This window comes from Alteromonas sp. CH_MED4-4 (assembly GCF_037029575.1).
Classification (GTDB): Bacteria; Pseudomonadota; Gammaproteobacteria; order Enterobacterales; family Alteromonadaceae; genus Alteromonas; species Alteromonas macleodii.
In genome coordinates this window covers 1-57671 of record NZ_JAYMEU010000007.1, presented here as the reverse complement: position 1 = coordinate 57671, position 57671 = coordinate 1, and the positions used below count along the sequence as shown (strand labels likewise).

The 57671-nt window shown below is 45.8% G+C and carries 42 protein-coding genes (1 of these 42 running past the window's edge); 26 read left to right on the top strand and 16 right to left on the bottom strand.

Annotated features, from left to right (window positions below):
• Both WA381_RS06785 and WA381_RS06780 read left to right on the top strand, forming a co-directional pair.
• Positions 1–327 carry the 3' portion of an ATP-binding cassette domain-containing protein gene (locus tag WA381_RS06785; protein ID WP_156087137.1) on the top strand. 1563 nt of this gene lie to the left of the window's left edge, so only the last 327 of its 1890 coding nucleotides appear in the window; its start codon lies off the left edge, out of view; its stop codon occupies positions 325–327.
• Positions 317–1906, top strand: a complete 1590-nt coding sequence (locus WA381_RS06780; protein ID WP_156087135.1) for an ATP-binding cassette domain-containing protein — start codon at positions 317–319, stop codon at positions 1904–1906. The genes WA381_RS06785 and WA381_RS06780 overlap by 11 nt, the downstream gene beginning before the upstream one ends.
• 19 nt (positions 1907–1925) lie before the next feature.
• Here the strand turns inward: WA381_RS06780 and WA381_RS06775 are convergent, their stop codons facing one another.
• Genes WA381_RS06775 through WA381_RS06765 form a run of 3 tightly spaced genes read right to left on the bottom strand, consistent with a single transcriptional unit; the run spans position 1926 to position 5874 of the window.
• Positions 1926–3494: a sugar porter family MFS transporter gene (locus WA381_RS06775; protein WP_156087133.1), complete on the bottom strand. Its 1569-nt coding sequence runs from the start codon at positions 3492–3494 to the stop codon at positions 1926–1928.
• 1 nt (position 3495) lies between these two features.
• The gene (locus WA381_RS06770; RefSeq protein ID WP_156087131.1) at positions 3496–4497 is read right to left on the bottom strand and encodes a LacI family DNA-binding transcriptional regulator; all 1002 of its coding nucleotides are present in this window, start codon (positions 4495–4497) and stop codon (positions 3496–3498) included.
• A gap of 18 nt (positions 4498–4515) precedes the next feature.
• Positions 4516–5874, bottom strand: a complete 1359-nt coding sequence (locus WA381_RS06765; protein ID WP_156087129.1) for a GH1 family beta-glucosidase — start codon at positions 5872–5874, stop codon at positions 4516–4518.
• Positions 5875–6079: 205 nt separating this feature from the next.
• Between WA381_RS06765 and WA381_RS06760 the strand changes: the two genes are divergently transcribed.
• The 3 genes from WA381_RS06760 (at position 6080) to nhaC (ending at position 11627) form a co-directional block, all read left to right on the top strand.
• Entirely contained in the window at positions 6080–7342 is a 1263-nt protein-coding gene (locus WA381_RS06760; protein ID WP_156087127.1) for a sugar MFS transporter, read from the top strand.
• A gap of 12 nt (positions 7343–7354) precedes the next feature.
• A complete protein-coding gene (locus WA381_RS06755; RefSeq protein WP_156087125.1) occupies positions 7355–9907 on the top strand; it encodes a glycoside hydrolase family 3 protein in 2553 nt (850 codons plus the stop codon).
• 232 nt (positions 9908–10139) lie between these two features.
• Positions 10140–11627: a Na+/H+ antiporter NhaC gene (gene nhaC, locus WA381_RS06750; RefSeq protein ID WP_156087123.1), complete on the top strand. Its 1488-nt coding sequence runs from the start codon at positions 10140–10142 to the stop codon at positions 11625–11627.
• A 133-nt stretch (positions 11628–11760) separates the two neighbouring features.
• Here the strand turns inward: nhaC and WA381_RS06745 are convergent, their stop codons facing one another.
• The 3 genes from WA381_RS06745 to WA381_RS06735 all read right to left on the bottom strand — a co-directional run bounded on the left by WA381_RS06745 (position 11761) and on the right by WA381_RS06735 (position 19474).
• Entirely contained in the window at positions 11761–13644 is a 1884-nt protein-coding gene (locus WA381_RS06745; protein ID WP_156087121.1) for a GGDEF domain-containing protein, read from the bottom strand.
• A gap of 136 nt (positions 13645–13780) precedes the next feature.
• On the bottom strand, positions 13781–16726 hold the full coding sequence (locus tag WA381_RS06740; protein ID WP_014951139.1) for a TonB-dependent receptor: 2946 nt from the start codon (positions 16724–16726) through the stop codon (positions 13781–13783).
• Positions 16727–16792: 66 nt separating this feature from the next.
• Positions 16793–19474 carry a glycoside hydrolase family 16 protein gene (locus tag WA381_RS06735; protein WP_156087119.1) on the bottom strand — a complete coding sequence of 894 codons (2682 nt, stop codon included), beginning with the start codon at positions 19472–19474 and terminating at the stop codon, positions 16793–16795.
• 394 nt (positions 19475–19868) lie between these two features.
• Between WA381_RS06735 and WA381_RS06730 the strand changes: the two genes are divergently transcribed.
• Complete coding sequence (locus tag WA381_RS06730) at positions 19869–20864, top strand: cation diffusion facilitator family transporter (protein WP_156087117.1); 996 nt, start codon at positions 19869–19871, stop codon at positions 20862–20864.
• 122 nt (positions 20865–20986) lie between these two features.
• On the opposite strand, the gene WA381_RS06725 is transcribed toward WA381_RS06730, so the two are convergent.
• The 4 genes from WA381_RS06725 to WA381_RS06710 all read right to left on the bottom strand — a co-directional run bounded on the left by WA381_RS06725 (position 20987) and on the right by WA381_RS06710 (position 28383).
• The gene (locus tag WA381_RS06725) at positions 20987–23395 is read right to left on the bottom strand and encodes a TonB-dependent receptor (RefSeq protein WP_156087115.1); all 2409 of its coding nucleotides are present in this window, start codon (positions 23393–23395) and stop codon (positions 20987–20989) included.
• 308 nt (positions 23396–23703) lie between these two features.
• The gene (locus tag WA381_RS06720; RefSeq protein WP_156087114.1) at positions 23704–25431 is read right to left on the bottom strand and encodes a solute:sodium symporter family transporter; all 1728 of its coding nucleotides are present in this window, start codon (positions 25429–25431) and stop codon (positions 23704–23706) included.
• 16 nt (positions 25432–25447) lie between these two features.
• Positions 25448–27514 (bottom strand): glycoside hydrolase family 31 protein, encoded by a 2067-nt coding sequence (locus tag WA381_RS06715; protein WP_156087112.1) that lies wholly within the window; start codon positions 27512–27514, stop codon positions 25448–25450.
• A 116-nt stretch (positions 27515–27630) separates the two neighbouring features.
• Complete coding sequence (locus WA381_RS06710; RefSeq protein WP_156087379.1) at positions 27631–28383, bottom strand: TSUP family transporter; 753 nt, start codon at positions 28381–28383, stop codon at positions 27631–27633.
• A 99-nt stretch (positions 28384–28482) separates the two neighbouring features.
• Between WA381_RS06710 and WA381_RS06705 the strand changes: the two genes are divergently transcribed.
• From WA381_RS06705 to WA381_RS06665, 9 genes are all read left to right on the top strand, one after another.
• Complete coding sequence (locus WA381_RS06705; RefSeq protein WP_014951132.1) at positions 28483–29232, top strand: GntR family transcriptional regulator; 750 nt, start codon at positions 28483–28485, stop codon at positions 29230–29232.
• A gap of 354 nt (positions 29233–29586) precedes the next feature.
• Positions 29587–30540 (top strand): aldo/keto reductase, encoded by a 954-nt coding sequence (locus tag WA381_RS06700; protein ID WP_404978303.1) that lies wholly within the window; start codon positions 29587–29589, stop codon positions 30538–30540.
• Positions 30541–30549: 9 nt separating this feature from the next.
• Positions 30550–31557 (top strand): TauD/TfdA family dioxygenase, encoded by a 1008-nt coding sequence (locus WA381_RS06695; protein ID WP_197044429.1) that lies wholly within the window; start codon positions 30550–30552, stop codon positions 31555–31557.
• A gap of 6 nt (positions 31558–31563) precedes the next feature.
• Positions 31564–32568: a YeiH family protein gene (locus tag WA381_RS06690; RefSeq protein WP_014951129.1), complete on the top strand. Its 1005-nt coding sequence runs from the start codon at positions 31564–31566 to the stop codon at positions 32566–32568.
• Positions 32568–33947 carry a sulfite oxidase gene (locus WA381_RS06685; RefSeq protein ID WP_069945129.1) on the top strand — a complete coding sequence of 460 codons (1380 nt, stop codon included), beginning with the start codon at positions 32568–32570 and terminating at the stop codon, positions 33945–33947. Before WA381_RS06690 ends, WA381_RS06685 begins: the two co-directional genes overlap by 1 nt.
• A 44-nt stretch (positions 33948–33991) precedes the next feature.
• Positions 33992–34393, top strand: a complete 402-nt coding sequence (locus WA381_RS06680; protein ID WP_069945128.1) for a hypothetical protein — start codon at positions 33992–33994, stop codon at positions 34391–34393.
• Positions 34394–34545: 152 nt separating this feature from the next.
• Positions 34546–35628: a methyl-accepting chemotaxis protein gene (locus tag WA381_RS06675; protein ID WP_156087108.1), complete on the top strand. Its 1083-nt coding sequence runs from the start codon at positions 34546–34548 to the stop codon at positions 35626–35628.
• Positions 35629–35715: 87 nt separating this feature from the next.
• A complete protein-coding gene (locus WA381_RS06670) occupies positions 35716–37221 on the top strand; it encodes a sensor histidine kinase (protein ID WP_061486743.1) in 1506 nt (501 codons plus the stop codon).
• A 156-nt stretch (positions 37222–37377) separates the two neighbouring features.
• Positions 37378–38961: a methyl-accepting chemotaxis protein gene (locus tag WA381_RS06665; protein ID WP_156087107.1), complete on the top strand. Its 1584-nt coding sequence runs from the start codon at positions 37378–37380 to the stop codon at positions 38959–38961.
• Positions 38962–39078: 117 nt separating this feature from the next.
• Here the strand turns inward: WA381_RS06665 and WA381_RS06660 are convergent, their stop codons facing one another.
• From WA381_RS06660 to WA381_RS06650, 3 genes are all read right to left on the bottom strand, one after another.
• Positions 39079–40392, bottom strand: coding sequence for an ABC transporter permease (locus WA381_RS06660; protein ID WP_156087105.1), 1314 nt, complete (start codon positions 40390–40392; stop codon positions 39079–39081).
• A complete protein-coding gene (locus WA381_RS06655; protein ID WP_156087103.1) occupies positions 40392–41195 on the bottom strand; it encodes an ABC transporter ATP-binding protein in 804 nt (267 codons plus the stop codon). Before WA381_RS06655 ends, WA381_RS06660 begins: the two co-directional genes overlap by 1 nt.
• Before the next feature lie 222 nt (positions 41196–41417).
• A complete protein-coding gene (locus WA381_RS06650) occupies positions 41418–41705 on the bottom strand; it encodes a YebG family protein (protein ID WP_014951121.1) in 288 nt (95 codons plus the stop codon).
• Between the two features lie 246 nt (positions 41706–41951).
• On the opposite strand from WA381_RS06650, the gene rpsF reads away from it, so the two are divergent.
• The 7 genes from rpsF (at position 41952) to WA381_RS06615 (ending at position 51104) form a co-directional block, all read left to right on the top strand.
• Entirely contained in the window at positions 41952–42353 is a 402-nt protein-coding gene (gene rpsF, locus WA381_RS06645) for a 30S ribosomal protein S6 (RefSeq protein WP_014951120.1), read from the top strand.
• 11 nt (positions 42354–42364) lie between these two features.
• Positions 42365–42592 (top strand): 30S ribosomal protein S18, encoded by a 228-nt coding sequence (rpsR, locus tag WA381_RS06640; protein WP_012519954.1) that lies wholly within the window; start codon positions 42365–42367, stop codon positions 42590–42592.
• Between the two features lie 26 nt (positions 42593–42618).
• Complete coding sequence (gene rplI, locus WA381_RS06635) at positions 42619–43071, top strand: 50S ribosomal protein L9 (protein WP_012519953.1); 453 nt, start codon at positions 42619–42621, stop codon at positions 43069–43071.
• 459 nt (positions 43072–43530) lie between these two features.
• Positions 43531–46716 (top strand): efflux RND transporter permease subunit, encoded by a 3186-nt coding sequence (locus WA381_RS06630; protein ID WP_156087101.1) that lies wholly within the window; start codon positions 43531–43533, stop codon positions 46714–46716.
• Positions 46717–46729: 13 nt separating this feature from the next.
• On the top strand, positions 46730–47818 hold the full coding sequence (locus tag WA381_RS06625; protein WP_156087100.1) for an efflux RND transporter periplasmic adaptor subunit: 1089 nt from the start codon (positions 46730–46732) through the stop codon (positions 47816–47818).
• Positions 47819–47914: 96 nt separating this feature from the next.
• Positions 47915–49960, top strand: coding sequence for a TonB-dependent receptor (locus WA381_RS06620; RefSeq protein ID WP_156087097.1), 2046 nt, complete (start codon positions 47915–47917; stop codon positions 49958–49960).
• 13 nt (positions 49961–49973) lie between these two features.
• A complete protein-coding gene (locus WA381_RS06615; RefSeq protein WP_156087095.1) occupies positions 49974–51104 on the top strand; it encodes a PepSY-associated TM helix domain-containing protein in 1131 nt (376 codons plus the stop codon).
• On the opposite strand, the gene WA381_RS06610 is transcribed toward WA381_RS06615, so the two are convergent.
• Positions 51082–52512: a sensor histidine kinase gene (locus WA381_RS06610; protein ID WP_156087093.1), complete on the bottom strand. Its 1431-nt coding sequence runs from the start codon at positions 52510–52512 to the stop codon at positions 51082–51084. The genes WA381_RS06615 and WA381_RS06610 overlap by 23 nt on opposite strands.
• Positions 52509–53198 (bottom strand): response regulator transcription factor, encoded by a 690-nt coding sequence (locus tag WA381_RS06605; protein ID WP_014977663.1) that lies wholly within the window; start codon positions 53196–53198, stop codon positions 52509–52511. Before WA381_RS06605 ends, WA381_RS06610 begins: the two co-directional genes overlap by 4 nt.
• Positions 53199–53487: 289 nt before the next feature.
• Here WA381_RS06605 and WA381_RS06600 point away from each other — a divergent pair, with 289 nt between their 5' ends.
• Positions 53488–54600, top strand: a complete 1113-nt coding sequence (locus WA381_RS06600; protein ID WP_156087091.1) for an MBL fold metallo-hydrolase — start codon at positions 53488–53490, stop codon at positions 54598–54600.
• 21 nt (positions 54601–54621) lie between these two features.
• On the opposite strand, the gene WA381_RS06595 is transcribed toward WA381_RS06600, so the two are convergent.
• Positions 54622–55272, bottom strand: a complete 651-nt coding sequence (locus WA381_RS06595) for an MOSC domain-containing protein (protein ID WP_156087089.1) — start codon at positions 55270–55272, stop codon at positions 54622–54624.
• 111 nt (positions 55273–55383) lie between these two features.
• Between WA381_RS06595 and WA381_RS06590 the strand changes: the two genes are divergently transcribed.
• From WA381_RS06590 to WA381_RS06580, 3 genes are read left to right on the top strand one after another with little or no spacing between them, the layout of a single operon-like run.
• Complete coding sequence (locus WA381_RS06590; protein ID WP_039233618.1) at positions 55384–55959, top strand: RNA polymerase sigma factor; 576 nt, start codon at positions 55384–55386, stop codon at positions 55957–55959.
• Positions 55952–56464, top strand: coding sequence for a hypothetical protein (locus WA381_RS06585; protein ID WP_069945119.1), 513 nt, complete (start codon positions 55952–55954; stop codon positions 56462–56464). Before WA381_RS06590 ends, WA381_RS06585 begins: the two co-directional genes overlap by 8 nt.
• Before the next feature lie 13 nt (positions 56465–56477).
• Complete coding sequence (locus WA381_RS06580) at positions 56478–57479, top strand: DUF4097 family beta strand repeat-containing protein (protein WP_069945118.1); 1002 nt, start codon at positions 56478–56480, stop codon at positions 57477–57479.
• Positions 57480–57671 lie beyond the last annotated feature (192 nt).

Genomic DNA, 57671 nt, shown 5'->3' with positions numbered 1-57671 from the left:
GAGCCTACAGCCCATTTGCCAGATTCCCAGCATGCAAGATTGGCACAGCTAATTGAACGTTTGGGTAGAGACAAAACACTGATTTGGGCTTCTCACAAAGCACTCCCTGCAAACTGGTTTAACCGCTTTTGGACGGTATCGCGAAGCACGCCCGAACAAGACGCCATTTCCAACTCAAACTTCAACTCAATGTCAAAATCAGAGGCAGGGCTTAAAAGCAAAATAGGCGCAGTACAAGACGGGCACCTACAAGGCTGTAGCAGCGTGACGGAAACGAGCTTTAAGATGAATGCCAATCAAAAGGAACGTAGCCTTGATGAAAAGTAAACCGGCTTATCTCACGCTGCTGCTTGCTCTTTTACATGGTATGGCAGGAATAACTATTCTTGTTATTTCTTCGTGGTTTATTGCTATCAGCGCTATTGCACCAATAGGTTTTAATTACGTTATTCCCGCGGTGGTTATTCGGGCGCTAGCACTACTTCGCATTGCTTCGGGATATGCCAGTATGTGGGTGGTTCATAACGATTTGCTTACCCGTATCGCAGAGGGGCGCTTGCTTGTATTCAGTCAACTTGAAAACAGTGAAATTACCGACAAAGCATTCACAACAGAGGCATTAGCCCAGCATACCGAAACGCTTGCCAGTCGGTGGATTGCTTGGATAGCTCCGCTTTCTAACATCACATTTATATTCACTAACCTTTGCGTTGCTGCGGTATGGTTTGACCTTCCCGGCACCTCGTTTTTACTTACACTTTTTGTTATTTGGCTCTTCATCGTTGTGCTGCAAGGCTTTATTGGTTTAAACGTTGCGGAAAAAGCGACAAAGGAAAATAAAGTGTTTCGCCAAGAGTCAGCCGACTTCCTTAACTGCAGCGCTTTATGGCACTTAAATAAAACAATGACAGATAAGCCGCAGGAAGAGGGTGGACATGTGATCAATAGTGTGCCGAGTGCTGACAGGGTGTGGCGACAACAAACTACGCAGAAAGACAAAGCGCAACGCGCGAGCTGGTGGTTTCAAGGCGCGGCATTTTTCGCGGTAGTGTTAGTTATGTCGGGCGCAGTAAGTCCAATATCTGACTTTTCGTATATGCCTATTGCTATTGTTGTGCCCATGATATTGATGGCTGCGCCTGATTGGGCTGGTGCAGCTTTTCACAGCATTACCAAGTTTGCACAGCACAAACAAAGCGCGAAAGCCCTTAAGAAGCTCAAAACCTCACCCATTAAAGTACTTGAACGCACCGAACTGCACCATTCACTTACGTTATCTGATTATACTGCCAAAAATAGACGCTTACCTTTGGTTAGCGCTACATTTCCAGCCTCTGGCATCGTATGTATATCCGGGCCGTCAGGCTGTGGTAAGTCATCTTTGCTTCAGTCAATTGCGGGGGTTGTGCCTTCTACTGGACTTAAAGAAGTGGATGGCATGCGTATACCCGATGGCTTAATTACAAACTGGCGCTATGTGGAACAAGAGCCAATAGTACTTTCTGGCAGTGTCTCTTCAAATTTAGACCCTGCCGGAATGGGTATTCCCCTTGATGACATGACTAACCTGTTGGCTCAATTAGGGCTAGAGGCACTGTTGCCGTTGTCTATGTGGGTTGGCAAGGCGGGTAGGACGCTCTCTGGGGGAGAGTGTAAGCGACTAACCTTAGCCCGTGCTATTTTATCTCACGCAAAAGTGTTGCTTGTTGATGAACCCTTCGAGGGATTGGATGTAACTACTCAACATAAAGTGTGTGAGGTATTAAATCGCTACGCCGCCAACCATCTTATCCTTGTTGCTTCTCACGTTACGCCAAGCGCGTTGAATGTATCATCAACACTACTATTAGAAGAGGCGAGAATGGATAACCTTTGTGCAGGTCAGCACGCTATCAGGTTGCCTTAATATACAGGATTGACCTCAACTAAGCACATCGCTCAAATTCTTCTGTGATTTCCTCCAAGGTTCTCCCTTTTGTTTCTGGGAAGAGCTTGGCAACTAAGATCAGACTGATTAAGGCGAACCCGCCGTAAATTGCAAACGTGGCCGCAGCTCCCAAGTTGGCCAACTCCCAAGGGAAAACAACTTGAACAAGAAAGCTGGTGAGTGAATTCACCATGCCCACTAGTGAAATAGCCAAAGCGCGGGTTTGATTCGGAAAAATTTCAGCAAGCATTGCCCACATCACTGGGCCAAGAGACATCGCGAACGAAGCTACAAACGCAATGATGCCAAACAACACTAAAGGTGCATTCATATTAATACTGCTAGTTAGCAATGGTTGCTGATACGCATCATATTCGTCGCTGGTAAGTGTGGTCTTTAGCGCGCGCTTAAACTCGACGTCTGAATAGTAAATATCGTTGGTTAGTGGAGTTAGCTTTATTGCCACACTCGGCGCGTCTTGCTGTATTTCGCCTATGGCCGTTTGCTGTACTTGATATGTCGCCTGCTTAAAGCCATAGGTACAAATAGACATGCTGATCACTACGCCAGTTAAGCCAATTAGCAGCAGCGGTTTTCTTCCCCATTTATCAATAGTTAGCATAGCGACTACGGTAAATGCTACGTTAACCAGGCCAATCCATACAGCCTGCATAAATGCCGCATTGGTACCTACACCGCTTTGTTCAAAAATCGTGGGCGCGTAAAAAAAGATAACGTTAATGCCGGTAATTTGCTGAGCAATGGCAATAATAATGCCGACCATTAACGGAAATCGCATGGCCTTTGCCTTTAGAAAGGCCAGGCGTTCACGAAAAGGCCACGACTTCTCTTTCAGCGAAGAAGCAATATCTTCAACAAGAGCGCTGGCTTGGGCTTTGTCGAATAAGCGGTTTATAACCTGTTCGGCTTCCTCGTGTTGGCCTTTGAGTACCAGCCACCTGGGGCTACGCGGAATAGTAAACAGTAAACCAAACCATAGTGCTGCGGGGATAACCTCCAAGCCTAGCATGTAGCGCCACAAATGCGTATCTATACCCCATTCAGCAACCCAACCTGCACCGCTGTAACTCAGCTGCAGCAGGTAATAGTTGGTGAAATAGGATAGGGCGAAGCCCAATACAATGTTTAGCTGGTTCACCGACACCATTTTTCCTCGGTTTTCAGGGGCGCTTATTTCCGAGATATACAGCGGGGCGATGATCAGCGAACAAAAGGCAATGCCGCCAATAAAGCGAGAGAGCACTAATAGTTCGAAATTAGGGGCTAAGGCTGAGCCGACAGAAGAAAGCAGGTAAAGGAAAGCGACAAGGATGAGTGCTTTGCGCCTGCCAATAGCGTCGCTAACGCCGCCGGCAAATAGCATGGCTATTAGCGCACCTAGTGTCGGAGAGCTTACGACGAAGCCTTGCTGCCAGTCGCTCAGGTTAAATTCGGCATCGATAAAGCCATTGGCTCCTGCTATCACACTGGCATCAAAGCCAAAAATGAACCCTCCAAGAGAGACAATGAGAGTGTAATACAGCGACGGAGACAGGGCTTTATTCATTTTATAATTTGCCTAATGTGTCCCTATTTATTACTTCGGGTTCAAATAGGTGCTCAATAGGAATGGGGCTTTTTATGTCATAAACATGTTGTAGCACCCAATAAGCAGCCATTTCTCCCATAGCGTGAATAGGGTTATTAATGGTAGTGAGTTTTGGATAAAGGTAGCGCGAAAACAGCACATTATCGAAACCGATTATGGAAAGCTGTGAAGGGATATCAAAACCCGATTCTCGTGCAGCGGTCATTGCGCCAGAGGCCATTTCGTCGTTCGCGCATACCAATGCTGTAAAGTCAGAGAATGTTTTCTGAAGATGCTGCATACCTTCTTGGCCTGATGACTCGTGGAAATCGCCTTCAAAGACGCTCGTTTCATCAAAAGTTAGCCCTGCTTCTTGTAGCGCTCTTTTGTGACCTGCCAGACGATCGCTCGCATCCTTTTTAAATAGCGGGCCGCTAATGTACGCAATCTTTTTATGGCCAGCATTAATAGCGGCTTTCGTTGCCATGTAACCGCCTCCTTCGTTGTCCACAACAAAGCAGTTTTCGTCGAGTTCTTCCACTTTACGGTTTATGACAACAACGGGGATTTTACTGTCTACTAATGTTTTTAAGTACCCATCGGAGACGGCTTCAGCGTGAAGAATCAAGGCATCGCAACGGCGGCTTTTTAAAAACTCAATGGCTTCGTGCTCACGCTTTTCATCCACATGGCCGGCGGTAATAATAACGTGCTTACCATTTTGTTTAAGCACATGTTCTACCGTACTCATCAAGTCGCCAAAGTAAGAGCCGTGCAGTTCTGATACGAGCAAACCGACGCTGTTAGTGCGGTTTGACGCAAGAGATTGAGCGATGGCATTGGGTTGATATCCCAACGACGCCATAGCATCCTCTACTTTTTTGCGGGTGCGTTCACTTACCTTCGCGTTGCCATTCATAACGCGAGAAACGGTAGCTAACGAAACACCAGCAGCCTCTGATACTTGGTAAATTGTTGCCATACGGTTTGGTACTTGTCCTTATTTGATACCGCTAATGTACCCATTTATCCGGCTCTTAACCAGTTTTGAATAAGCCAAAGCGCTTTGTTTTTGCGTACGTTTTTGGGTTTCGTAGTCGACATAAACTATGCCGAAACGCTTTGAATAGCCCAGTGCCCACTCAAAGTTGTCCATTAGGCTCCATGCAAAATATCCGCGTATGTCTACGCCTTTTTCTATTGCCTCATTTACCGCATTTAAATGGGTGTGGAAGTAGGCGGTACGCCCATTGTCCAACACTTCCCCATCTATGAGCTCATCATCCATTGCTGCTCCGTTTTCAGTGATATAAATAGGCGGTAAGTCGTAGCGTTGGTGCAAATCAACAAGCAGCTCGGTAAATGCATCGGGAGTAATTTCCCAGCCCATTGCGGTTAATTCGGTTGTGACTGGAGGCACAATTTCAAACCAACCATTGCCATCACTTTGATACACAGTGCGGGTGTAATAATTAATGCCTAAGTAATCGATTGGTTGGCAAATAATAGCCATATCACCTTCCGCAATGTCGGGCTTAACGTCGGGAGCGAGCTTATCGATAATGTCTGGATATTTGCCTTCAATAATAGGTTTTAAATACCATTGGTTTTGGTAATCATCGGCGAGTTTGGCGGCGTGTATGTCTTCCGGTGAATCACTTTTTGTATGGCAATTGCTAAAGTTAAGTACGATACCGTTTTGGCTATTTGGGCAAACTCGGTTAAGCACTTTTAACGCTAAACCGTGGGCAAGTAATAAATGGTGCGCTGCTTTACGTCCATTTGCCATACCTGTCTTTCCAGGTGCATGAATGCCCTCTTCATAGCCTAAATAGGCAGAACAAAATGGCTCATTCAATGTCGCGTAGGAGTGGACTTTTTCACCTAATGCGTTTGCTACAGCTTCAGCATATTTTTCGAATGCATAGGCTGTATTGCGATTAAGCCAGCCACCGTTGTCTTCAAGGTGTTGCGGTAAATCCCAGTGATAAAGCGTCACGAACACTTTCATGCCGCGCTTGATAACTTCATTGACTAAGTTTACGTAAAAGCGCATGCCCACTTCGTTTACGCTACCGTCCTGTTTCATCACTCGCGGCCACGAGATAGACAGTCTATAAGCATCAACACCAAGAGAATCAATTAGCTCTACATCTTGTTTCCACAAATCTATGTGGTTACAGGCAATGTCACCATTAGTGGCATCAGTAATGGCATTTTTCTTTTCGCAGAACGTGTCCCAAATACAATCTAATCTTCCTTTTCTGTCTCCCTCTATTTGGAAACTTGATGTAGCCACACCAAACAAAAAGTCTTTCGACAACATCATTGAATTGGATGGAAGGTTAATTTCTTGCATCGTGGGTATGTCCTGACTATAACAATTTTTTCATATTCACCCTGCGCTAGACAGAGCAAATAACATCATATTTACATTGAATTCGATTACGCTTCGTGTAATTATCTCTTCAATGTAAGCGCTTACAAAATTACTTGCAGTTAGATGTAAGCGCTTTCAAATGTAAATTTATCATTAAATAGAAAAATAGCAACAGAGGTTATTCGTGGACACACCAGTGCAGCCTAATATTTCAAGCGCCCAAGAGGCAGAGGCAAACGGTGGATACCGTTTTGCGCTTATCTCACTCACCACGCTGTTCTTCATGTGGGGTTTTATTACCTGTTTGAATGACATCCTTATTCCTTACTTAAAAGGTGCATTTAACCTTAGCTTCACACAAGCAATGCTGATTCAGTTTTGCTTTTTTAGTGCCTATTTCATTGTGTCACTGCCTGCAGGCATGGTGGTGTCGCGCATTGGTTACCAGAAAGGTATCGTACTTGGGCTCGCTATAGCCTGCGTGGGGTGCTTGCTGTTCTTCCCCGCTGCATCAAGTCAAATATATGGCATTTTTCTGTTAGCACTTTTTGTTTTAGCGTCTGGTATAACCGTACTCCAGGTGTCTGCCAACCCTTATGTAACGGCACTCGGTGACCCTAAAACTGCCTCGTCACGACTCACCATGACCCAAGCATTTAACGCTTTTGGTACAACCGTGGCTCCCTTCTTCGGTTCTTATCTTATATATGGCGCTACAGGAGAGCACGGAGGCGGTACGCCAAGTGCATCAGACGTGCAAGTGCCTTACCTAATTCTTGCTGCATCACTGCTTCTTCTGGCTCTTATTTTCATGTATTTAAAGCTGCCGAAGCTACATCACACCAGTGCAAGCACTGGAGTGTTTAAAGGAGGTGCATGGCATCACAAGCATCTTGTTTTAGGCGCTGTCGGCATTTTTATGTATGTCGGCGCGGAAGTGGCTATTGGTAGCATGCTAGTGAATTATCTAGCGAGTCCGGCGGTTGGCGGATTAAGCGAGGCAGGGGCGGCCAAGCTACTTGCTTACTACTGGGGAGGCGCGATGGTAGGGCGCTTTATCGGTGCTGTGGTCATGCAAAAAATCTCGGGTGGCTACGTGCTGGCGTTCAACGCTTGTATGGCTATTGCGCTTATTTTGCTATCACTTTCAAGCACAGGAGACATAGCGCTGTGGAGCATTTTGGGAGTAGGTTTGTTTAACTCAATCATGTTCCCTACCATTTTTAGTCTTGCACTTCACCAGCTAGGAAAAGACACCCCACAAGGTTCAGGCATTCTTTGTTTAGCCATAGTTGGCGGTGCCATTATTCCACTACTTCAAGGCATGCTTGCAGACACCGTCGGCGTTACGCTGTCATTTTTACTACCCGCTTCTTGCTACCTTTACATTGCCTACTATGGCCTTGTAGGAAGTCGCGTATCTCACATTAATACCACTGAAAAGTAACGAGGATAAATAATGCGAAAAAGTATAATCGCGAAAGTTGTTACCGGTGCATTGGTTGGCGTTTTAGTTAGTGCATGTTCAGCTGAAAAAAATACGTCTTCAGTCGATGACGTTGAGCCACAGCCAAACAAAGCGGGCGAGGTATGGCCTAAACTAGATATTGAAGTTAAAACAAACGCTACTGTCGAAACTAAGGTAGAAGAAATTCTGTCTACCATGACTATCGAGCAAAAAATTGCGCAGATGATCCAGCCTGAAATTCGCAATATCACGGTAGAAGATATGCGCAAATATGGATTTGGTTCTTATCTTAACGGCGGTGGTGCATTCCCTAATAACGACAAGCACGCCACACCAGAAGACTGGGTAGCACTTGCAGAAAAGCTTTATCAGGCTTCCATCGATGACAGTTTGGACGGCTCGACAATTCCTACAATGTGGGGGACAGACGCTGTTCACGGTCATAACAATGTTATAGGCGCAACCTTGTTTCCTCACAACATTGGATTAGGTGCGGCAAATAACCCTGAACTGGTAGAGAAGATTGCGCACATTACAGCTAAAGAGGTCATGGCGACGGGTATCGATTGGGTATTTGCGCCTACCGTTGCTGTGGTACGTGACGATCGCTGGGGCAGAACCTACGAGAGCTATTCTGAAGACCCAGCCATTGTTAGAGAGTATGCCGCTTCAGTGGTTAAAGGTCTTCAAGGCGCGGCTGACAAAGACTTCTTAAGCGACCAGCGTGTAATTAGTACAGTAAAGCACTTTGTAGGTGACGGCGGTACGGTTGGCGGTGATGACCAAGGTGACAATGTTGCCAGCGAACAAGAGTTATTTGATATTCACGCCCAAGGCTATGTGGGCGGATTAACGGCGGGCGCGCAGTCTGTCATGGCGTCGTTCAATAGCTGGAATGGCGAGAAGCTTCATGGTCATAAATACTTACTAACCGACGTACTTAAAGAGCAAATGGGCTTTGACGGGTTTGTTGTTGGTGACTGGAACGGTCATGGGCAAGTTAAAGGTTGCAACAACGAAGATTGTGCGCAGGCCATTAACGCAGGCTTAGATATCTTCATGGTGCCAAACGATTGGAAGGTGCTGTATGACAATACCCTAGCTCAAGTAAACGACGGCACCATCCCTATGTCGCGTATTGATGATGCGGTACGCCGAATTCTTCGAGTGAAAGTACGCGCTGGACTTTTCGAAAAGCCAAGCCCGGCAAACCGCCTGTTATCTGGCGACCGTTCGCTTATTGGCAAGGCAGAGCATAGAGAAGTGGCGGCGCAAGCGGTGCGCGAGTCTCTGGTACTGCTGAAAAATAAAAATAAAACCCTCCCGATTTCTGCAAGCAAACGCATATTGGTAGCGGGCGATGGTGCGGATAACATCGGCAAGCAATCAGGTGGTTGGAGTATTACGTGGCAAGGCACAAATAATACCAACGATGACTTCCCCGGCGGCAGCTCTATTTATGACGGCATTAAAGCGCATGTAGACAATGCTGGTGGTAACGTACAGCTATCGGTTGACGGTAGCTTTGAAACTAAACCTGATGTCGCCATAGTGGTGTTCGGTGAAGAGCCTTATGCCGAGGGTCATGGCGATAGAGAAACCTTAATTTATCAACACGGGAGCAAGACAGATCTAGCGTTGCTAGAAAACTTGAAATCTCAGGGCATTCCGGTGGTGTCGGTGTTTATCAGCGGCCGACCGATGTGGGTTAACGCAGAGCTTAATGCATCTGATGCATTTGTTGCAGCTTGGCTTCCTGGCTCTGAAGGTGCAGCGGTGGCAGACGTTTTGTTTGGTGAGCAGGACTTTAAAGGCAAGCTGTCTTTCTCGTGGCCGTCAGAGCCTCAGCAGATCGTTAACAAGGGCGATGAAACCTATGAACCTTTGCTGCCTTATGGCTTCGGCTTAACGTACAGCGATGACAATGTTCTAAGCGATACGCTAAATACTGAAATTAAGGTGAGTACTGACAGCAACAAGCCGATGGAAATTCTAAAGGGCTCGGTTGAGGCACCTTGGGTATTATGGCTCTACTCTGGTGATGATTCTCTGGCAGTGAACGCAAGCACGCATACTGTTGGAGCCATTACTTATCGTACGGTTGATAAGGAAGTGCAGGAAGATGCGCGTAAAATCACTTTCGATGGCACCGAGTTCGCCGCTATGCGTTTTGCAAGCAAGAGCTTCTTCCGTGAAGATTTAAGTGCGCAACTACTTACGCATGGTGCCTTAAGCTTTAACGTTAGTCGTCACTCAGACATAAATGCACCTGTAACCGTAGGCATGAACTGTGAAGGCGAGGGAGACGCAGCGGGCAGCTGTTCAACTCAAATTGATATTAGCGAGCAGCTAAAGGCAATGCCAGCTGACACATGGACAAACATAAGTATTGACCTACAGTGCTTTGTTAATGAAGGTATCGATTTTACCGGCCTTATTGTGCCGTTTGAGCTGGGAAGTTCAGGGAAGGCTAGCTTGAGTGTGGCAGATATTCAGTTTACCCCTGAGGCTGACAAATCGGCGAGTATAAGTTGCCAAAACTAAACAGTAAGTAGCTCTCAACGCTACTAGAAAAAACAACGCCGCCAACCTCAAAAACTGGCGGCTTTTTTTTGTTTGCACCGACCTTGAGCCTTCCGTTTATCGATCTATTATGCAGTTCATCCCGTAGCCAACCTGTAATATAAACAACAATCGTTGGTGAGATGAAAGTAGATAAGACGTGTTTCCGTCCTGCATTCATTCTTGTCATTCGGGAAAATTACAGGGTAGTAAAATGACAGATGAACAGCGTGAAACACCAAGTCTCTTACTTGCGTTAACACCTGTTGTATTGACGCTTTTAATCCTCGGCACCCAGATATTTTACTTCGGCGTGTTTGAGCCTCATATACCGCTTGCCATTGGCATAGCATTAACAAGTTTTGTTGGTACTTATCTTGGTCTAACGTGGGAAGAAGTGCGGGCAGGAATCTTTAAAGTTATCCATGTTGCGTTGCCGTCGGTAAGTGTACTTATTGTTGTAGGGATGATCATAGGTATTTGGATAGCCAGCGGTACGGTACCCACCATTATTTACTACGGGTTAAAGACCCTGTCTCCCCAAATTTTTCTGGCCGCGGGTATGGTTATCTGTGCAGTCGTTTCAGTTTCTTTAGGCACAAGTTGGGGCAGCGTAGGCACCGTTGGTTTAGCATTAATGGGTATCGGTGAAGGATTCGATATCCCCATGTACTGGACGGCGGGAGCAGTAGTTTCAGGCGCCTTTTTCGGAGACAAGGTATCGCCGCTGTCGGATACCACAAACCTTGCTCCAGCGGTTACAGGTACCGACGTGTTTTCACATATCAAGAATATGATGGCAACGACAATCCCTGCCATGGTGCTCGCATTTCTGATTTACCTTGGCGTCGGCTTCTTCGTTATCGATGCTCAGAGCGTCTCATTTGCAAAAATTGCAGGTATCACCAGTGCATTAGAAGATAACTTTACCGTTACGGGGTGGGCGTTATTGCCAGCGCTTGTTGTTATGGGGTTAGCCTTAAAGAAAATTCCCCCCCTTCCTGCGTTATTTGCAGGAGCGGTTGTGGGAGGAGCCTTCGCCATGTTTATGCAAGGGCAGAGTTTGCAAGCCGTTTTCGATTATGCAAATAACGGATATGCCATCCAAACGAATATTGTTGAAATAGATAGTTTGCTTAATCGCGGCGGCGTTCAGTCAATGATGTGGACTATTTCATTGGTATTGATTGCGCTTGGTTTCGGTGGAGCGTTAGAAACGACAGGCTGCCTAAGAAGCATTATCAATGCAATAAAGAGCAAAGCGAAAACCTTTGCTGGTACACAGATAGCAGCGGTTGGTACGGCGTTTTCTACTAATCTGGTGGCTGGCGACCCGTACTTGTCGGTAGCCTTGCCGGGAAGAATGTATTCACCCGTTTATAGAGGCATGGGTTATTCCACGCTTAACCTGTCCCGTGGCATTGAAGAAGGGGGCACGTTAATGTCTCCGCTCATCCCTTGGAATGCCGGTGGTGCGTTTGTGATATCTGCTCTTGGCCTGGGTATTTCTGGCGCAAACTTAGAAAACCTGCTGTACATCCCTCTTGCCTTTGCATGTTGGACGGCGCCCCTAATAGGGATATTTTACGCCTATGTCGGTTGGTTCTCACCCAAAGCCACTAAAGCTGAAAAGGAAGAGTGGGAGTCTTCTGGCGCCGAAATAGCGAAATTTAATAAGGACGGAACGCCCGTTACCGAGTAATGTTGGATAAGCGAAAACAGTCGCTTGAAACGCGCGAGTGACCGTAGCTAAAACTAGTTACTACAGTGTTAAAGTCTGATGACTCTAATACTGTAGTACGCTCGACTTATTGGCGTTCAATTCTTTGGTTTTCTTAGTCATCCTGACTGAAAATACAAACTCTATTCCTACCAAACCTTTTAGCGACATAAAGCGCTTCGTCACACTGCTTAATGAGATTCGATGTTTCAATCCCTGTTTGATACTGCGCAATGCCAGCAGAAAAGGTTTGTGCGCTGATATTTGGCGTAATACGCACTTTTCGATAACTATCAAGGATAGAGCTAACAACTTCTTTAGCCTCGGCAGCCGACGTGTTAGGAAGGCACAGAATGAACTCCTCTCCACCATAACGTCCAAATGTATCTGTTTTTCTAATGGACTTGGAAACGTGTTCACAAAAGGCTTTGAGTAAATCGTCCCCACACTCATGGCCATAGTTGTCATTGATTTCTTTGAAGTTATCTAAATCGATTAACACCAAAGATAAGTCGTTTTTATACGCCTTTGCTTCATTTAGCTCTAACTGCACTGCGCCGAGTAAACTTCTTCTATTACGAATGCCTGTGAGCGTATCTACGGTCGCTAATGTTTCCTGTTCTCTTTTCAATCTTCGCTGGACAGCATATAGATAGCTAATGAGGGCCAAAAGTCCTAATAAAGTCAGCGCCCCAGCAGTAAGAATTAGATTCATTCTGTTGCTGTTTGCAAGTTCCAGTTGAGATAATTCGTGCTGTTGTTTTAAGAGTTGTAGTTTTCGCTCAGCTAACGCACTTTCATAATAGTCGCTAAACAGTTCTTTTCTGTCGTCAGTTTGATAGTAAAGAGATTGATAAAAGTTCTTACTGTCTCGCAATGCTGAAATGGCAGCCTCTTTGTTCCCCAGCTGCTCGAAAAGAGAAGACTGAATAGATTTGAATTGTGCCCAATGTAAATCGGGTGAGCTGTACTCGTCACTCAAGTTGTCGATAATTAAAGCTGACAACGCGTTAGCCCTTTCAAACTCACTCTGTTCTACTAGTGCTTTGAACCGAGAAATTTGATAAGTATTAGTATCGTATGAGGTTGGTAGTAAGGATATGAAACTCTCAGTTTTTTCAATTAATTCATGTGCCTCTTTTACTTTTCCCAGAGCATAGAAATTTTCAATTTTTAAAACTAGTCCATAGGTGTAGGTATTCCAGTCCTCAATGGATGTAGCGTATTCGGTGTATTTTTCGAGCATGTCGAAAGCCTCATCTATTCGACCTAAGTTCTCGAGGCTTCTTCGTTGGCAGTCTAGGGCAATTTGGTAATACCGATGGGGGCTAGACAAAGGCCTAGTATAAAAAAAGGTCTCTGCACGAGAACACAATTCTAAAGCACGCTTATTCTCCCCTAAGTAAGACATATTGAGCCCTATCTCAAGCTCCATGTTTTCTATTGCACCGTCTCCAAAGAAGCGTTTTTCGGTTAATGAAGGCAGTTCGCCTAACACTTTCGCGCCAGAGTTTAGGGATGCTCTTATTAGTCCCATTCTCGCTAGAAAAATGGATTTAGTCGCAATAGCGTCAAAGTAAAGCTCAGGATCATTGTCGTTGGCAAACGCTATTACTTCGTCAATAGTGCTATGGGCTAAACGCCACTTTTCCTGAATGGCGAGGTTATAAGCTGACAGAATGTTGTGTCTGAAATACAACGCTGGGTGTGAACGCTCTATATCTTTTAAGTGGTCTTTCGGGGCAAGTTTGTACTCTTCGAATCCCGTGGGATGATCAACCATAGATTGCAGTAAAGCAATGTAAACAGATGCAAGAGATGACTGTTCAGATAAGACATCAGAGTCAGAGACTAATGCCGTTAACTCTTCTTCACTGTCGGGTTTACTGCCTATAATTTGGGAATACGCTTGGAAATATCTATCATCGTCAGATGCGAAGGTATTGTTTATTCCCAACAAAAATAGCACTAGTACGCTAATACACTTCTTATACTTCACTCGCTTTCTTCTTTTATTACTCGTACCTGAGCTTGTCTAGTGAGGTTATCAAATATTGGAAGAAATGTTTGATAATTCTAGCGTGCTAAAACAAAAAAGGGCCTGAAAAGGCCCTTAGTATTATTGCTCTATCAACTTAGAAAGTATATCTAGCGCCAAGCGTGTAGCGAGGTCCGTACTGACGAGCAAATAAGAATTGCTCTTCGAATCGGCCGTAGCCACGCTCTGTTTCGTCGTTAATGTTTACGCCTTCTAGGAAGACAGTTAGGTGCTCATTCACATCATAGTTGATGCTGGCATCAACTTGACCAAAGGTGTCGAACTGAGTTGCTGGGTTATCTGAAGAACCTTGTGCTTGGCCAATACCCACAACATAGTCTGAGCGCCATGCATAGGTCACTTTTACAGAAAGGCCTTCTTTCTCATAAAACACTTGGAAGTTGGCCGAGTCACTGATACCTACTAGCGGGTCTTGCTCGTTCAGGTTGTAAGGATCGTATTCAACGTCACCGTCAACTAACGTTGCGTTGGCGCCGAAACCAAAACCAGTGTCGCCAAACGTGTGCTGTATAGCTAGCTCAATACCTTCAACCGTTTTTGAATCGCTGGAATTACCAGGCTGTGTGGTACGCCAGGTAATTAACGGGTCGTCCGCATTAGGGGTTACCACACCGTTTTCGTCAGCATAGCCGTTATCAATAAAGTAATTATAGATAGCGCTATCGGTGGCTTGCTCACCAGCTGCCGTTAATGCGGTCACGGCTTCGTTCCAGCGAGGGCCTTGATAGATGTCACGTAAACCTTCGAACTGCTGATCTTGACCTGTGGTTGTAATGTAGTTTTCAACCGACTTTCTGAATAAACCCACGGCAAGCATGCTCGACTCGTCGTAGTACCACTCAAATGAAAGGTCTAAGTTAGTTGACTCGAACGGTAGCAAGCTGGTGTTACCCGCCGATGCGGTTCTCGCGCCAATTTTAGGGCTTCCACTGAATGCCAAGCCACCTTGTAGCAAGCCAATCGGCGCTCTGGTAATTGATTTACCCCAAGAGAAACGCGCAACAATGTCATCTGTCACATCTACTTTTACGTCGAACATGGGTAATAAAATGTCATATTCGCCAGTAAAGTCTTGCACCTGTAGCTCGTCTTCAAACTGCGTGATCCACTCAGAAGCTGCGACCCAATTTACCTGTACAGGTACACGAACCTCCGCAGAGCTTGGCACTTCTGTTTCTTCGTAGCGTACACCAGCATTTATTTGCACGTAATAATCACCGACCTCGAAGTCCCACTCTGACTGAACATAAATAGAGTCGGTAATTTCCTCTACGTTACTGACAGAAGGCGCACCGCTGAAGTAAGGGTCGATAGAGTAAGCGTTACTCTCGCCAACGACATCACCAGTAATGAAAGCAAGTTGACGGGCAATGGCTTCGTCAAAATCATAGGTGTAATAGTAACCCGGATTCATGCCTGCGCCGCCACCGTCAAAGGCGTCTAGGAAGCCTGATGTGTCATTGCGAATAAACATGCTGTCTGGGAAAATTTCTGTGAAAGATGGACTAAAACCCGGGCCGCCGCGTAGTCCGCTCCACGCTTCAAAACCCGTCAATGCTTGTTCTGTTCGGGCGTAACCAAAGTCAATTTTAACCAGTGGTATGTCGAAAGCTGAGTTATACCACGTGCCGTCAAGCTGCAGTTGCTCAATATCAGAGCGACCTGGTGAGTAAATGAATTGGCTGAAGTTAGAGTCAATTTCACTAGGTAAGATTTCATTCGTACCGTTGTTCCAGTTCACATAAACTTGTGGAATCTCGCCTGCTCTGTAGTCGTAAACTTTTGACTCAAGCTGGTTTGAGCCCAGTATAATTTGGCCAGAGCTACCCAAACCTTTGTCATAACCGTTATCAATCTCGTTGTAAGAATCGTGGTAATCCAGACGGAAATGCCAATCGTCAGACACTACCCAGTCTAGGTTTACACCAATTGAACGCGCGTCAACTCGCGTGGTTTCGCGACTGGCAGTAAACGAGCCGTCGTCGCCACTAATATCGGCATAGACTGCTGTACCATTTTCGTCTAATTCGTACGCATTAATATTAGCGCCAAAGTTATTCCAAATACCCCATCCCACTGTGTTGGTGCCAGTAGTGGCGCGTGTTGCAGTGTAATCTATCGTTGCCGTAAAATCGTCAACTGGGCGAAATTGGAAAGTAACTTGGGCGTTTGAACGCTCACGCTGAACGTCAGTAATGCTGTAGTTCATGTCTTTAGGGAAGAACGCAGCGTCGGTAATATTGGTGCGGTTATCAACCACATTTTCAGGGTCTAAGTCAGGTAGTGCAGCGTTTTCTTGAAGCTGCCAGCCTTGAATATTTGCCGCTTGCTGCTGAAAGTCACGTTCTTGGTGAGAGAATGACAGACCAAATCCAAACATGTCATCGGCAAACGTGTTGCTGTAGACACCAGCAATTTCAGGGGTTACGTCATCACCCGCTTCATTAGACGAGTCGTAAATACCTTTCACTGAAAACGTGGCATTTTGTCCTGATTGCGCCAACGGCTTCATGGTAATAATGTTTACCGTTGCACCTAGTCCCCCGCTGGGATTTTCTGCACGGGCGGTCTTCTGAAGCTCAAGCGTGTTTACACCTTCAGAAGAAAGGTTGGCTAAATTGAAGGAACGGGTAAAGCCCGTCCCCGGCATTTGTCTACCGTTCAGGGTAATTAGGTTGAACTCAGGACCAAAACCACGAACGGTAATTTCACTACCTTCACCGTTTGAACGACTAATACTTACACCTGTAATGCGTTGAAGTGCCTCAGCCAGGTTGGTATCAGGAAATTTACCTAGTTCTTCAGCGGATATGGCATCTACTACGCCGCTTGAGCTGCGTTTCAAATCCATAGAGCGGATCATACTGCCGCGAATACCGCTTACTTGAATAACTTCAACTTCGCCCTCTGCCGGTGTTACCGCTTCTGATTCTTGTGCGTAAGAGGGAAGAGCTAGGGTAGAGCCCATCAACAAAGCCATTGATGTGGCAAGCTGGGTCTTTTTAAATGGTGTGTTTTTCATAATTGCCCTACTAATTCTTATCAATTGGTCACTGCCGCTTTAAAGGCTAAAGCGGCATTTGCTTTGTTACTGTGCTGCTATTTCTACATTGTCGATGCGATAAACTGCACCTTCGCCTTGCCCCCATGCTGGGAACATCATGATGACGTTGATAGCGCTGATATCTAAGCCTGCGTCATATAGGGTTTGTAGTGGGAAAGTGTATGTTTGCCATTCACCTTCAACCGGATCAGCACCTTCCAAGCTGGCCGACATTGGAAGTTCAACAGCAGAAGAGACATTAATGGACTCTACTTTGAACAACCAAGGTGCAGAGGCGTCGTTAGGCATTGAGCTTACTTTCATTTCAAACTTAATCGCGCCATTTGAAAGTAGTGATGAAGCATCGAATGATACGGTTTCATCAGCTAAGAAACCCATCACCGTTGGTGTAGCGCCAATGCGAAATTCTGCTACTGTGCCGTGTTCCGCGTCGTCTACTTCTTCAGTTGGCGTTGAGCCACCACAACAATCCCAGATTGACCATTGTTCAGCTGCTGTATCAGCAAAGAGCGTGATGCCCGCACCTGACGCATCTTCGCCGCTATCGGGGTGGTAAAATTTCACATTGTCTAAGCGATAAACCGCGCCTTCACCTGTGCCCCAAGCTGGGAAAACCATAATGACGTCGATAGCACTCACGTCCAAACCACGTGCCTGCAATTCTGAAATAGTAAATGTGTAGGTTTGCCATTCACCTTCCACAGGCTCCTGACCCTCAACGCTATCAGAAAGTGGCAATTCAACAGCAGTAGATGCGCCATTAGACTCGATTTTGAATATCCAAGATGCTTCGGCGTTACTAGGCGCACTCACTACGCGCATATCAAACTGCAATAAGCCACCGTCGGTAAGTGCTGTAGCATCGAATGGGGTGTCACCGCCGCCAGATTCAGGGCGCGTGATAAAGCCCATTACAGTCGGTTCTGCGCCAATTCGAAATTCTGCAGTTAGACCGTGTTCTTCGTTGTCCATTTCTTCAGTAGGGGTAGAGCCGCCACAGCAGTCCCACATAGGCCAGTTAGGGTTTTGTCCATCTTCGAAGATGACTAATTCTGGGTAGCTAGCTCCGCCTTCTTGCGAAATTTCCACGTTAGCCATGCGATACACAGCTCCATTGCCGGTATCCCACGCAGGGAAAACCATGATGACATCGATAGCACTTGTATCTAAGCCTGCTGCTGCAAGCGCGCTAAGTGGAAATTCGTAAGACTCCCACACACCCTGTTCAGGCGCAGCACCAGCGGTGTCTGCGGGTCCTACATAGCCGTCCATCAGTGGAAGTTCTGCGGCAGTTGAACCTTCAGAACTTTCAATCTTAAATAGCCAGTTAGTTGTCGCATTTGCAGGCAGTGATGTAACTTTCAAATCGAATTTAACACTGCCAGTTTCTTCCATTGGAGACGCATCAAACGGAGACGCTTCACCTTCTGGGTCGGTAATGAATTGAGCTCGACTGATAAAGCCCATTACCGTAGGTGTTTCATTAATAGCAAATTCGAAAACCTGTCCTTGCTCGGCATCTTCTACAAGTGCTGGTGTTGACCCACCACAGCAGTCCCACGCAGGCCAGTTTGGATTAGGTGTTCCGTCGAAAATAGTAAGGTTTTGTGCAACACCGGTTGACGGTGGTGAAGGGATAGGCGCCTCGCCTTCCACTAATGCATCGTCTAGTGAGTTGTAACCTGGGCGAACAGTTTCACAGCCCTTGCCGGTGTCTGGGTTCGATGCACATTCGTACACTCGAACATAATCGACCTCGTAAGTTTGACCTTCGGCAAACGCTTCAGCATCAATGCCCGTTTCGTTTACATTAGCTGGCCAGTCGCCACCTACTGCAAAGTTAAGGATAATGTAGAATTCTTGATCGAATGGCGCGTTGTCCCAGTGAGTGGTTAGCTCACCTGTGCCTTGCTCAAAGTATTCCGCATACCAGCCGCGGTGAGAAAGTCCAGTTGCGTCACCGTTTGCGTTATAACGAACTTCTGAACGACGCTGCGTAGCGTAAAGGTAATCGTCCATATACCAGCGAATTTCGCCTTCTTGCCATTCAACGGCGTAGGTGTGAAAGTCGTCTGCTGGATTCGCTCCATCAGGAAGCGAGTAGGCTTTTCCCGAGCTATCGTTATTTGGCCATTCTTGACCATAATGAAGGGTGCCGTGAATATGGCCTTCAGGATTGCCGTCGGCATCTAAAGCCTTAAGGTTTACGGCTTCCATGATGTCAATTTCGCCAGAACGAGGCCAGCCACCGTAAACCTCATCAGTAGGCATCATCCAAAACGCCGGCCAACTGCCTTGGCCCGAGGGTAATTTAGCACGCATTTCAATACGGCCGTATTTAAAGTCTGCTTTGTAGCGCGTGTTTAGACGGGCTGACGTGTAAGGCTTTTGCGCTCCTTCTTCCGCGGGTAGAGCAACAATTTTTAAGCTACCGTCAGACACAAATGAATTGTCTTCGCTGTCGGTATAACACTGAGATTCATTATTGCCGCCACCATCGCAGTTTACTTCGTGAGTCCAGTTGTCATCGTCAATACTGTTCCCATCGAACTCGTCGCTCCATACCAGCTCCCAGTCAGAAACGGGTGCCGCAGGATCAACAACGTCGATGTCTGTAGATGTGGTTGCTCCGCCTCCACAGCCAAATAGGGTTGCGACTGAGATCGCGGCAGCTATCCGCGAAAGTTGAGATGCTTTTTTCGTCATTGTTTTCAGCCCTGATCTAAAGAAATTGGGTTTTTATGTAGTGGCAAATGCCACGTAAAAAGCTTTTTGTAAGCGCTTACAATTTAGGTCAAATAAAAATGGCTGTTTGAAAGCGCTTACATTACATTAAGCGACTGACACATAAAGATCAATACTGTTCTCAAAAAATTAACATTTGGCTGTCGGTTTTATTTTCGTTGTTTTTCATTTATTTTCAGGTAAAACAATAATATAAGGTTGTATTAGAGGGTGGGTTAAAATTTAAATATGCTTGTTTCACTGACTATTTACAAATTATCTCACAGACTTGTTAATGATCTGTGCTCGATATTTTGTTCGCACCTGGGTACACATCACGATAAGCTCAATATACGATCTCATGTGAGTTGTTATTATGCATCACCACAATCACAGCACTACCGCCTCCAATCATCATAAAGGTCAGCATCACGGCCATCACCACGGTGCGCATGCTGAAGCGCTAGGCACAGATTCCACACGAATTGGATGGGCGTTCTGGCTAAATTTCATCTTTACTATTATTGAATTCATCGGTGGTTGGCTTACTAACAGTGTCGCCATAATGGCAGATGCTGTTCACGATTTAGGAGACTCTCTATCCATAGGTCTGGCGTGGTATTTAAGTAAGCTCGGGAATAAAGCATCTACCGAAAAGTATACGTATGGCTTCAAACGGCTAAGCCTTATGGGAGCTATGATCAACGGCGTTATCTTGGTGGTTGGCTCAATTTGGGTGTTGTCTGAGGCCATCCCTCGTTTATCTAACCCCGAAATGCCCGTTACAGAGGGTATGATTGGATTAGCGATCCTCGGTATTGTCGTGAATGGATTTGCAGCTTATAAACTCCACGGCGGTCATTCGATGAATGAAAAGGTGCTTAACTGGCACTTAATTGAAGACACGATGGGGTGGGTAGCGGTACTGGTAGTAGCCATTGTGCTCCATTTTGTTGAATGGCCTATACTTGACCCAATTTTATCTATTGGCTTTACGCTATTTATTTTGGTCAATGTTGTTCGGTATGTTGTGCAGACCATGTCTTTGTTTCTACAGGGCGTGCCTGACTTGGCTACAAGGAATGCTATTAGCAACACGCTTTTGAAAATCGAGCACGTTGAAGAAATTCACCATGTACATTTTTGGTCGCTTGACGGAGAGCAGCACGTGCTTACTGCACACGTGGTAATAAACTGTGCAATAGACAATGACAAACTGAGAGCACTCAAAAGGGAAGTTCACGAGCGTTTAGCCCCCTTTGAACTTGCTCATACCACGATAGAGTTTGAGTTGCCGGGTGAGCCATGTCGTGATGATAATGACCATTTACACGCCCACTCTCATGAACATCAGCACGAAGAAATAAATTAATACTATTATTTGGGCAAAGGCGTTTGTTTTGATTTTCAGGGACTAACAGCCTGTAGTTGTGCAAAAAAGAGGGGCGTTCACACGCCCCTTTCAACACACACGTTTTTTAATTTATAACGAGATTAAAACCTTGCTTTAAATGCTACGCCGTAATAGCGATCTGCATCGCGCGGTATTTGATAGCGGAAGTTGTCGCCGCTATATGTGGTCGCATAGCTTTCATCAAGCAAGTTCTTCGCAATCAAAGATACGCGGAAGGCATCGTCTTTGAATGAGAAGCTAACGCTTGCGTTAAGCATGCTGTAGTCAGGTAACAATGAGTGAGGATTGAATTCACCCGTGTTGCCTGGCAAGTCAGAGTACTGTTCATCGGTATAGATGTAAGACGCGTTGTAGTAAACGTCAAAACCATGCTCTGTTTCCATGAAGTACTCCGCTGACAGTGAGTATTTCATGTCAGGTGAGAATGGAACATCCAATCCCGAACGGTCGGTACACTCTGCCTCTTCAGGACAATTAAATCTATCGATCTCAGCCTTGGTGTACGCAGCGCCACCGATTAGCGTTAGGTTGTCGGTTGCGTTCCACATAAAGTCTACTTCAACGCCTTGGGTCGTCACATCACCAGCATTGGTAAGGCGCGTAATACATGCGCCGTCAGAACAATCAAAGTTGTTTGCTTGGAAGCCTTCAATGTCGGTGCTAAATAGCGCGATATTTAAGAGTAGATCGCGACTAGCGTACTTATAGCCAATTTCGTAAGCGTCAGATTCTTCCGCGCCAATAGGGCGTCCGTCATTCTCTGGGTTGAAGTTATAGTAAACATTGAAACCAGGGCCTTTGTAGCCTTGAGAATAGGTTGCATAAACCATTTGATTTTGGTCGAGATCGTATTGAACACCAAGGCGGCCAGACAAATTGGTTTCATCTACCACACCTTCTGCATCGGTGTTCTCGGTCGCAGGGCGCACGCCCACACCGCGGCGTCCATATTCGTCGTTACTTATACGACGGTGAGTGTAAGACACTTCATCATCGGTATAGCGAAGACCGAAGATAAGGCGTAAGTCATCGCTTAAGTCGTAGGTGCCATCTCCGTAAACGGCCCAGTTATTAAACTCAGTGCTCATGAATGCCGTGGCAGACACAATGTCGTTGGCATTACATGTCACACCTAGCGAATTAGCGTAAGCGTCTAGGTCAGAAAGTGCTTCTGTCAGCGCGTCTCCAGACAGGTTATTCTGCGCATAGAATGTCAGTGCTTGGTCAAGTTGAAGGTTATTGTTTTGGCAACTTGCATCACGAGTGAAGTTACGCTCTGAATCCATGTTCCAGTAGAACATACCGGCTAAGAAGTTGAATGGGCCAGCTAGGTTTGATGCAACACGGAATTCTTGAGAAAACTGACTCCATTCTTGCTCACCTACGTCATGCAGCTGAAACGGCACTCCAAATACCGGCTGGTCGCTGTCGCCAGCAATAGACGTAAAATCACCTTCGCGGAATTCTGTATTTTCCCATGAGCGCTGGGCAGTGATCGACGTGAAGGTGTAGTCACCAATGGTTTTGTCCACTTGTACGGAGAAGGCCGAATGGTCGTCAATAGTGCGAGACTCGAAGTCATGATCAATTTGACGCTGCTCTAAATCTATACCGTCGGCAATGGTCTCACTGTTGGGCGCTGCCTTTGAGTCGGGATTTCGACCGCTAGATACGCCTTCTAAATCAGCACAACAGTCGTCATCCGCGCTGTAAATTTCGCTAATGAACTTTACTTTTAAATCATTGGTTGGCTCGTAAACCACAACTGCACGGGCACCTTCACGGTCATAGCCGTTTACTTTTTCATTGTTGTAAACGTTGTCGATATAGCCGTCGAATTTACCTTGGAAGACGGTTAAGCTGGCTGAAAGGTCGTCGGTTAAGCCACCACTTACTGTGCCTTTTAAACGGTATTCGTTATCTTGATAAAACTCAGTAGAAAGACTGCCTGTGAGCTCCTGAGAAGGATCTTTTGTGGTGATGTTTACCACACCAGCAGAGGCGTTCTTGCCAAATAAAGTACCCTGTGGACCACGTAATACCTCAATTCGATCTACATCGTACAAATCGGCAAACGCTTGACCAGAACGCCCTAATACAACGCCATCTACCACCGTGGCTACGCTTGGCTCTGCGGCGATACTAAATGAAATTGTTCCAATACCACGAACGGTTAAGGCTGAATTTCGAGTTGTTGTCCCTTTGCGGAAGCTCACAGAAGGCACAAGCGCTTGTAGATTTTCAACATTGTTAGCAAAGGCAGATTCTATCTGGTCACCGCGTAACACTGATACAGCAACGGGCACATCGCTGATGCTTTGAACACGCTTTTGCGATGTAACGACAATTTGTTCAAATGATTTATCATCTTTTGAGGCGTCGACTTGCTCTGTATCTGCCTCTTGGGCAAATGCATTGGTGTGAAGTAGCAATCCAGATGTCATAGCAAGGGTTACCGCCTTGCTGATGAGTGATCTCTTTGTATTCATGTTGTTCTCCAGGGTGTTTCGCTTATCACGCCCTCACTTACACCTTGCTACCTTTAGTCGGATACAAAAGCATTTGAGCAAGCAATCGGCGTTTCGTTTTTTATTCTGGCTGCGTAGGGTACAGCGCTACGCGTATTATTCTTTCAGTAGCAAAATTCAATAGCGTTAAAAATACGGTCTTCTATATAAAAGATATCTTGCATCTGATGTCTTATATAAGAGTGATTAAGTTAAACAATTGTTAAGCTGTTTGCAAACGTTATGTTAATTTTTTTGCGTTTTTTCTATACAAAAATGATGAAGAAGAGTTAGGCGTGCTGAGAAGCAAGGCGCTTCAAGCCTTGCTCATACTTTACTCGCCACCATTTCAGACTTATACCAATTGCCACGAAACATATTGCCCACAAGCCGACTAGTGCAGGGACAAACGCGTTGCTTAGTCCATTCACAAAGCCTACAGGAGAGAACATCAGGTAAAGCGTTGCGATAAGGCCAACAAGCACGATGGCGCAGGGAATGGCATAGCGCCATGGCGTCATATTGACTTCAGCCTTTGCAGTGAAATGCCATGGAGTAGTCATTGGGTAGAGCCTGCCTATAGTCAACATAATAGCCAATTCAATAGCGAACAAAATGGCGTAGATATGGATAAAGTTAATATCGACTTCCCATACAAACTTAAGCAGCCCATAGGCAATTACGTGGAAGATAATCGCGACTTTTGCCGCCAGCGCAGGAACGCGTTTTGTAAATAAGCCAACAAGCACAATAGTGATAACGGGAATATTGTAAAAGCCGGTAAATATGCGAATGATTTGCCACAATCCTTCAGGGGCAAACATAAGCAACGGCGCCGTGATAAAAGAGAGCACAGCAATAACAATACTGGTGATCTTGGCAACGCGAATAAGCTTTTCGTCGCTCACTTTGTCTTTTTTGAAGGGCTTGTATACGTCTAAGCAAAATAGGGTGGCAGCACTGTTAAGCAATGAATTAAAAGAGCTAAACACCGCACCAAGCAATACTGCTAAAAAGAAACCCGACAAATACTGTGGAAGTACATCTTTAACTAAATGAGGGTAGGCAAGATCGATGGTTTGAAGATTTTCGTCTTGATATAAGTGATAAGCAATCACGCCTGGTAACATCATCATAAAGGGCACAAGCACTTTAAAATAGCCAGAGAACAACACTCCTTTTTGGCCTTCAACCAGATTTTTCGCGCCTAAGGTTCGCTGAATTACGTATTGGTTAGTACCCCAGTAAAACAAATTGGCTAAAATCATACCCGTGAAAATAGTACCAAAAGGAACAGGATCGTCGGGTCCACCGATAGCATTGAGCTTTTCAGTTTCCGTTGTAGCAATAGTAGATAGACCTTGGCTAAAGCTGCCGTCGCCTAAGGCCACCAAGCCAAGAACGGGAACCAATAAACCCACAATTAAAAGGCCAACTCCATTAATCGTGTCTGATACGGCTACCGCTTTTAAACCACCGAAAATGGCATAGAGAGCGCCAATCGTACCGACTATGACGATGGTAAGTACCAGTCCCACCTCATAGCTTACATTGAAAAGCCCCGGTACATCAAAAAGCCTAAGCACGGCAATAGAGCCAGAGTAAAGCACCGATGGAATGGTAACTAACGAATACCCCACCATAAACAAAACTACCGTCATTCTGCGAACGCTATCGTCGAAACGGTCGCGTAAAAACTCAGGTAGGGTGGAGAAAGCGCCCGCTAAGTAACGAGGCAAGAAAATAAGCGCCATAATAATGGTAGAGATACCAGCGGTAACTTCCCACGCCATGGCGCTTAAGTTATACCCAAAGGCAGAGCCATTTAATCCAATAAGCTGCTCTGCGGAAAGGTTGGTAAGGATCATGGACCCAGCAATAAAAGTGCCGGTCAACCCTCTTCCTGCAAGGAAGTACCCGTCTTGCGTGTTTACTTCCCCTTTTGTTTTCATGTAAGAAATAACGGCAACCAGTGCCATAAAAGCCATGCATGACAATAGGGTAAGGGTGATATCCATGAACTGCTCCTATGCGCTACGCTGGCCAATGTGTGGTGTTCGACATATCCATATCGGTATGTTGAACATCTGGGCCCATTACAATGCGACTGCCTTTTTGGATGAACACCGCCACATCGTTAAGCGCAAGTATTTCTTCTCTGTATTGCTCACCCTGCACGACTTCTTCGGTACCAAAACGTATCCATTCACCTTTTGGTAAGTAGTATTTAATTTTTCCGCCGGGCACCACGCAAGGCACAACAAGTAGGTCATCACCGCACATAAATTGTTGTTCAAAACCATGAGAAAGCGGCTGTTCAGGGAAGGCTAACGCCATGGCGCGCTGAACCGGAAGTCCTGTTTGTGATGCTTTTTCTGCGGTTTCCTTTAGGTATGGAATAAGCTTATATCTTAGCTTAAGGGCCTCAAATACTGCATTGGAGGCGGCATCGCCGTAGGACCAGGGTTCACGAGGGCCAATACCGTGCAATCGCATATGGGCACTAAACACTGATGCTTGTGCCCATCTTACGTAAAGTTCTGCATCTCGGGTGTCTTTGTAAAAACCGCCTATATCGGTAGCGAAGAACGGCCCGCCTGACATACCCCAAGACAAACTGCCACGAATACTTGCGGCTAGGCCATGCCAGTCGGCTTGCGGGTCACCGCCCCATTGTGATGGGTAGCGCTGACTTCCTGTCCAAGCTGAGCGGCTAAATAGGAAAGGACCTGTTTTGCAGTAAGCGTCGGCAGCCTCGTACACACAGCGGTTGTAAAGCATACTGTAAACGTTATGTAGACGATTACCTGAATCACCGCTATACGACAGCATATTGTCGTCTTCCAACTGTTCGCCAAAGTCGGCCTTTATCATATCTACACCAAGGTCAAATAAAGGTTTGTGCGACGTTTTCCAAAACTCGTAAGCTTCAGGGTTGGTAAAGTCTAAAATACCTGAGTCTGGCAAAGGCGTAAGTACTTCGCCAAATGGGCTTAAGTCCCACGCATAGCGGTACGCTTCGCCAGTGCGTTTGTCCTTTATCAGCCAACCCTTTTCGGCCGCCTTTTTGTAAAGGGGGTTTTTCACTGAAATCATGGGGTATTCCCATACGCAAATCTTAAAGCCTAACGCTTTAAGTTCATCAATAACCGGCTGAGGATCGGCGTAGCGTTTAGGGTCCCACTCAAAAGCAAAGCGAGTATCTGTGTCTTGCCATGCGCGGCCATCAAGGGTAATAACATCGCAAGGCATATTCTTTTCGCGCACTTCGCGGGCAACGGCTAGTAGCTCGTCGGCGTCTTTATAATACGCTTTAGACAGGATTACGCCTAAGCTCCATGTTGGAGGTGTTGGCGCAAAGCCTGTTAACTCACTGTAGGTTTGAAGGCATTTAGCTGGCGAGTCTTGATGGAACAAGAACATGTCGAGTACGTTATCTTCAACTAAGCACACATAAGCTCGCTGTGACCAAAGTGCGTAGCCGACTCCATGGGTGACGGGGGCTGGAGTGTGCACAAACAAATTCCAGCCTTCAGGACTCCATGCGTAAGGTGTGTTTTTATAAGACTTTTCAGCGTTTACGCCTAAAGCGTCGTGGTTGTATGAGCGAATTAGCTGGCCGCGTTTATCAAGCTTGCCCCATTTCTCTCCAAGACCATAAACGGCTTCGTCGTAGCTAAGCTCTAAACTTACTAACCAACCTTTGTCGGTTTTAGCGAATGGCGGTAAGCGATGCTGACGTACAAAGTGGCCGTCGGTGGCGCTTTGCTGAACTAAAACGTCATTTTTATACAGCTTGAAATGAAGAGGTGCGGCAAAAACTTCTAATCGATAATCGCCTGCTGCCAGGGTGCTGTGAGACTGATCACCGGAAAGTACTAGCGATAGCCTCTCCGGCGCTTGAGTAAGCATACCAAAATCATCTGCTGCATTTACGTTACTTTGAATGCGTAAACCAAACTGACTAATACTTAGACTCAACTCACCATATTGGGTGGGGACAATAAGTGTCTTATCATCCGACAAAAAGGGCTGCTCAGTAATGTCAGCGGCTTTAATATCGTTCCATTCTGGCTCATTTACACAAAACGCGTTACTCATTTCTACATTACCCTTCATGTCTTATATAAGACATAAGTTAATGAAATGTAACTTGGGTGTCAATCTGCAATTAGAAAATTATGAAGATTTAGATCCGCGTTCACTATCAAGCCGTCTTAGATACTGATATTTTGGACAATAAGGGTTACGCCACTTAATGCAAGCATGGTTAAGGCTAACAGTCGAACAGCGGCAGCGGATACGCGAGCAGCGAGAATTCGTCCTAATCGCGTGAAAATTAAAATGACGGGAATGGCAAAAACAGCAGACAGAAACACTTCTGTTGAAGGCAAAGTACCAAACGGTATTATGGCAAGGCGTATAAGTGAGGTAACACTAAATACGGCCAGCAGCGTTATCCTGATTTCATTAATTGGCCAGGTTTGTCGATAACACTGAAATACCACAGGTGGGCCAAAGGTAGAAAAAAGACCACCTAGCAATCCACCTAGAGCGCCAGCGATAGAAAAACCGTATGCGCGACCAGATGGCTGTGTCCGCTTTCTTTTTATTAATAAAAGGCCACAGCAGCTGAGAATAGCCAAGCAAAGCAGTAAATTGAGCCAAGTTGCCATCCCAACGGACAGGTATTCCAACAATGCGTAGCCTACAGCCATAAATGGTATACCGCTAACCAGTATAATAGTGAAAGCACGTCTATTTATTTGCTCCGTGTTTTTCACTACTAAGCTGATGGAATTGAAAAGACTTAGAAAACTCACCATAAAGGTGGTCGCCGTAAGCGGCAAGATGCCGAATAACGTAAAGCTTGATACCACCATAAGGCCAAAACCAAACCCGCTTAAGGTCTGTAGCAGTGTCGCAAGCCCTAATAGCGCAAACATGGGAAGCAGTGTTTCCAAAAGCATCACGTGTAATTCCTGCAATGTATGTGATTTATATCAAAAGTGCGCTATAACTCTTGTGTATGATATAACAACAAAAATTAAGCGTTTAGGTTAGGGTTCATGTCTTCATCTCAATTCGATCACAAACTCAGCGGTCCAAGTCTTGCCTTTCAGCCGCTGTATCAACAAGTCGCTGAATACATTAAGCAGCTTATTGTCGAGCGCCGTTGGCAACCAGGCGAGATGCTACCTAGTGAGTTTAAGCTTGCTGACGAATTCAATGTTAGCCAAGGAACCGTTCGCAAAGCGCTAACATTGCTGACAGATACCAAAATTGTAACCCGTCGTCAGGGGGTCGGTACATTTGTTTCTGAGCATACGGCACAAGATGCGCTGTTTCGTTTCTTTCCGTTACAAGCTGACGGAAAAGGTGCTGACCTACCCAAAGCTGAACTGTTAAGTAAAGAGCTGGTCGAGCCAATTGAAAGTGTCCAAACTGCACTATCAATTACCGCTAAAGACAAAGTAGTGAAGCTTAAGCGTAGGCGAATTCTCGATAACGAATTTTGTATGCTTGAAACTATTTATTTACCGTCTAAGCGATTTCCTGACATCGAGAAGCGAGAAGATATTCCGCATACTCTGTATCATTTTTATCAAACGGACTATAACCAAACTGTATTTAAGACCCGTGACAGCATTAAAGCGGTTTTGGCCTCAAAAAGTGATGCAAAAAGCTTAGGTATCGAAAAAGGAATGCCGTTACTTATGGTTACGCGCGTCACTGAGTCTATTGACGGTAAACTCATTGAATATCGTGAAAGCAAATGTAGAACTGACCACTACCATTACCAAGTTGAACTTGATTAATCCTTTGCTATCAACGCCAAACCGTTCAACCACAACGTTTTAAACGTCCGTTCCTATCAAATTGTTTCTTACCGACTCTCGAACACCTAGCATAACAAGGTAACGCTTTACCTTGTTATGCCACCGCTAGACATTTCTTTTTATTGCACTCCAAACTTTTCATTAAGTTTGTTAACACTTTGTTGACATCGGTATATCTGTGTAATAACTTATGTCTTATACAAGACTAAAGTTTTAAGCTAAAGTTATACAAGAGCATACTGCAAAAGTAAACCGAGGCTTTTTATCTTTGCAGTACGTTTAAGAGAAAGTCCGTACTAGCTTAAAGCAACGAATTCTAAGGTGAATGAAACAATTAATAAGATACCAGAGGTAGGTTTTGGTTTTTGGAAGGTCGATACTGCCATATGTGCGGAAACCACGTACCAAGCGATTAAGGCTGGCTATCGACACTTAGATTGTGCCGCTGATTACGGCAATGAAAAGGAAGTGGGTGAAGGCATTAAGCGAGCGATTGATGAAGGCTTGTGCACCAGAGAAGAGCTTTGGGTTACTTCTAAACTATGGAATACCTTTCACGCCCCTGAGCACGTGGGTCTTGCTTTAGAAAAAACCTTGTCAGACTTACAGTTAGATTATGTAGACTTATACCTGATCCATTTCCCGATAGCGCAGAAATTTGTGCCTATCGAGACCCGTTATCCACCAGAATGGTTTTACGAACCTGATGCTGCCGAGCCTAAAATGGAACTCGCGCCTGTACCTTTGCATAAGACATGGGAGGCAATGGAGTCGCTTGCCGATAGCGGAAAAGCAAAACAAATTGGTGTGTGTAATTACAACACCGGTTTGCTTAACGACCTGATGAGCTATGCGCGTATTAAGCCAGCCATGCTGCAAATTGAATCTCACCCGTACCTTACGCAAGAGCAACTAATTCGTTTGGCAAAAGACTATGGACTGGAGGTGACGGCCTTCTCTCCGCTAGGTGCCTTATCTTATCTAGAGCTTGAAATGGCTGATCAGGCGGAATCAGTGCTTGAGCAAAGCGTAGTAAAAGCCGCGGCAGAAGCCCATGGTAAAACGCCCGCGCAGGTTGTCTTGCGTTGGGGAATTCAGCGCGGTAACGCCATCATTCCAAAAACGTCAAAAGTTGAGCGTATGAAAGAAAACCTCGCACTTTTTGACTTCTCACTCAGCGACAGTGAAATGCAGGCAATATCTGCATTGAACGTAAATCGCAGATTTAACGATCCAGGGCACTTCTGCGAAGCTGCCTTTAACCGTTTCCACCCTATTTACGACTAGGAGTTAGCTATGAAAAACGTCAATGACAGCTCTGCGGTAGCCTACGCAAGTGTACCTACTCAGCACAATTATAACGGCGGTGTGTTCCCTGAAATAGTCGTGAACAACGAGGGTTGTACAACGGTAGAAGAGACCGTTGCATTTGTAAAAGCAAATCAATCAGAGCTTGAAGCAAAACTTGCAAAGTCGGGAGCACTACTTTTCCGAGGGTTTCCAATTGATTCCGCAGAGACCTTTGACGTTTTCTCAGCAGGCTTCGGCTATCCTAACTTTACCTATCAGGAGTCGTTGTCTAATGCCGTGCGTATTAACTTTACTGAGCGCGTATTCACAGCAAATGAAGCGCCGAAAGACGTAGAAATTTTTCTACATCATGAAATGGCGCAGACGCCTATTTCACCTAGCAAGCTGTTTTTCTTTTGTAAGACTGCAGCGGATGAGGGGGGAGCAACGCCTTTGTGTCGCTCCGACAAATTGTTTGAAGCATTGAAGGAAGAAAATCCTGCGCTTGCTAAAGACTTTAAAGAGAAAGGCCTTAAATATACGACTACTATGCCAGCAGCCAATGATGCCAACTCTGGCCAAGGAAGAAGCTGGAAAAGCACGCTAAGCGTTGAGTCATTAGAAGAGGCAGAAGCTAAATTAAAAGAGTTAGGATACACCTGGCAATGGTTGGAGGATGGTAGTCTAAGAGCCATTACGCCTGTCTTACCTGCGGTTATCGAACTTAGTGATGGCTCAGAAGTGTTCTATAACCAGCTAATAGCTGCGTATATGGGATGGAAAGGCGTAAGGGAAAACCCGTCGTCGGCAATTACTTTTGGCGATGGAAATGCAATTCCTAAAGCCGGTTTAGAGCGCGTTGCAGAACTGTCTGAAACTTACACCTTTGACTTAGAGTGGCAAGATGGTGACGTGGCTATTGTTGACAATTACCGTGCAATGCATGGCCGCCGCCCTTATTCTGGCGAGCGAAAGCGCGTAGTGCTTGTTGCGCTTGTGGCCTCAGAGCGATAAAAGAAAATGAACGATATAGCAGTAAAATGTAAAAATATTTGGCCCGGGCTGGGAATTGCAACCATTACCGGTATGGCGGCGCTCTTTTTGAGTGAGCATTACAATGCCCCTGCTATGTTGTTCGCATTACTTTTGGGTATGGCCGTATCGTTTTTGTATCAGAACGATACGCCCTGTGCGTGTGGTATCGATTTCACGGCAAGTACTCTTCTTCGCGCTGGAGTTGTTCTGCTTGGTCTACGCATTGCGCTAGGTGACTTAGCGGTACTTGGGTGGCAGACCGCTCTTATGCTGGCCGCTGCCATACTCACAACAATTATTGTCGGAGTGGGTCTCGCCAAATTACTCGGGTTACAAAAGCGTTTTGGTGCATTAACGGGAGGCTCAGTAGCCATTTGTGGTGCGTCTGCGGCTCTCGCCATTTCCACCATTCTTCCCAAGGGAGAAAACCACGAAAGAGACACGTTGCTGACGGTTATTGGCGTAACCGCTATGTCGACCATCGCCATGGTGCTCTACCCAATTGTGGCGGCGCAGTTGGGCATGAATGATACGGAAGCTGGCATTTTCTTAGGCGGCACTATTCACGATGTGGCGCAAGTTGTGGGGGCAGGTTACTCGGTGTCTGACAGTGCAGGCGACATGGCGACACTGACCAAGCTGGTACGAGTAGCCATGCTAATGCCAGTGGTACTCATTATGATGATTGCCATTAAACACTTTTACAAAGCCAAAAGTCAGGCTGACGGGGCGCAAGTGCCTAAAATGCCGATGTTTCTAGTTGGCTTTATTGTACTTATGTTACTCAACAGCTTTGTAACCCTACCCGAAGTAGTTATTGAAACGGGGACCCAGATATCACGCTTCTTCTTAGTCGTTTCAATTACGGCAATCGGTATGAAGTCTAACCTTGGTAAGTTAGCCGAAGTCGGTATGCTGCCAATTGTGATGATTGTGGCAGAAACGCTGTGGATTGCACTGCTTATATTGGGCTATTTGTTCGCAATATAGTGGGATTTTTTGCGCGATTTATCACAATTATTCTTAATGCACTCTTAATACACAAAGCACTCAATGACGAGGTGGTAGCAGTGAAAAAACATGGCCTTCACGAACTGTACGCTAAGGACCCTGTAAAGGCCGACGAACAGGTTTTTCAGCGAACTAGCAACGCGCTGACTCGGCGTGGTTTTATCAAAGGTCTGAAGTCTCTGTCTTTGCTACTTGGTGCTGAAGTCGTTTACGGTCAGTTCATGCCAGCAGGACTTATTCCCGCTGCATTTGCTCAGTCGAACACGCCTTTTTCTATCGAGGGAAAAGACGGGCTAACAATACTTAACGACCGGCCAATTAACGCTGAAACGCCAGCGCACTTACTTGATGATGCGGTTACGCCTGCCTCTCGATTTTTCGTAAGGAATAATGGTATTCCCCCGCAAAAGCCAGACGCGAGTACGTGGACGCTTACTATTGAAGGGGAGTCGGCCGAGCAGTCAAAAACCTTCACGTTGGAAGAGCTCAAAACCCAATTCAAACATTACTCATACCAACTAACGCTGGAATGCGGCGGTAATGGACGTGCCGAGTTCTCGCCAGCAGCGACGGGGAACCAATGGACTACCGGAGCTGTGGGATGCCCTAAATGGACAGGTGTAAGGCTTAAAGATGTACTCACGTCAGTGGGCGTAAAAGATAGCGCTGTTTACATTGGCTATTATGGTGATGACCAGCATTTAAGCCGTACACCGGGCAAAGCGGCTATTTCTCGCGGGGTGCCGATAAACAAAGCGATGGAAGATGAGTCGTTGATTGCATGGGCAATGAATGATGAACCTCTGCCTTTAATGAATGGCTATCCGCTCCGACTGGTTTTTGGTGGTTGGCCAGCGTCTACGTCTGGTAAGTGGCTTAAGAAGATAGTGGTCAGAGACCGCGTGCATGACGGTGCAAAAATGCTGGGCAAAGCGTACCGACTCCCTTGTAAACCCGTTGCTCCGGGGGCGAAAGTAGCCGATGAAGATATGTGTATCATTGAAGCTATGCCTATTAAGTCACTCATTACTTTTCCACAATCGGGCACTGATCATCCTTTGGCCAAGAAACTAAGCGTGCGCGGTCATGCATGGAGTGGCGAGGGTAAAGTGGCTGAAGTGTACACATCTATTGATTTCGGACAAACGTGGCAAATAGCAGAGCTCACGCTTCCCGTAAATAGACATGCATGGCAGCAATTCACTACAAAAATAGCCTTTCCTCAACAAGGTTATTTCGAAATATGGGCAAAAGCCGTAGATGAAAATGGAAAAGCACAACCTATGGTATTGCCGGGCTGGAATCCAAAAGGCTACTTAAACAATGCCTGCCATCGCATTGCTGTGCGGGTTGTGTAAAACACATGGTACCGAGTAACGCGTTTGAGATATGGAGCGCTCGCATGCGCCGTCTATTCGTTTTTGTTTCTATTATGGCAGGGTTAGTTAGCACACCACTGGTTGCGGCCATCAATGAAAGTAGCGATAAAAATAGCGGCTCAAGTATGCATTCCGCTGACGCCACGACTGTGTCTGTTGACCCCCAGTCAGGTCTTACTGTAGCGCCCGGCTATAATCTAGTGGTTGCACACTGTAGCGCATGCCATTCGCCTTCACTAATTACACAGAACGCAATGAGCAGAGAGAGGTGGCTTGAAACTATTCGATGGATGCAAGACACGCAAAAGCTATGGCCATTAGGTGATGCGGAGCCCGCTATCCTAGACTATCTGACGTTGTGGTATGGTCCTAAAAAAGGCGCCCGTCGCCCGCCCCTAGAGCCGCATCTACTGCCACAAAAATAAAGCTCGTCTCAACCGAGCGTTTTATTTCATCAGTTTTTCAATATTCCGCCGATACTCATAGCATAACGCTACTTCAGACTAATAGTTAAATGGTCTGGATATCTGTTAATCTGAACAAAATAACTCTATAAAAAACATATCGGTAACCACACATGTTTGTATCTCGCAGTAAATACGAAGAAAAAGAAGCGCAAGTACGTAAACTAGAAGCAAGAGTGCAAGAAGCCTTAGACAAAATTGACGTTTTAGAGGCAGAAAATAGTGAACTCATTAATGCCATTGAGGCTGCAAACGGCCAGCATGCATCGTCGAACGATTCCGTTGTAATGAAGTGCATTGTTGATGCAATGCGTCAATTAGAAGGTATTCGTGAAACGGTGTTGTCTACTTATCAACGTATCGATGCTGAGAACCAGTCTGTTGCTAATATTAATGAGTTGTTTAGTGATTCTGCGACTACATTAAGCAAAATTGTTACCGACATGAGCGGGCTTAATGTCCAAATGGGCAGCATGAGCGAACGTATATCGGGGCTATCAACGACAGCAGATAACATTAATAAATTTGTTACTACTATTACGAGTATTTCTGATCAAACTAACTTACTTGCGCTAAACGCTGCTATCGAAGCTGCGCGAGCAGGCGATGCAGGCCGCGGGTTTAGTGTTGTTGCTGATGAAGTACGTGCATTGGCGACAGAAACCAACAAATCAGCAACAGAAGTATCTGAGCTGGTGAACGGTATAATTCAGTCTACTTCCAAAGCGGTTTCAGGTGTCAATGAGCTGCGCGGAAACAACGAGCAGCTAGAGACCGGCATTAATCAGCTAAATGGCAGCTACGAAGTTATGGTGCAACACTGTGACAGTATGAAGTCCACCATTAGCGAAGGCGCAATTGCTACGTTCATTCAAACAGTAAAATTGGATCATGTAGTGTGGAAGGCCGAGGTTTATGCATTGCTGTGCGGCTACAGCAATAAATCTGTGGCGGACTTTGGCGATCATAAGAACTGCCGCCTTGGGCAGTGGTATAGTGACAATGCTAACAAAGCAATTGGCCAAACAACGGCATTCAGAGAGATTGAAGCGCCGCATGCAAAAGTGCATAGTAGCGGTATCGCTGCCGTTCTAGCTAAACAAAATGGCAACAATGCTGAGGCAGATGCTAAGCTTATGGAAATGGAACAAGCCAGTGAGAGAGTACTAACACTACTTGATAGGCTAGTTAATTAGCGCCCGTAGAGCCTTGCGGTTCAACTGGCCCTATTGAAAAGCGTGGCGCCCGAATTCATAGCGGCGCCCTAAACGGAGGGCTTTTTGGTGAGTGAAACATCGTATTCCACCGAACAAGAGCGCATTCTAGCGCTGGAAGCCCGCGTTAACTCTTTAGAACGACAGCTTAAACGTCAAAAAATAGCGCGTAAAAACGCAGAGTCTTTTCTTGAAACCTACTCACAAGATGCTTACTTAGCGAATCAAGCGCTAAGAAAAGCCTTAAAAGATTCAAAACAGCGGGAAAGGGAGTTGTTGTACCTTAACCGAGCCGCATCACAGCTTTCAAATGCTCAGCCGGGTAAGAGTTTTATATTTTCTGCGCTGGAATCGGCGGTTGAATTTAGCGGTGCCCATTGTGGAAAAGCATTTATTGTAGAAGGTGAAGCGCTAACGGTGGGGGATGATAGCCAGGTGCTATCTCACGAAAATGGATGGTATAGCTCTCCCGAGCTCGCCAAACTTCTCAAAGACGAAACCCCTCTGACACTGCGCGAGAGCTATTCCCACTGGTGCGTTAATGCAGTGCAGCGACCAGATACAAAAGAAGAAGCAAGGCTACTTCACTTTATGCATGAAATGGCAGACGGCGAATTCGCTTGGCTCGTGTTGCTTACCAAAGACGATCACTTAGAAGAAGAAACGCTACACGTTCTTGATACCACCAAACATTATCTAAACATTACGTCTCGTTACCAGAACAAAAAAACTGAGCTCACCAGTCGGCAAATAGAATTGAGTTCGGTTAAAAAAGACAGAGACTTTCTAGAAGAAAGGCTGGTTAGTGCAGACAAGATGGCGATGTTGGGGCAACTTGCTGCGGGTATAGCACACGAAATCAATAACCCTATCGGTTATGTTCGAAGCAATACGGTGGTTGCAAAAGAAATTTTTAGCGATTATCAACACGCGTTAGAAGAAATAGGCAAGCTTTGTCGCACTGCTGGTGGAGAGGTAGAGTCGCAGTTCGAGGCGCTGGAAAAACGCTTTTCACTACAAGAAAGTGCGAGCGAAATTACAGAGATGTTCAATGAATCTCACGAGGGCATTGAACGTATTATTGAAATTGTAAAAGCGCTGCGAAGTTTTTCGTATCCTGGTTCAGGAAAGCATACACAAATTAGTGCCATTGACGCCATGAACACGGTGATCAAGCTCACGAATAACCTGCACAGGTACAAAAACAAACTTAATGTAGAAGTACCCGATAAGGATGTCTATTTCCTTGGTAATGCAGGACAGATCCAGCAGGTGTTGGTTAACTTTGTGACCAATGCTATTTATGCAACACCAGAAGGGAAGTCCATAACACTAAAAGTGCAGCAAGATGACAAAAGCGCCATGCTTATCGTAGAAGACGAGGGTATTGGTATGTCGAAAGAAACACTGGATAGAATATTCACGCCCTTTTTTACAACTAAACCACCCGGCGAGGGAACAGGGTTGGGAATGTCTATTTCCATGACTATTGTTGAAGAGCACAACGGAAAGATAAATATCACTAGCGAAGAAGGAAAGGGTACGCGCGTTACCGTTTTGTTACCTCTAGCCTAAAGTATAAATTGCTTTCCTAAATAGCTGATAGAATATAGAATTTCTCTAATTTTTTCTTCCTGCTAGACAGAATTTGTTTATGTTCTAGTCTTAGGAGGTAAGCAACATTTCCTACGATTAACGGATGATTGCTTTGCTACATGGAGAAAGCACCCAATGAGAAATAATCAGCCAGTTACCCAAAAAGAGTACAAGTTTCCCGCACATCATCGTCTTATTTCATCTACCGATAAGCGCGGTGTAATCCAGCATTGTAACAGCGCATTTGTAGAAGCAAGTGGCTTCAGTCGCGAAGAGCTCATTGGCAAAAATCACAACATTATCCGTCATCCAGATATGCCTGCTCCTGTCTTCAAAGAAATGTGGCGTACTTTGGAATCAGGGCAAAGCTGGATTGGGTTAGTCAAAAACAGAAGAAAAAATGGCGATCACTATTGGGTTTCGGCGTTTGTGACTCCCGTTTATGAAGGTAAGTCAGTAGTAGGCTACGAATCTGTTCGAGTGCCGGCGTTAAATGACGAAATAGCACGCGCATCTAGTGTTTACGCCAGAATGCAGGAAGGAAAATCTGCGGTATCGCCGATGTCGCGACTGGGGCAAGGCCTCATGCACATGGCGCCAACAATACTGTTAAGCACCCTACTTGTTTTAGTACTCGCGTTTACCCATGGTTGGGCAGCGGCAGGTATTGCGCTGCTTGGAGCTGTAGTTTTAATGATTGCTCAAGAAACCAAGACAAGAAAAGACTGGGGCGCGCTGCTTTCTCTTAGCCCAGAAAGCTACGCTAATGAAACGGTGGCACAAACCTACTTCCCAGACCCCCCTCACATAAGCCAAGCCAAACTTGCACTGGGGTGTGAACTTGCCAGAAATCGCACGGCATTAACCCGAATTAAAGATGCGTCAGCGGGGCTCGAATCAATTGCTAACACCACGCATCAACAAGCAGAAAGCACCAGTGCCGCGGTTGTTCAGCAAAATCAAGCTACACAGCAAATTGCGTCTGCGGTAACGCAAATGAGTCAAGCGATTCAAGAAGTTGCCGAACGAGTAGAAAGTAACGCAAAGAGCGCAAGGACAGCGGCATCTAATGTAGAGACAGGCAACCAAAAAGCAGAACAAGCCATGCAGGCGATTGTCGCCTTACGCGAGGCGGTTGAGTCTATCTCTACCACAGTGACAGAGTTGGCTCAGTCAACCAGCGATATTGGCGAAGCGGCCAATATCATCTCGACCATCGCTGAGCAAACTAACCTGTTAGCGCTTAATGCTGCGATCGAAGCTGCAAGGGCTGGCGAACAAGGAAGAGGTTTTGCGGTTGTTGCCGATGAGGTTCGTACTTTAGCTTCGAAAACTCGCGAATCGACCGATAAAATCCACAACATCATTAATGAATTGGCTGAGCGTTCTGATCGAGCTGTAAGGGTATCGACGGAAGGGCTAGCTTCAGCTGAGCACGGCAGCGCTATAGTAGAAGAAACCCGAGGTGCATTGTTTGAAATTAACAATGCAGTGAAAGGTATCGCTGATGCCACGGTAGAGATGTCTTCAGCGGTAGAAGAGCAAAGCACGGTGGCAGAGCATATTAACCAGCAGTTAGTAGAAGTCGCTGACGGCGCGTCTGAAACCCAGCGTTCATCTGAAGCATCGCTTGCAGCAAGCCACGATTTGCGCGCAACGGTTAATCAGGTTCACGAGCTAATATTGCGTTTCAGTACAGATAAGCGAGTGGGAGAGTAATACTCTCTCCAGCTCGCTTAAGCTCGCTCCATTAAAAGACCTATTGCCTATTGGCGCACAGATGTGGGGCTAAATAGAAGCCTATAAAACCCGAAACAACGCTGTAGGCATGGGTATTTATGAGTTCGCGTTTAGTCCCGCGTGTAGGCCGCGTCTGTAGGCCGCCACAGCGGGGAATAGCGAAACCAAGTATGTGCACCCCAGTATCAGTAAAATGATAATGACACTGCTTTGTCCAAACAGCGGGCTGCTTAAAAACAATCCATAGGTACTGCTTAACCAAGGTTTTAGTGCGCTCATAAGCCCAGCTACCAAGCCTAAACTCAGTGCGGCACTCACAATCGTAAGCAGCATCGCTTCAATCTGTATGAGTAGCAGTAAGGTAAACGGTCCTGCGCCTATAGTTCGTAAAACGGCGATTTCTTGATAACGCTCTCTCATCGTTGCCAGCAGCATAGTCGCAAGCCCAATTAGCGCGCAGATGACGATAAGACCGGAAAGGCCAAGCAATAGCGATTCAACATTTCCCATAATTTGCCAAAGTTCTGCGAGTGCCATGCCCGGTAGAATAGCCATTAGCGGCTCTTTTTTACTTTGATTAATTTGATACTGAAGCTGCAGTGCAGTTACCCGATGTTTAAGCCCCAGCATCACCACGGATACTGACTCAGGCGTAAACGCTTCGCTATTGTAAACTGCATGTTCTTTTGTATGCTCGTCATGCTCATGCTCATGCTCATGCTCGTTCGCCTTGTCAGCAGATTTATGACCTAACATTGAGGTGGGGGAATGTTTAGGTCCTGTGTGGGCTTCTTCAAGTCCCTGTAGGGTAACGTATACGGCTTTATCTACGGGCGTACCGGTTTTCTTAACTATGCCTGAGATAGTGAAAGGGTGATCATCATGGTTGTTGAACGATACGCTACCCAGACCATGGGAAATAATAATCTTATCTCCTACCTTGTACCCCAATGATTTGGCGATGTCTGCGCCAATAACGGTAGACAGTGGCTGCGTAAATGTCGAGCCTGCTGCCATTTCAAGTGATTGCATATCACCGTATTTAAAGTGGTCGAAAAAGCTGTTGGTCGTACCTACTACTCTAAAACCTCTGTGGGTATCACCCAAAGATAGCGGGATAAGCCACGATACCTGCTTGTTAGATTGAAGCGCCGCAATACTTTTATATTCAATACCTTTGGTGGGAGTGCCTATATTAAACACTGATGACAGGAGTAAATTAAGCTGTCCACTTGGTGCGCCAACAATAAGATCAACACCAGAAACGGTGCGCGTAAAACTGGTTTTAACTTGGGTGCGAATAATGTCCACGCACAAAAGTAAACTAATGCTGATGGTAATGCTTAAAAGTGTGAGGATTGCCGTTGTTTTCCTGCGCTTTAAGCTTTCAATAGCAATGGTACTTAGCATTACGCACGCTCCTGTGCTTTTGGGGCCTCAGCGCCTCGCGTTTTTATGTGGTTTGTACTTGGGCTTAATTCACTCATGCTGCAGTGGCGGTCGAAATAACTCTCCATGGCTTTATCGTGACTAACAAAAATCATGGTGCTTTCACCTGCAACGTCTTTTAGCAGCGACATAAAACTATCTCTGGCATCGGTATCTAGGGCAGAGGTAGGTTCATCGACAATTAATAATTGTGGGTCGTTAATCAGTGCTCTGGCAATGGCAACGCGCTGCTGCTGACCAATACTCAATGCGTCAGCTTTCGCATGCAGCACGTGAGAAGGCAGCTGTAGCTTGTCCAGTAAATGACGAAGCTTTGCGTCTGATGCTGTCTTGCTGACGTTTGTACTTGCAAAATACACCGCCGCATTAATGTTCTGTGCCACAGAAAGGTAGGGAATAAGATTAAATTGTTGAAAAACAACGCCGATATTGCGTGCTCTAAACTTGTCCCGCTGTCGGTTCGATAATGTGGAGAAAGGCTGCGCTAATAAGGCAATGTCGCCCTGAGTTGGAGTTAATGTTCCGCACAGCAAATTGAGCAATGTGCTCTTTCCGCTACCCGAAGGCCCTGAGAGAAAAACGTGCTCACCTTGCGAAACTTGCCACGCTTTAATGTCAATGATGGGGGCACTTTCTTTGGTGTACGAAAACTGTAAATTGCTAACTTCAATCGCTGTGTTACGCTCTTTATTCACTGCGTTGTGCTCTTCATACACTGCGTTGCGCTGGGAGTGAGTGCTATTGTTTTTATTGATGGTATTCACGCTAAGCCCGACCTGTATTTACGTCTTATGTTCACATTAGCAAAAGCGACACGTCTGTTCACCCAGTTAAAAACCAGAGAAAACACATTGCCGCGTTGAGGTAATGTTATCAAATAACATTTTTGCTTATAGCTATGCTATCAGATCTCATCAGCCTAAAGCGGCAATTGCTCTTATTAATTGCTCATCATAACGACGCAAAAGAGAGGCGCGCCTAAATTATCAGCCGTTAGCTTGTAGCTTTACCACTTCTGCGCTTTCATCTTCTAATACGCTTTCTGCGGTAGCGCCTTTGAAAATCTTACTGATTTTATCTTTGTTTTTAGACAGCATGATGGTGAGCTCTTCCACTACGCTATCGTCTAGCTTGATGCCCTTCGCATGAATGTAGTCAGCAAGGTTATCTGCTGCATCGAGCATTTTGTCATACTGATCGGCTTCTTTTTTGTCGGTAGTTACCAATTTTTCTACCCCTTTGTGCGTAACAACATACTGTGTGGTAATGGCCATGGTAGGTCCCCTGTTTATTAAAGACACAAAAACTGTACAGTATTTTACTGTATAAATAAACAGTATTTTGATTAAATGTCTGAGCGTAGTGTTTGGGGAAAGGGCAAATGATTGTTCTAAAGGTGATTAATGCTTGTGCAATTAGTAACTGCTGCGTATAATGCGCGCCCTTACAGCCATCCCAATTCGTTCCTTGTCTCCATACAGTCGGCTGTACTGTCGAGGCTACAACCGTAAGGAGCTATAATGCGTCATTACGAAATCGTATTTATGGTTCACCCTGATCAGAGTGAACAAGTACCTGGTATGATCGAGCGTTATACCACAATCCTAAAGCAAGACGGTGGTCAGATTCATCGTTTAGAAGATTGGGGCCGTCGTCAACTGGCTTACCCAATTGAAAAGCTGCACAAAGCCCACTACGTACTAATCAATGCTGAAGCGTCTGCAGAAGCTGTTGATGAATTGGAAAATGCTTTCCGTTTCAACGACGTGATCCTACGTAACATGGTTATGCGCACTAAGACTGCTGTGACTGAGCCTTCTCCAATGATGAAAGAAGAGCCTCGTCGTGAGCGTCGTGACGATTCTGCTCCTCGCCAAGATCGCGCGGAAAAGAAAACTGAAACCACTGAAGACAACGCTTAAGGAGATCACCCATGGCTCGTTTTTTCAGACGTCGTAAGTTCTGCCGTTTCACTGCAGAAGGTGTGACTGAGATTGATTACAAAGATATCGCTACTCTTAAGAACTACATCACTGAGAGCGGTAAAATTGTCCCTAGCCGTATTACTGGTACAAGCGCAAAATATCAGCGTCAGCTGTCTTCTGCGATCAAGCGCGCACGTTTCCTTGCGTTGCTTCCGTACACTGATTCACACAAGTAATTTGGCGAATATAAGGGTTAGCTAAGATGAATATCATCCTACTAGATAAAATCGCCAACCTTGGCGGCCTGGGCGACCAAGTGACTGTTAAGTCTGGTTACGCTCGTAACTTCCTTTTCCCACAGGGTAAAGCGGTTCCTGCAACTAAAGACAACGTTGAAAAGTTCGAAGCACGTCGTGCTGAACTTGAAGCGAAAATTGCTGAGCAACTAGCTGCTGCTAACGCACGCGCTGAAAAAGTTGCTGAGCTTGCTGAAGTTACAATCGCAGCTCCTGCTGGTGACGAAGGTAAACTATTTGGCTCTGTTGGTACTCGTGACATCGCTGATGCAATCACTGCAGCTGGCGTTGAAGTACAAAAAGCAGAAGTTAAACTACCTACTGGTACTCTTCGTGAGACTGGTGAGTATGACATCGACTTACAACTTCACTCTGACGTTATCACTTCAATCAAAGTGATCATCATTGCTGAAGCGTAATCGCTGACGTATTTGAAAAAAGCCGCTCCTAGAGCGGCTTTTTTTTGCTCTAAATTTTTGTTCGATACTTAAAGACCAATACCAATCCGCATAGATGATTGCCCACCCAGAAGGCGCTGGCAAGTTTCCTAACAAAGCGTGGGAATGCAGGAATGGCCGTTGCTTTTCAAATTCCCAGAGTGAAGCTTGCCAGACCTTCCCGAAGGGCGAGTTTAAAATATCCCTACCCTCACTCCACGTCGCGACGCCTAATTAACGATGGGTGTAAGCAAATATGTCCAGCGCCGACAAATGGCGTATTTTTGAGGTCCACTCATCTGCGATAAATAACGTTTTTTAAACGGTATTTAAACAAAATGTTAATAATCGCTGAAATTCTTAGTGTCATGGCTTTAAACTTTTTCTGTCATTCCTGCGACCTATAGTAAACCAAACAATAAAAAGCATAAGTGCCATATTATGGACATCACTAAGCAAGCAATAAAAAACGCGACTGGGGTAGGTATAGGAATAACACTGCTGGTATTTTTAGGGCTATATAGCCTGTTTAATTTACCGGTACAGCTGTTTCCTGACATTGAAAGACCGAATATTAACATCCAGACCTCGTGGCGCGCTGCTTCGCCCCAAGAAATTGAGTCGGAGATCATTGAACCTCAAGAGGAAGTGCTGCAAGGGATCCCTGGCCTTGAGTCGATGAATGCATGGGCAAACCAAGGTAATGCGTGGATTAATCTAGAGTTTGGTTTAGATACGGACATGCAGAAAACGCTCATTGAAGTGATTAGCCGCATGAATCGCGTACCGCCACTACCTCGCGATGCCTTGTCTCCTAATATTATGCTTGCTGGAAGTGGGGGAGACGCCCCCGCTTTGACCTACTTTTTTCTTCAGCGCCTTCCGGGCAATCCAAACGAAATTAATACCTATGTAACCTTTTTTACCGATGTCATTAAACCTCAGCTTGAATCTATCCCGGGCGTTGCAAGGGCGCGTATGGAAAGCGGGGTTGGCGGCGTTGAGGAGTTTCAAATTGTTTTCGACCCGTTTAAAGCGGCGCAGTTAGGCATTGACCTAACGGCAGTTGCCAACGAGTTGGGGCGTGCGAATGATATTTCAGGTGGCTTTGTCGATGTGGGCAGAAGACGCTATACCCTGCGTTTTGAAGGTCGCTACGAGCCTACGCAAATGGGTGAAATGATCCTCGAATGGCGAGACGGCAGCCCTATCACGCTAAATGACATTGCCGAAATTAAAATCACCCGCGCTGACGGTGCAAACTACAGTGTACAAAACGGCAATCCGGCTATATCTATTCGCGTAGACAGACAAAACAACGCCAATGTTTTAGCTACCTTAGAAGCCGTAAAAGCAAAAGTTGCACAAATAAACGAACAGGACTTGGCCCCTGAACAGTTAGTAATGGCGCAAAGCTTCGATGCCTCAGTGTTTATCTATAGAGCGGTGCAGCTAGTTACCAGCAATTTATTTATAGGCGTGCTGCTTGCCATTGCCGTGCTTTGGCTCTTTATGCGCCAGCTGCGGGCAACGCTCATTGTGGCATTGGCCATTCCTATCTCACTACTTAGCACTTTTGTGGTGCTTCAACTTACCGGTCGCTCGCTCAATATCATTTCACTGGCAGGACTCGCCTTCGCGGTAGGTATGGTGCTAGATGCCGCTATTGTCGTGCTGGAAAACATTGTAAGAACGCGCAAGAGCGCCGAAGCCGAAATCGAAAATAAAGACCCAAATTCACAAACGCACATGGAGGATTGTGCCCATCGGGGAACGAAAGAAGTGTTTGGTGCCCTCATGGCGTCAACAGCCACCACCGTTGCTATTTTTATTCCCGTCATGTTTTTGGAAGATGTTGAAGGGCAATTGTTTGCTGACCTCGCTCTTACCATTGCCATTGCAGTGTGTATGTCGCTAGTGGTTGCGGTAACGGTATTGCCCGTCGTTGCCGCTAGATACCTTAATGGCAACATGCCAGCTGATAGCTTACAGCGGGTATGGGCTAAGATAACCCGCGCTATTATGTCGCTATCAAGTACGCCGCTTCGCCGCCTCGTATTAGTCATAACACTCATGGGCGTGCCTATTACAGGTAGTGTTTTGCTTATGCCTTCCATGGATTATTTACCGCCCGTAAAACGCGATGCCGTTGACGCCTTCTTAAGTTTGCCTGCGGGTGCCAGTGAAAACTTTATTAGTGAAGAAGTGATGCCAATTATCGTTGAACGACTGCAGCCCTATATGGACGGAGAAAAGCAGCCAGCGCTGAAAAACTACTACATTATTACGTGGCCAAATGGCGGAAATTTGGGTGTGCGCGCTAAAGATCAGTCTAAGGTCAAAGAGTTAGAAGCCATTGTTCGCGATGAAATTTTAAAGGATTTGCCGGATACACAAACCTTTTCACAACAAGGCAATTTGTTTGGTGGCTTTGGAAACGGTCGCTCAATCGACATACATCTTCAAGGTACCGACCAAGCCATGCTCGGCATCGCTGCGCAAGCAGGTTTAGACAAGTTGAGAGAAGTTTTCCCTAACGCGAATGCGCGTTCGAACCCTCCATTAGAGCAAGCTGAACCAGAGCTTCGTTTTTACCCCAATGATAGCCGAATGATGGAAGTCGGGTTAAATCGGGGCAGTATGGGGAATCTGGTACGTGCCATGGGTGATGGTATGTATGTGGGGGAGTACTTCGATGGCACCAAACGCATGAATATTATCTTTCGCTCAGTACCCTGGTTTACACCCGAAGACTTAAACAGCACGCCAGTCATGACGCCATCAGGCGAGGTGGTGCAATTAGGCGAACTGGTAGGTATTGAAAGAGCCGTAGGGCCAAGTCGTATTCAGCGCATTGATGGTCGAAGAACCCTTACGCTAAACGTAAATCCGCCAGAGGGTATGAGTTTAGAAGAAGCCATGAAAGTGATTACCTCTGAGGTTGAACCTGCCATTATGGCCATGATGCCTACCGATGGCGCTATTAATTATGGTGGTAGCGCGGATAGCTTAAAAGGCGCTATTGCCTCGATGGCTGATAACTTTCTATTTGCCATGGTGTTGCTACTGCTGTTAATGGCGGGGTTGTTTAAATCGTTAAAAGACAGCGTGCTGGTAGTACTTTCTATTCCGCTAGCCACGGTGGGCGGGGTGATTGCTATTCGTATCATGAACATCTTTACCTTCCAGCCCATGGACCTGCTAACCATGATTGGCTTTATTATTTTGCTAGGGCTTGTGGTGAACAATGCCATTTTACTCGTGCATCAGACTCGCCTAGGAGAGCAAGAAGGGCTGACCCGTGATGACGCGGTAGAACAAGCCATCAAACTACGTTTACGGCCTATCTTTATGAGCACGCTGACTTCAATCTTTGGCATGCTGCCCCTGCTGTTGCTACCGGGTGCAGGCAGCGTTATTTACCGAGGTCTTGCGGCTGTTATTGTGGGAGGAATGACGGTGAGTGCCATATTCACCTTGCTATTACTGCCTACCTTGCTGCGTATGACGGCTTCAACGTCATCTGTAAATATACTCAAACCCCTGGCCGAGCGCATAGAGAGCACTGGCGCTTCGCCGACTACCTCATCCACCGTAAAACAAAATAAATACAACGATCATGTGTAAGGAAAAGACAACCATGAAAGCAATGACTTCTACTCTCGCCCTTAGTGTGTTTGCCTTATTTGCAAGCAGTGTATCGTTGAGCGCACAAGCACAGGATAGCAATCAACCACCGCCGGTGCTGGTTCAAATAGATGAAGCCAGAGAGCAAGCGATTTCACAACTAACCTGGGTTCCTGGAACGGTACTAAGCGTTATCGATGCAAACCTTGCTTCTGAGGTAGACGGTCGCATCACTTGGATGGCAGAGGTAGGTGATGTGGTAAAAGCGGGGGAGCCTTTAGTTAAAGTCGACGATACTCGCTTAAGCATTACCCGCAATCAAAATGCCTCAAATATTGCCAGATGGCAGTCGCAGGTTGAACTGTTTACCAAACGACTCGCGAGGTACAAAAACCTTCAGGCCAGTCAAAACACGTCCAGAGGCGAGTTAGAGGAAGTGGAAGCAGACTTAGAGAATGCTAAGCAGGAGTTAGCGCAAGCCAAATTGGATTTAGAATTCACCGAGTATCAGATAGCACAAAGCAGTATTCGTGCTCCCTTTACGGCTTTGGTGGTTGAAAGGCTGCAGTCGCCGGGCGAATACACTGGGGTAGGGCAAACCCTGCTTCGCGTGGTAAACCCTGATAGCGTTGAAGTTCAGGTGCGCGCACCGCTCAACGTATTACCCTATATTGCTAACGGCATGAGCGTTAGCGTTCACAATAACGTGAACCAAGTAGAAGAATCTATTCGTGCCATTGTACCGGTAGGCAACAGTACATCGCGCATGATGGAGCTACGAATTGCCATCAACCCCGGTGACTTTCCTATAGGCAGTGCAGTGCGCGTGGCGCTGCCTAGCAGCGATACTCATGATGGTGTCACCATACCCCGCGATGCACTGGTACTAAGAAAGTCGGGCACCTTTATCTATCAGCTCAATGAAAATAATGAAGCGGAGCAAGTTAAGGTGACAACCGGGGTGGGGATGGGCGATAGAATTGAAGTGTTTGGCGATGTGAACCCGAAGCGCTCGGTTGTGGTGAGAGGAGCTGAACGTCTGCGTGCAGGCCAGAAAGTACGTTACAACAATGAGCGTGAGTCTTTGACAGCGAAGAACTGAGAGAATTGTAACAAATGTAAAAGTGCTATCCATTTAGACTAAAGTTAATGAGAATGTTTCTTATTTGTAATTGTTGATTATCAAATGGAGACATCCTTGAAAAAGTTAGTTTTAGCCAGTGCAGTATGCACGCTATCCAGTCCGGTAGTATTTGCGCAATCCCTAGAAAACCAGAATGAAGAAACCAAGTCTATAGAGCGAGTTGCTGTGGTAGGCGCAGCAACTAACTTGAGCATTACTGCCGAGGATATTGAGCAGTTTCAGGCAAACGATTTAGCTGACGTTTTTAGAGAGTCTCCGTCGGTCAGCGTTGGCGGTTCAGTAGGTGTAGCACAGAAAATCTTTATCCGTGGACTAGAAGATGCTTACCTGAATGTAACCGTAGATGGCGCGCAACAAACCTCAACCCTATTTCACCACATAGGCCGCGTGACGCTAGATCCCGATCTTTTGAAGCAAATCGATGTGCAGGCTGGTGCAGGTGAAGCAACCAGTGGCCCAGGTGCCATTGGTGGTTCAATCCGCTTTAAAACCAAAGATGCGCAAGATTTATTGAGAGGCGACGAACAATTTGGTGGTCGAGTAAAAGTGAGTTATTTCTCAAACGAAGGCACCCGATATAGCGGCAGCCTTTATGGAAAGCTAAGTGATTCATGGGGCTTGCTAGGTTATTACAGCACGGTTGACAGAGATAACTTTGAAGATGGCGACGGCAACGAAGTGCTGGGCACTGCCGCAGATCAAGATCTCATGTTCCTTAAAGCCAGTGGTTACATTGCGGATAATCAATACCTTTCAATAAGTGCAGAGCAGCGCGATGAAGAAGGTGAGTTTTCGGCAAGACCTAACTGGGTAGTACTAGAAGGTGCTCCACTTTATCCTAGTGAAGCAGAGCGTGATACCTACGTAGCGAACTACCGCTTTGACCACAGCGCATTGGTTTTCTTAGAAGCCACTGCATACCAAACATCATCATCGTTCCGCGGCGGCCGTTTCGATTTCTTGTCTGATATCGATACCTATGGTTTTGATATTAGAAACACCACCGACATTTCAAACCACGTATTCACCTACGGTATCGACTATCGTAAAGATGAGGTAGAAAGTGGCCCTGGCGTAGGTCCTGTGCAGAACGCAGAAGAAGGCAGCGTAATGGGTATTTACGCGCAAGCTCATAGCAATATCACACCAGAGTTGTTGTTGAGCTACGGTGTTCGTTATGACGACTTTGATTTTCAGCAACAAATCTTGATCGATGACTATTACGGCACACCCGTTACCGATGAGCCATCTGGACTAGACGACAATGAACTTAGCTTTAACGTCGGTCTTGAGTATCAGCTTACCGAAGCTTGGACCCTTGGTCTTGGTTACGCAGAAGCGGCGCGCGGTAAGCAAATTGGTGATGGTTTCACGCTTGACGAATACTTATATGATGGTGAGGACGTTCCCGTTGTTGCCAGTGACGTGGTGCCTGAAACTGTCACTAATATTGAAGCGTCAATCGAATACAGCGCGAATAACCTTAATGCGCGCCTTAGCGCCTATGAATCTACTATTGATGATGTGCTATTTAGCGGTTATCAAGGCAACTCGGTATTTAATAATATCGGCGACCTAGAATCATCTGGCGTAGAGTTTAACCTTGCGTATCGCTGGGACTCTGTTGACGTGTACTTTGGGTTTTCAAGCGTAGATGTTGAATTGATGCCTCGTGAAGATCTGTACAGCGTACCCTATAACAGCATCGATATTAACGGATACGAGTTTGTTGGCTTAGGTAATAGTCGCGGTGATACGTGGGTACTTGGTGCAGATTACACCGTTACTGCAGACATTAGCGTTGGCTTTAACATCACTATGGTTGACGACATCAACATAGATACCCTTCATCAGGCCTTGGAAAACGGTTGGACCGACTCGCTTTATTCACTTAACAAAGCAGACTATACCCTAGTGGATATTTATGGGGAGTGGGAAGTCACAAACGACCTTCGCTTAAATCTGGCGGTAACGAACTTGTTTGATGAAGCGTATATCGACCATTCAAGTGTGGGTGACTACAGCGAAGTATTCCCAAGCGTTATTGGTCCGCAAGAAGCTGGACGAGATATTCGTTTGTCTGTCACTTACGATTTCTAAGCAACGCCTTTAGATGAACTTTTCCACGTTTAAAAGGTGGGTCTTTTGGGCCCACCTCTTTGCTGGCTTATTGGCCAGCATTGTCGTTTTCATTATGGCTTTTACTGGTGTATTACTCACTTACGAGCGCCAGTTCAAAGAGCTAAGTGAAATGGCTTATGCGCAAACGATTGATATCGAAAAGTCGATAATCTCGACTGAGCGGGTTGTATCAATACTTCGTGAAAAGCATCCTAACGAAGCGCATATTTTTGTTCGATGGGTCAATAGCGAGGGAGCGGCAATTCCCGCATGGGCCGGCGAACACAGCTATCTTATTCACCCCTATACCGGAGATATATTAAGAGAAGGAGAAGGGGTCGTTGAAGAAGCATTTCATGTCATCACTGACCTGCATCGATACCTTTTAATGGAAGGGGATTACCAATTAATTGGCAAAACCATAACGGCTTATAGCAATCTTATTTTTATTTTTTTGCTGTTATCGGGAGTCATCGTATGGTTGCCCAAACACATATCGAAAAAATCCTTAAAGCAGCAAATGTGGTTACGGCAAAAGTACACTAATAAACAGCACCGTCGCCGACATTGGCATTTTGTTTTTGGCATATGGTCGCTGCCATTTTTACTTGTGATTGGACTAACGGCTACCCTGTTTTATTTTGAGTGGGCAAACAAAGCATTGTATGGAATGTACGGTGAACAAGTCCCTACTCGCGAAAAGAAAGCTATGCCTGAGACGCTAGACGCCGACGTTGTCAGTTACGACACGCTATTTACCAAAGCTCAGCAACACGCCAATGAAAATGGCTATCAGGATTGGTATTCCATGTGGATGGAAATTGGCAAAAGTGAGGGTGTTGCACGGTTTTATATCGATAAAAGTATAGGGCACAGGCAAGAGTTAGCGTATTCACTGTATTTCGACACGGGAACCGGTGACATCACTAGGACACTGTACAAAACCGATTGGCCCAAAGGGAGTCAGGCTTGGGGTACTTCCCGCTTTTTGCACACGGGAGAATACTTTGGTTTTATAGGCCAGACCATAGCAGGGCTGGTCAGCTTGCTTTGTTGTATCTTAGTTTATACTGGCACACTACTTGGTGTGCAGAGACTTCTCAATTTGCGAAAGCAGCATTAAAAGACTTAGGCAGGGTAATGGTAACGACTAGCCCTGTTTGCTTTGTAGCACTAGCGTCTCTATGTAATGCGTTGTCTTTGATTAGTGCAGCGCGATTTATCGCCGAAATGTCGCCGCCCACAGCGGCAATTTGACGTTTCGCCAGTGCAAGCCCAAGACCAAAGCCAGAGCGCTTTGCGGCATGTACGTAGTTTTTGGCTGCCCGTGCCTTGTCTACCCTGAAAAAAGGTTCGAATATGGCGTCTAGCATTGATTCAGGGACGCCGGTGCCTTCGTCTGTAACCGTGATAACATAGTTATTGTTATCGCTGGTCAGTGTTAAACTCACTTTGCTTTGCTCAGGGGTATGACGCAAGGCATTACGAATAATATTTTCTAACGCCTGCCCCAAAGCAAGCTGGCTGCTCTTTTCAATATTCGCGCATTCAGGTGTGTCGACATGCAAGGTTCTATCAGGGTATTCAAACCGCGCATCTTCACAAATAACATTGATAAGTTCTACCAAGTCAAAGTCATCGCTGTTCAATTGTGGCGATTCTGTATTTAGCCATGCAAAGGTTAGGGTATCTTCAACAAGCTCTCTCATCGTACTTGCTTCATAACGCAAGCGTGAAAGTGCTTGTTCACGATTAATGTCTTGCTCTACAAAGTCTATTGCCATATCAATGCGAGCAAGAGGCGTGCGAAGCTCGTGAGAGAGATCAGCAAGCAAACTTCTTTGATTATAAATGAGACTGCTGGTTCTTTGAGCCATCTTGTCGAACGTTTGGGCAAGCCCAGTAAGTTCGTCATTTCGCTTGGGCATTGCAGCCATTGCACGGGCTTCTAAATTGCCATTTGCGAAATCTTTTGTGGCATTTTCTAATTGCTTTAGTGGCGTCATTAAGTGTCGATACAGCATAAAACTCAACAGACTTAATATCACTAAGGGTAATGCAATTTGAAGCGTTAAGCGTGTGGCGAGCAATAACGAACCTGGGCGCATACGCTGTGGAAGTTGAATTAAAAAGTGCGTATCGTCATCGACGAAGGGGACTTCCATCACAGGGTTTTCTGAAAAGTACAAATGTATTTTCCATTCGGGGCTGCGGCCTATTTGAAATCGGTCAACAAACTCATCTAACATTTGGGTGTCAGCGAATGTGGTCATTTGGGAGTTAACTACGGCAAGCCACGTGTCCTCCTTTGTCTTCACTTCTTGCAAAAAAGCAGCTAACGCTTGTTCTCCATCCTCCAGGTAGATTTTCTCCGCTTCTTGACCATAGGAATAAAGGGTTTCTTGATGAGCTTTATCGATAAAACTCATGCTGGTCTCGGTATGATTGGTAAGCCACGCGATGGCCCAAAATAACAGAACAGTACCAACGGCAATAAATGCGCACAGTCGCCATAGCAGTTTATTTTTCACGAAAAGCGATATCCTTGTCCGTGAACAGTGGCAAGGCGTTCAGGGGGCATGCCAGTTTCAACGAGCTTTTTGCGTACTCTAGACAGGTGCATATCTAAGCTTCGGTCGTACCTCGAAAAGGGTTTGTTAAGCACGCTGTGATAAAGAAATGCTTTGCTCAACGTTTCCCCTTTGTTATCTACTAACATCCAAAGAAGCTTAAATTGTATTGGCGTGAATTCGAGTAATCTTGAGTGGTATTTGGTAACTTGCTGAATGCGATTTAAATAAAGCACATCAACAATGATTTCCGACTTTTGCGTGCCTGAGTCGTTTAGTGTTTTGCTGCGTCGCAGCAGTGCGTCGATGCGAAGCATCATTTCAGTAAAATTGAAGGGCTTGGGTAAGTAGTCATCTGCGCCCTTACGGTAGCCTTCAATCCTTTCTTGCTCGGCACCTGACGCGGTGATCATCATCACCGGTGTTTGCTTTATTTGCCTTAATTGGTTTAACAGCGACAAGCCGTTTAAAGAGGGAAGGCGTATGTCGAGTAACACAAGGTCAAAGTTCTCCTCAAGCACAGCTTGTAATCCAGCATTACCGTCACTTTCGTGGCGAGTGTCAAATCCTCGAGACTGCAACAGCTGTGTGATTTGTTCACTTAACGTCGCGTCATCTTCAACAATGAGTATTCGGGTTTTACGCATAATGGCTTCAGGAAAGAATTTTAAACATACTATTAATAATAGTTATCATTTGCAACTAATCGGTTTGTGACGATAAATTCGGCCGCTAACGCGCGCTTTTATATTGTTACAAATTTACTGTGGTGCTGATGGTTTCTCGCTTTACAATAACGGTTAACCGCTATCTTAGTGCTTGCGCTAAACTGCGGTGCTCTTGATGTCTGCACAATTGAGTAAATAAAGCATAGACGCAGCAGTCAACTAAGCGCTTTTCCTCCTAGGTTGGAGCTACAAGGACACGATCTTAAAAATGGTAATGAGTTTAAAGAAGTTAACGACGTTGTTGGCGTCGCTAGTAGTAGCAGGAAGTGTCGTGACTGGTTGCGCCAGCTCTAATCATGTTACTCAGATAGAAGGTGAAAATGCTGTAATCAAGCACGCCAATGAGCCTGGGTATGAGGACAGATTCAGCAATATTTACGACGGTTTTAAAGCATACCCCGTCACGTGCACTAATGATTGCTACCCAGCGTCTGCCGATATTGAATGTGAAAGTGACATGCAAAATTGTCAGTTCGTTGGCAACAACCCGACAGTGAACTCGCACACCGGCTTTAATGTCACCTGGTTAGGGCACGCAAGTTTTTTACTTAACACCGCAGGTGGTGAGCAAATACTTATTGACCCTGTGTTTGGGCAGTTTGATTGGCCCGTTAATTGGGCTTTTCGATTGGCGGAGGGGTTCAGCCGCAACGAACCCGCTGAGGTAGGTGAAGACAAACTCGCACAAACCGATGCTGTGGTTTATTCCCATATTCACTATGATCATTTCAATAAAGCCGATATTGCCGAATTAGGCACAAAGCCCGAATATCTTGTTCCGTTAGGTTTCGCAGAGCACTTCCCTAATAGAGGCTACACCATTAAAGAAATGGCGTGGTATACCAGCAAAAACGTAGGCAAAACCTCTATTCACTTCGTGCCTGCCCATCATTTCAGTAACCGAATTTGGGTGCCTTATTTGTACGAGGACGACAATGCGACACTGTGGGGTGGTTGGGTATTTGAGAGTGAAGGCAAAACATTGTTCTTTGCGGGGGATACGGGATATTCACCGCACTTCAAGGATATTAAAGCGCGCTTTGGTGAAATAGATGTTTGCCTGTTACCTATAGCGTCTTATTTCAGCGAAACTTCACCCAAATGGTATCGCAAGGTACATACTACGCCAGAAGATGCCATTGTTGCGGCCCAAGACCTAGGCTGTAAAGCCGTAGTGCCTTGGGGCTATGGAAATGCCAGCTGGATGATGGGTGACAAGACGTCACATTCTGCGCTATTTCGTCTTATGAAAATGAAGAAGCAGCTAAACCCTGCAATGCCGTGGGTTATTTTGAATGAAGGTGAGCGGGCGTCTTTTTAATTTAAGCTACGGATAAATGGCCTATTTATCCGCAATCTTATCCGCAATTTTTTGGCATTTTCCGCGCCATTCGTCATCAAGCGCCTCAAGATTCGCTAGCTTTTGGGCCAAGGCTTTGTCTGCTTTGGTATGGGCGCATTGCATTAGGGTGTGAACATTAACGGTATCGTCCTCACGGTGCAGTAGTGTTACTTCGTCGCCAACACTGATGGTTCCGGTTTTAATAACCCGGTAATACCAGCCAGTGATACCTCGTTCTCCGACAAATCTATCTAAATTGGGCACTTCGAAGCGTTGCGAGATTTTATTGCAAGGGGCACGGGGTGCACTTACTTGCAGTTCTACCTCGCCGAACTTCCATATATCGCCGATATAAACGGTAGCATCGTCCATGCCCTCTACACTGATGTTTTCGCCAATGCTGCCCAGCGAAAATTCGCCTTCAGGAAAATGCTTTCTTAATGTCAGATAGTTGGTCGGGTTGAACTGATGCAGCACTTTCTCCGGTCCACCGTGAAGCCGTTTATTGGCCTGTTCGTCTTCATCGGTTCTGTCCATATGCACCGTTAACGCGTCGACGGGGGCTTTAACAATACTGCTTGGTGCCCCACGAGGGCCTAGCGGCTGAGGTTTTCCAGCAAACAGAGCGTTAACAGAAAATGAGGTAGACATGGCATCTCCAAAAAATATTTTTGTGCATTTAAACCTTTCTACTATAGGGTACGACTAACCTTATAACACTAACAAGTGCTAATCAGCACCACAAATAACAAAGAGAAAAGAATGGAACACACACAACAACGTGTTGTACACGCCAATGTGGTGTTTGGTAATAAAAGCGAAAATGAGCTGATATCTAAAGCGAAAAAGGGCGATAAGCAGGCATTTCGGTCCCTTTACGATGAACATATTGGGCGAGTCTACGCGCTTTGTTACCGGCTTACAGGTGAAAAGGGAATGGCAGAAGATGCTTCGCAAGAAGTCTTTATTCAGCTATGGAAAAAGCTTGCTAATTTTGATGGGCAAAGCCAATTTTCCACATGGTTACACAGCGTTACGGCAAACATTACCATCTCTTATATGCGTAAGCAGAAGGGGTGGGTGCAGCGGATGTTTAACTTGGAAAACAGCGGCATTAACGAGATGCCGGCTGAAGAAAACAGCACCGATGTGGATTTAGAAGCATTAGTTATTCGCTTACCCGAGCGAGCCAGAATGGTTTTTGTCCTCCATGCAATTGAAGGTTACAGGCATGAAGACATTGCCAGCATGTTGAACATGGCAGTGGGCTCAAGCAAAGCACAATTTTTCCGTGCTAAGCAATTATTGAAAGATTTTATGGGAGTCGATGATGAGTAATTTTGACGACAAGCTTGCTCAGCATATTTCTGGGATATCGAAAGAGAAGCAGCCAGAACGAGATTTGTGGCGAGGTATTGAACTCGGCATAACATCGCAGCAAGGCGACGCTTCACAAGACGACGCTTCATCATCTACGGTTACATCAAAACAGTGGATGGCAATAGCCGCAAGCGTTTGTTTAGTTACTGTATTGTGGTTCGCGGCTCCTTTTGCGTTTAAAGCTGATGAAAATCGAAGCGATGGCTATGCCCTGATTGACGCAATGAGTATGCAGCAACAACAACAAGTGAATAGTCTTCTTGCTAGTTATGAAAGTACAACGGCGCTAACTGAAGATTGGCAAGAGCAATTAAAAGAATTGGACGATGCTGCAGATGTTATTAAAGCGGCATTAAAGGACGATCCAGACAACTCAGCATTAATTAAAATGCTGCATCACGTATATCAACAGCAGATTGCCTTAATTGAGCGAGTGCACGCGCCAAAGTGGCAGCAAATTTAATAAGGGTTTAAAGATGAATATAAATACGAAAAGCACATTTTTGCACACGTTCATGGCACCTTTGGGGGCCAAGGTATTACTTACTACTGCGCTGCTAAGTATCGCTACTGCGGCGTTTGCAGGAGAAAAAGTAGATAAGACCATCGACACATCGTCTTCGCCGAAAGTGGACATTGAACACATCAACGGAAAAGCAGATATCCGAGTTTGGGATAAGTCTCAGGTTCGTGTCACCGGTGAACTGGGCGATCAAACTGAAGAGTTTATCTTTGAAAGACGTGGAGATGTCGTGGTTATACACGTTGAAGTCAAGCGCCACTCAAAGAGCTGGTTTAATAAAGGTAAAGATGGCGACGACCTTGTTATCTATATACCTTCAGCAAGCGACCTTCACTATACCGCGGTCAATGCTGATCTTATTGCAGAAGGTATAACAAAAGCAGTAGATGTTGAGGTGGTAAACGGCGACGTAACCCTTAAAAACATAGGTGAGCGGGTTGAAGTTGAGTCGGTTAATGGCGATATCGTGCTTGAGAATGTGAGAGGCCGTTTAGAGGCGGAAACAGTGAATGGCGAAATTGAAGCGTCACACTCAGGAAACACGCCAGTGAGCTTTGCGTCAGTTAATGGCAAGCTCGACATCACTTCCGATAGCCCAGACGTATCAGTAGAAACCGTCAACGGTCGAATCGATGTGTCTCTTCAAGCGGTAGACGTACTGCAAATCAATACGGTTAATGGAAGGACTTACGCAAGTTTAGGTCTTAATAAGAACGGTAGCGTAAAAGCGAATTCTGTAGGCGGTGCGATGGAATTTGTCTTTCAAGATGGCGTATCGGCACAATTTGATATTGAGACGCACGCTGGCGGCAACATTGTAAACAATATCAGTGATGAAAAGTCGCAAAAGCCTAAGTATGGCCCAGGTAGCTGGCTACGCTTTATCCACAACGGTGGGGCTGCAAATGTAGACATCTCTACGGTACACGGGCGAATTGAAATAGACCAAAAGTGAATAAGCTATAGGCAACACAATTGAAACTTTAGGTTGAAAAAATGAATTTAGTCCACATTTATTAATCAGACATGTGGTGATTAATGAAAAGCTGCGAGTGATCGCAGCTTTTTTTGTTGTGCGCCGGGCATGGCGCGTAGTGCGAAAGCACTGTCCGACTCATTGTGGTGGTGAGTCGATGACTTGGAGGTG

Bases quoted from the DNA above. Each gene is read 5' to 3' on its own strand.
- rpsF (WP_014951120.1), top strand. From the start codon at position 41,952: ATGCGTCATTACGAAATCGTATTTATGGTTCACCCTGATCAGAGTGAA.
- WA381_RS06740 (WP_014951139.1), bottom strand. From the start codon at position 16,726: ATGAAAAACACACCATTTAAAAAGACCCAGCTTGCCACATCAATGGCT.
- WA381_RS06715 (WP_156087112.1), bottom strand. From the start codon at position 27,514: ATGAGTAACGCGTTTTGTGTAAATGAGCCAGAATGGAACGATATTAAA.
- WA381_RS06690 (WP_014951129.1), top strand. From the start codon at position 31,564: ATGAACGATATAGCAGTAAAATGTAAAAATATTTGGCCCGGGCTGGGA.
- WA381_RS06730 (WP_156087117.1), top strand. From the start codon at position 19,869: ATGCATCACCACAATCACAGCACTACCGCCTCCAATCATCATAAAGGT.
- nhaC (WP_156087123.1), top strand. From the start codon at position 10,140: ATGACAGATGAACAGCGTGAAACACCAAGTCTCTTACTTGCGTTAACA.
- WA381_RS06585 (WP_069945119.1), top strand. From the start codon at position 55,952: ATGAGTAATTTTGACGACAAGCTTGCTCAGCATATTTCTGGGATATCG.
- WA381_RS06590 (WP_039233618.1), top strand. From the start codon at position 55,384: ATGGAACACACACAACAACGTGTTGTACACGCCAATGTGGTGTTTGGT.
- WA381_RS06600 (WP_156087091.1), top strand. From the start codon at position 53,488: ATGGTAATGAGTTTAAAGAAGTTAACGACGTTGTTGGCGTCGCTAGTA.
- WA381_RS06660 (WP_156087105.1), bottom strand. From the start codon at position 40,392: ATGCTAAGTACCATTGCTATTGAAAGCTTAAAGCGCAGGAAAACAACG.
- WA381_RS06720 (WP_156087114.1), bottom strand. From the start codon at position 25,431: ATGGATATCACCCTTACCCTATTGTCATGCATGGCTTTTATGGCACTG.
- WA381_RS06580 (WP_069945118.1), top strand. From the start codon at position 56,478: ATGAATATAAATACGAAAAGCACATTTTTGCACACGTTCATGGCACCT.
- WA381_RS06695 (WP_197044429.1), top strand. From the start codon at position 30,550: ATGAAAAACGTCAATGACAGCTCTGCGGTAGCCTACGCAAGTGTACCT.
- WA381_RS06735 (WP_156087119.1), bottom strand. From the start codon at position 19,474: ATGACGAAAAAAGCATCTCAACTTTCGCGGATAGCTGCCGCGATCTCA.
- WA381_RS06650 (WP_014951121.1), bottom strand. From the start codon at position 41,705: ATGGCCATTACCACACAGTATGTTGTTACGCACAAAGGGGTAGAAAAA.
- WA381_RS06725 (WP_156087115.1), bottom strand. From the start codon at position 23,395: ATGAATACAAAGAGATCACTCATCAGCAAGGCGGTAACCCTTGCTATG.
- WA381_RS06665 (WP_156087107.1), top strand. From the start codon at position 37,378: ATGAGAAATAATCAGCCAGTTACCCAAAAAGAGTACAAGTTTCCCGCA.
- WA381_RS06625 (WP_156087100.1), top strand. From the start codon at position 46,730: ATGAAAGCAATGACTTCTACTCTCGCCCTTAGTGTGTTTGCCTTATTT.
- WA381_RS06675 (WP_156087108.1), top strand. From the start codon at position 34,546: ATGTTTGTATCTCGCAGTAAATACGAAGAAAAAGAAGCGCAAGTACGT.
- WA381_RS06710 (WP_156087379.1), bottom strand. From the start codon at position 28,383: ATGCTTTTGGAAACACTGCTTCCCATGTTTGCGCTATTAGGGCTTGCG.
- WA381_RS06680 (WP_069945128.1), top strand. From the start codon at position 33,992: ATGCGCCGTCTATTCGTTTTTGTTTCTATTATGGCAGGGTTAGTTAGC.
- WA381_RS06780 (WP_156087135.1), top strand. From the start codon at position 317: ATGAAAAGTAAACCGGCTTATCTCACGCTGCTGCTTGCTCTTTTACAT.
- WA381_RS06765 (WP_156087129.1), bottom strand. From the start codon at position 5,874: ATGCAAGAAATTAACCTTCCATCCAATTCAATGATGTTGTCGAAAGAC.
- WA381_RS06770 (WP_156087131.1), bottom strand. From the start codon at position 4,497: ATGGCAACAATTTACCAAGTATCAGAGGCTGCTGGTGTTTCGTTAGCT.
- WA381_RS06775 (WP_156087133.1), bottom strand. From the start codon at position 3,494: ATGAATAAAGCCCTGTCTCCGTCGCTGTATTACACTCTCATTGTCTCT.
- WA381_RS06705 (WP_014951132.1), top strand. From the start codon at position 28,483: ATGTCTTCATCTCAATTCGATCACAAACTCAGCGGTCCAAGTCTTGCC.
- rpsR (WP_012519954.1), top strand. From the start codon at position 42,365: ATGGCTCGTTTTTTCAGACGTCGTAAGTTCTGCCGTTTCACTGCAGAA.
- WA381_RS06615 (WP_156087095.1), top strand. From the start codon at position 49,974: ATGAACTTTTCCACGTTTAAAAGGTGGGTCTTTTGGGCCCACCTCTTT.
- WA381_RS06605 (WP_014977663.1), bottom strand. From the start codon at position 53,198: ATGCGTAAAACCCGAATACTCATTGTTGAAGATGACGCGACGTTAAGT.
- WA381_RS06630 (WP_156087101.1), top strand. From the start codon at position 43,531: ATGGACATCACTAAGCAAGCAATAAAAAACGCGACTGGGGTAGGTATA.
- WA381_RS06755 (WP_156087125.1), top strand. From the start codon at position 7,355: ATGCGAAAAAGTATAATCGCGAAAGTTGTTACCGGTGCATTGGTTGGC.
- rplI (WP_012519953.1), top strand. From the start codon at position 42,619: ATGAATATCATCCTACTAGATAAAATCGCCAACCTTGGCGGCCTGGGC.
- WA381_RS06595 (WP_156087089.1), bottom strand. From the start codon at position 55,272: ATGTCTACCTCATTTTCTGTTAACGCTCTGTTTGCTGGAAAACCTCAG.